41 protein-coding genes, 1 tRNA gene and 3 pseudogenes are annotated in these 41,098 nt (G+C 72.0%); 28 read left to right on the forward strand and 17 right to left on the reverse strand.

The window, feature by feature from the left end; all coding sequences use genetic code 11:
* The 5 genes from E1193_RS09745 to E1193_RS09765 form a co-directional block, all read right to left on the reverse strand.
* Nucleotides 1–1,053, reverse strand: a 1,053-nt coding sequence (locus E1193_RS09745) for an NAD-dependent epimerase/dehydratase family protein (RefSeq protein ID WP_132182351.1), incomplete at its 3' end; no start/stop codon positions are given.
* A gap of 96 nt (nucleotides 1,054–1,149) precedes the next feature.
* The gene (locus tag E1193_RS09750; RefSeq protein WP_243707468.1) at nucleotides 1,150–1,377 is read right to left on the reverse strand and encodes a hypothetical protein; all 228 of its coding nucleotides are present in this window, start codon (nucleotides 1,375–1,377) and stop codon (nucleotides 1,150–1,152) included.
* A 102-nt stretch (nucleotides 1,378–1,479) separates the two neighbouring features.
* A complete protein-coding gene (locus tag E1193_RS09755) occupies nucleotides 1,480–2,055 on the reverse strand; it encodes a hypothetical protein (RefSeq protein WP_132182353.1) in 576 nt (191 codons plus the stop codon).
* Nucleotides 2,055–3,194, reverse strand: coding sequence for a PEP/pyruvate-binding domain-containing protein (locus tag E1193_RS09760; RefSeq protein ID WP_243707470.1), 1,140 nt, complete (start codon nucleotides 3,192–3,194; stop codon nucleotides 2,055–2,057). Before E1193_RS09760 ends, E1193_RS09755 begins: the two co-directional genes overlap by 1 nt.
* Nucleotides 3,191–3,580 carry a DNA-binding protein gene (locus E1193_RS09765; RefSeq protein WP_132182355.1) on the reverse strand — a complete coding sequence of 130 codons (390 nt, stop codon included), beginning with the start codon at nucleotides 3,578–3,580 and terminating at the stop codon, nucleotides 3,191–3,193. The genes E1193_RS09760 and E1193_RS09765 overlap by 4 nt, the downstream gene beginning before the upstream one ends.
* 79 nt (nucleotides 3,581–3,659) lie before the next feature.
* Here E1193_RS09765 and E1193_RS09770 point away from each other — a divergent pair, with 79 nt between their 5' ends.
* From E1193_RS09770 to E1193_RS33055, 7 genes and pseudogenes are all read left to right on the forward strand, one after another.
* Nucleotides 3,660–4,175, forward strand: coding sequence for an HAD domain-containing protein (locus tag E1193_RS09770; RefSeq protein WP_132182357.1), 516 nt, complete (start codon nucleotides 3,660–3,662; stop codon nucleotides 4,173–4,175).
* A 357-nt stretch (nucleotides 4,176–4,532) separates the two neighbouring features.
* On the forward strand, nucleotides 4,533–5,039 hold the full coding sequence (locus tag E1193_RS09775) for a hypothetical protein (protein WP_132182359.1): 507 nt from the start codon (nucleotides 4,533–4,535) through the stop codon (nucleotides 5,037–5,039).
* Nucleotides 5,039–6,445 carry a hypothetical protein gene (locus tag E1193_RS09780; protein ID WP_132182361.1) on the forward strand — a complete coding sequence of 469 codons (1,407 nt, stop codon included), beginning with the start codon at nucleotides 5,039–5,041 and terminating at the stop codon, nucleotides 6,443–6,445. The genes E1193_RS09775 and E1193_RS09780 overlap by 1 nt, the downstream gene beginning before the upstream one ends.
* The gene (locus tag E1193_RS09785; protein ID WP_132182363.1) at nucleotides 6,442–7,785 is read left to right on the forward strand and encodes a VWA domain-containing protein; all 1,344 of its coding nucleotides are present in this window, start codon (nucleotides 6,442–6,444) and stop codon (nucleotides 7,783–7,785) included. Before E1193_RS09780 ends, E1193_RS09785 begins: the two co-directional genes overlap by 4 nt.
* 14 nt (nucleotides 7,786–7,799) lie before the next feature.
* Nucleotides 7,800–8,912, forward strand: a complete 1,113-nt coding sequence (locus E1193_RS09790) for an AAA family ATPase (protein WP_132182365.1) — start codon at nucleotides 7,800–7,802, stop codon at nucleotides 8,910–8,912.
* Nucleotides 8,909–11,701 carry a DUF5682 family protein gene (locus tag E1193_RS09795; protein ID WP_132182367.1) on the forward strand — a complete coding sequence of 931 codons (2,793 nt, stop codon included), beginning with the start codon at nucleotides 8,909–8,911 and terminating at the stop codon, nucleotides 11,699–11,701. The genes E1193_RS09790 and E1193_RS09795 overlap by 4 nt, the downstream gene beginning before the upstream one ends.
* Nucleotides 11,698–11,808, forward strand: a pseudogene (locus E1193_RS33055) (GNAT family N-acetyltransferase); the annotation flags it as partial. The gene E1193_RS09795 and the pseudogene E1193_RS33055, both read left to right, overlap by 4 nt.
* Before the next feature lie 154 nt (nucleotides 11,809–11,962).
* Here the strand turns inward: E1193_RS33055 and E1193_RS09800 are convergent.
* The 3 genes from E1193_RS09800 to E1193_RS09810 all read right to left on the reverse strand — a co-directional run bounded on the left by E1193_RS09800 (nucleotide 11,963) and on the right by E1193_RS09810 (nucleotide 13,707).
* Nucleotides 11,963–12,364, reverse strand: coding sequence for a hypothetical protein (locus tag E1193_RS09800; protein ID WP_132182369.1), 402 nt, complete (start codon nucleotides 12,362–12,364; stop codon nucleotides 11,963–11,965).
* A gap of 196 nt (nucleotides 12,365–12,560) precedes the next feature.
* Nucleotides 12,561–13,049: a DUF6584 family protein gene (locus E1193_RS09805; protein WP_132182371.1), complete on the reverse strand. Its 489-nt coding sequence runs from the start codon at nucleotides 13,047–13,049 to the stop codon at nucleotides 12,561–12,563.
* Between the two features lie 586 nt (nucleotides 13,050–13,635).
* Nucleotides 13,636–13,707, reverse strand: a tRNA-Lys gene (locus E1193_RS09810).
* 299 nt (nucleotides 13,708–14,006) lie between these two features.
* On the opposite strand from E1193_RS09810, the gene E1193_RS09815 reads away from it, so the two are divergent.
* The 3 genes and pseudogenes from E1193_RS09815 to E1193_RS09825 all read left to right on the forward strand — a co-directional run bounded on the left by E1193_RS09815 (nucleotide 14,007) and on the right by E1193_RS09825 (nucleotide 15,632).
* Nucleotides 14,007–14,531, forward strand: coding sequence for a DUF6244 family protein (locus tag E1193_RS09815; protein WP_132182373.1), 525 nt, complete (start codon nucleotides 14,007–14,009; stop codon nucleotides 14,529–14,531).
* Nucleotides 14,532–14,604: 73 nt separating this feature from the next.
* A pseudogene (locus E1193_RS09820) lies at nucleotides 14,605–14,709 on the forward strand (ADP-ribosylation/crystallin J1); the annotation flags it as partial.
* Between the two features lie 353 nt (nucleotides 14,710–15,062).
* Nucleotides 15,063–15,632, forward strand: a complete 570-nt coding sequence (locus E1193_RS09825; protein WP_132182375.1) for an NADAR family protein — start codon at nucleotides 15,063–15,065, stop codon at nucleotides 15,630–15,632.
* Between the two features lie 239 nt (nucleotides 15,633–15,871).
* On the opposite strand, the gene E1193_RS09830 is transcribed toward E1193_RS09825, so the two are convergent.
* Nucleotides 15,872–17,020: a helix-turn-helix transcriptional regulator gene (locus E1193_RS09830; RefSeq protein ID WP_243707471.1), complete on the reverse strand. Its 1,149-nt coding sequence runs from the start codon at nucleotides 17,018–17,020 to the stop codon at nucleotides 15,872–15,874.
* 359 nt (nucleotides 17,021–17,379) lie between these two features.
* Here E1193_RS09830 and E1193_RS09835 point away from each other — a divergent pair, with 359 nt between their 5' ends.
* Nucleotides 17,380–18,228 carry a helix-turn-helix transcriptional regulator gene (locus E1193_RS09835; protein ID WP_165945694.1) on the forward strand — a complete coding sequence of 283 codons (849 nt, stop codon included), beginning with the start codon at nucleotides 17,380–17,382 and terminating at the stop codon, nucleotides 18,226–18,228.
* Entirely contained in the window at nucleotides 18,218–18,406 is a 189-nt protein-coding gene (locus E1193_RS09840) for a DUF397 domain-containing protein (protein ID WP_132182379.1), read from the forward strand. The genes E1193_RS09835 and E1193_RS09840 overlap by 11 nt, the downstream gene beginning before the upstream one ends.
* Before the next feature lie 153 nt (nucleotides 18,407–18,559).
* Here E1193_RS09840 and E1193_RS09845 read toward each other — a convergent pair whose 3' ends face one another.
* Genes E1193_RS09845 through E1193_RS09855 form a run of 3 tightly spaced genes read right to left on the reverse strand, consistent with a single transcriptional unit; the run spans nucleotide 18,560 to nucleotide 22,051 of the window.
* On the reverse strand, nucleotides 18,560–20,839 hold the full coding sequence (locus E1193_RS09845) for an FtsX-like permease family protein (protein WP_132182381.1): 2,280 nt from the start codon (nucleotides 20,837–20,839) through the stop codon (nucleotides 18,560–18,562).
* The gene (locus E1193_RS09850) at nucleotides 20,836–21,489 is read right to left on the reverse strand and encodes an ABC transporter ATP-binding protein (protein WP_132182383.1); all 654 of its coding nucleotides are present in this window, start codon (nucleotides 21,487–21,489) and stop codon (nucleotides 20,836–20,838) included. The genes E1193_RS09845 and E1193_RS09850 overlap by 4 nt, the downstream gene beginning before the upstream one ends.
* A gap of 1 nt (nucleotide 21,490) precedes the next feature.
* Nucleotides 21,491–22,051 carry a PadR family transcriptional regulator gene (locus tag E1193_RS09855; protein WP_132182385.1) on the reverse strand — a complete coding sequence of 187 codons (561 nt, stop codon included), beginning with the start codon at nucleotides 22,049–22,051 and terminating at the stop codon, nucleotides 21,491–21,493.
* A gap of 171 nt (nucleotides 22,052–22,222) precedes the next feature.
* Between E1193_RS09855 and E1193_RS09860 the strand changes: the two genes are divergently transcribed.
* The 5 genes from E1193_RS09860 (at nucleotide 22,223) to E1193_RS09880 (ending at nucleotide 27,271) form a co-directional block, all read left to right on the forward strand.
* Complete coding sequence (locus E1193_RS09860; RefSeq protein ID WP_347877019.1) at nucleotides 22,223–23,179, forward strand: zinc-binding dehydrogenase; 957 nt, start codon at nucleotides 22,223–22,225, stop codon at nucleotides 23,177–23,179.
* A 143-nt stretch (nucleotides 23,180–23,322) separates the two neighbouring features.
* Entirely contained in the window at nucleotides 23,323–24,129 is an 807-nt protein-coding gene (locus E1193_RS09865; RefSeq protein ID WP_132182389.1) for a S1 family peptidase, read from the forward strand.
* A gap of 176 nt (nucleotides 24,130–24,305) precedes the next feature.
* The gene (locus E1193_RS09870) at nucleotides 24,306–24,983 is read left to right on the forward strand and encodes a response regulator transcription factor (protein WP_132182391.1); all 678 of its coding nucleotides are present in this window, start codon (nucleotides 24,306–24,308) and stop codon (nucleotides 24,981–24,983) included.
* Between the two features lie 5 nt (nucleotides 24,984–24,988).
* Nucleotides 24,989–26,329 carry an ATP-binding protein gene (locus E1193_RS09875; RefSeq protein WP_132182393.1) on the forward strand — a complete coding sequence of 447 codons (1,341 nt, stop codon included), beginning with the start codon at nucleotides 24,989–24,991 and terminating at the stop codon, nucleotides 26,327–26,329.
* A gap of 147 nt (nucleotides 26,330–26,476) precedes the next feature.
* Entirely contained in the window at nucleotides 26,477–27,271 is a 795-nt protein-coding gene (locus tag E1193_RS09880; RefSeq protein WP_132182395.1) for a carbonic anhydrase, read from the forward strand.
* 100 nt (nucleotides 27,272–27,371) lie between these two features.
* Here the strand turns inward: E1193_RS09880 and E1193_RS09885 are convergent, their stop codons facing one another.
* On the reverse strand, nucleotides 27,372–28,586 hold the full coding sequence (locus tag E1193_RS09885; RefSeq protein WP_207922646.1) for an MFS transporter: 1,215 nt from the start codon (nucleotides 28,584–28,586) through the stop codon (nucleotides 27,372–27,374).
* A 130-nt stretch (nucleotides 28,587–28,716) separates the two neighbouring features.
* Here E1193_RS09885 and E1193_RS09890 point away from each other — a divergent pair, with 130 nt between their 5' ends.
* Nucleotides 28,717–29,874: an ROK family protein gene (locus tag E1193_RS09890; RefSeq protein WP_165945695.1), complete on the forward strand. Its 1,158-nt coding sequence runs from the start codon at nucleotides 28,717–28,719 to the stop codon at nucleotides 29,872–29,874.
* Here E1193_RS09890 and E1193_RS09895 read toward each other — a convergent pair.
* On the reverse strand, nucleotides 29,871–30,608 hold the full coding sequence (locus tag E1193_RS09895) for a TetR/AcrR family transcriptional regulator C-terminal domain-containing protein (protein ID WP_132182399.1): 738 nt from the start codon (nucleotides 30,606–30,608) through the stop codon (nucleotides 29,871–29,873). The two genes, E1193_RS09890 and E1193_RS09895, sit on opposite strands and share 4 nt — an antisense overlap.
* A gap of 93 nt (nucleotides 30,609–30,701) precedes the next feature.
* On the opposite strand from E1193_RS09895, the gene E1193_RS09900 reads away from it, so the two are divergent.
* The 5 genes from E1193_RS09900 to E1193_RS09920 all read left to right on the forward strand — a co-directional run bounded on the left by E1193_RS09900 (nucleotide 30,702) and on the right by E1193_RS09920 (nucleotide 35,507).
* Complete coding sequence (locus E1193_RS09900; protein ID WP_132182401.1) at nucleotides 30,702–31,418, forward strand: DUF4386 domain-containing protein; 717 nt, start codon at nucleotides 30,702–30,704, stop codon at nucleotides 31,416–31,418.
* Nucleotides 31,419–31,550: 132 nt separating this feature from the next.
* Nucleotides 31,551–31,979, forward strand: coding sequence for a hypothetical protein (locus tag E1193_RS09905; RefSeq protein WP_132182403.1), 429 nt, complete (start codon nucleotides 31,551–31,553; stop codon nucleotides 31,977–31,979).
* A 223-nt stretch (nucleotides 31,980–32,202) separates the two neighbouring features.
* Nucleotides 32,203–34,008 (forward strand): protein kinase, encoded by a 1,806-nt coding sequence (locus E1193_RS09910; protein WP_132182405.1) that lies wholly within the window; start codon nucleotides 32,203–32,205, stop codon nucleotides 34,006–34,008.
* Nucleotides 34,008–34,592: an FHA domain-containing protein gene (locus tag E1193_RS09915; protein ID WP_132182424.1), complete on the forward strand. Its 585-nt coding sequence runs from the start codon at nucleotides 34,008–34,010 to the stop codon at nucleotides 34,590–34,592. Before E1193_RS09910 ends, E1193_RS09915 begins: the two co-directional genes overlap by 1 nt.
* A 444-nt stretch (nucleotides 34,593–35,036) precedes the next feature.
* The gene (locus E1193_RS09920; RefSeq protein WP_132182407.1) at nucleotides 35,037–35,507 is read left to right on the forward strand and encodes a hypothetical protein; all 471 of its coding nucleotides are present in this window, start codon (nucleotides 35,037–35,039) and stop codon (nucleotides 35,505–35,507) included.
* Here the strand turns inward: E1193_RS09920 and E1193_RS33950 are convergent.
* Together E1193_RS33950 and E1193_RS33955 are read right to left on the reverse strand one after the other, a co-directional pair.
* Nucleotides 35,496–35,693, reverse strand: a complete 198-nt coding sequence (locus E1193_RS33950; protein WP_347877020.1) for a hypothetical protein — start codon at nucleotides 35,691–35,693, stop codon at nucleotides 35,496–35,498. The genes E1193_RS09920 and E1193_RS33950 overlap by 12 nt on opposite strands.
* 58 nt (nucleotides 35,694–35,751) lie before the next feature.
* Nucleotides 35,752–35,919, reverse strand: a pseudogene (locus E1193_RS33955) (hypothetical protein); the annotation flags it as partial.
* A 174-nt stretch (nucleotides 35,920–36,093) separates the two neighbouring features.
* Here E1193_RS33955 and E1193_RS09930 point away from each other — a divergent pair.
* Nucleotides 36,094–36,840: a phosphatase PAP2 family protein gene (locus E1193_RS09930; RefSeq protein ID WP_132182409.1), complete on the forward strand. Its 747-nt coding sequence runs from the start codon at nucleotides 36,094–36,096 to the stop codon at nucleotides 36,838–36,840.
* Here E1193_RS09930 and E1193_RS09935 read toward each other — a convergent pair.
* Entirely contained in the window at nucleotides 36,777–37,508 is a 732-nt protein-coding gene (locus E1193_RS09935) for an A24 family peptidase (protein ID WP_243707473.1), read from the reverse strand. The two genes, E1193_RS09930 and E1193_RS09935, sit on opposite strands and share 64 nt — an antisense overlap.
* Before the next feature lie 502 nt (nucleotides 37,509–38,010).
* Here E1193_RS09935 and E1193_RS09940 point away from each other — a divergent pair.
* From E1193_RS09940 to E1193_RS09955, 4 genes are read left to right on the forward strand one after another with little or no spacing between them, the layout of a single operon-like run.
* Nucleotides 38,011–38,577 (forward strand): hypothetical protein, encoded by a 567-nt coding sequence (locus E1193_RS09940; RefSeq protein WP_132182411.1) that lies wholly within the window; start codon nucleotides 38,011–38,013, stop codon nucleotides 38,575–38,577.
* Nucleotides 38,571–39,524, forward strand: a complete 954-nt coding sequence (locus tag E1193_RS09945) for a hypothetical protein (protein ID WP_132182412.1) — start codon at nucleotides 38,571–38,573, stop codon at nucleotides 39,522–39,524. Before E1193_RS09940 ends, E1193_RS09945 begins: the two co-directional genes overlap by 7 nt.
* The gene (locus tag E1193_RS09950) at nucleotides 39,521–40,171 is read left to right on the forward strand and encodes an SAF domain-containing protein (RefSeq protein ID WP_132182414.1); all 651 of its coding nucleotides are present in this window, start codon (nucleotides 39,521–39,523) and stop codon (nucleotides 40,169–40,171) included. The genes E1193_RS09945 and E1193_RS09950 overlap by 4 nt, the downstream gene beginning before the upstream one ends.
* A gap of 2 nt (nucleotides 40,172–40,173) precedes the next feature.
* Nucleotides 40,174–40,974: a ParA family protein gene (locus E1193_RS09955; protein ID WP_132182416.1), complete on the forward strand. Its 801-nt coding sequence runs from the start codon at nucleotides 40,174–40,176 to the stop codon at nucleotides 40,972–40,974.
* Nucleotides 40,975–41,098 lie beyond the last annotated feature (124 nt).

Consider the following 41,098-nt stretch of genomic DNA (forward strand, 5'->3'; position numbering starts at 1 on the left):
GGACCTGAGCAGCGCGGCGGGGCGGCCGGGGAGGTCGGCGGAGGTGCTCATCGGCGGCGAATCGGTACCTGCGCGGTGCGCCATGCCGGCGAAGAGGTCCTTCAGGGCCGCGACCGCGTCGACCTTCGGCCGCCAGCCGAGCTCCGCCTCGGCGCGGTCGCTGGACATCAGCGGCACGTTCAACGCCAGATCGACCCACCCCGTGTCGACCGGTTGCAGCCGGGCCCGCCAGGTCAGCGCGGCGGCGGCCCGCAGCACCGGCGCGGCCACCGGAATCGTCCAGCCCCTGAAGTGCCGGGCCACCAACTCCGGGGTCAGCACCGGGTCCGCGGCGACGTTGAACGCGCCGCGCGCGTCACCCAGCACCGCCCTGGCGTACGCGTCGGCGACGTCGTCGGCGTGCACCGCCTGCATCCGCAGCCGCCGGTTCGTCGGTACGACCGGGAGACGCCCGAAGCGCAGCAGCCGCACCGGGGCCAGCGGCCCGAGGTAGTACCGGCTGATCTCGGTGCCCGCGTCCCGCTGGAAGGTCAGGCCGGGGCGCAGCCGGACCACCCGCAGCGACGGATACTCGGCCTCCAGGCTGTCGAGCATCGCCTCCACCTCGGCCTTGTCCCGGCTGTACGACGACCCGCGCACCCCGGTGACCGGCCAGCGCTCGCTGACCGGGTGGTCCTTCGGGCCGGGGGCGTAGGTGCCGACCGACGAGGCGTACACCAGGGCGGGAACGCCGGCCCGGACGACGGCGGTGCTCACCGCGCGGCTGCCGCCGACGTTGGTCCGGTGTAGCGCACGTTGGTCGTGGCTGGGCTGTATCTGCCAGGCCAGGTGCACCACCGCGTCGGCCCCGGCGAAGACCGCCGCGAGTTTCCCGACCGCGTCCGGCGCCCCGATGTCGCAGGCGTGCCACTCCATGCCGTCGTACGGCGCACCGGCGTCCGGACCGGGCAGCCGCCGGGCGACCCCGACCACCTCCCGGCCCGGCTCCCGACGCAGCCGGCGCAGCAGCGCCGTCCCCACGTTGCCGGTGGCTCCCACGATCACGATCCGCATGCGGCTGCGGTACCCGCTTCACCCGGCTCCAATCCCCGGACGCACGCCCTGCCCCGGTTTGACGGGCTCCAGCCGCCAGGCCGGCCAGACCGGCGATCAGGGCCGCGGCGAGTCGCGCACCCAGGACTTCTCCTGCCGGCGACGACCCTGCGTGGCGGCCAGACATCGCGGGCAGACGAAGCCCACCGGGTCGGCCCCGGTGAGCTGGTCGGTGGCGGTGTACTCGAACCGCACGTGCGGGAAGCGGCGCAGCCGGGTACGACTGAGTTGGAGCCCGCAGACGGTCGAGTTCTGGCCGGGCCGCCGACCGCTGGTATCCCCCATTTACGCCATGCTGCGCCGTCCCGAACCGCCGACACCGCACTTCGCCGCAGATGGGGGTCGATCACCTCGACCGCGACACCAGCACCATGTCCCGCGCCGCGCTCACCGGGAGAGGTTGAGCGTGGCGATTAGGTCCTCGTGGAGCTCGAACCAGACCCGGTGGCAGGAGTCGACCTCCATGCCGGTGATCCAGGCCGGGTCGTCGCAGGCCCGGGCGAGTGCCTCGGCGAACCGGCCGTGATAGCCGGTGAACCGGATCAGGTGCGCGGCCAGGCGGTCTTCGAGATGGCGGAGCGCCTCGCCGATGCCGGCGAGCCGGCGGAGGTCGGGATCTTGCCCGGCACCGAGCTGCCAGGTGGTGAAGATCTGCGCCGCCTCGGCATTCAGCGGCAGGAACCGTTCGTGGACGGCGGCCACGGCGTCGCGCGCGCCGATTTCGTCGAGTTCGTCGCGGAGCCGACTCTCGTTCTGCCGCCGGCCCGCGTCGGTGAGCGACCACCCGACCAGATCGGCGAACGAGGACCGGGTTACCCAACCATGGGCCTGGGCATCGAGGAGCTCCTCGGTGGTCTGCCGGGCGTCGAGGTCGAAACGCGCCGCGACGGCTGCCGTGTCGGCGAATCCCCTGAGTCGGACCGCGTGGAGCACGAGGAGGTCGGTGAGCGACTGGTGGGCCATCAGGAGCGCCTTGCGGTGATCGTGCCGCGTGCGCCGTCGATGGTGATCGGCGATCCGTCGGGAATGCAGCGCAGCGCGTCGCGGGCGCCGGCGACGGCGGGGACTCCGTACTCCCGCGCGACGATCGCCGCGTGGCTGAGGACGCCACCGGTCTCGGTGACGACGCCGGCCGCGAGGCGGAACAGCGGTGTCCAGGCCGGGTCGGTGGTACGGCACACCAGGATGTCGCCGCGCCGTACCCGAGAGAACTCGTCGACCGAGCGCACGAGGCGCGCCGGACCGAGCGCACGGCCGGGACTGCTCGGTACACCGATGGCGAGAATGTGGCCGGAGCCCGCGTCGCCTGCCGGCGTCCACGACGCATGGAGTGTGGTGATGGGACGTGACTGGACAAGCCAGATCTGGCCGTCGGCTGCCGCCCACTCCACGTCCTGAGGCCGACCGAAGAGGGCCTCGCACCGGCGGCCGAGCGCGACCAGCCGGTCGATCCCGCCGACGGTCAGGCAGCCCCTCACCCGGTCCGGCTCTGGGACGGGCGAGCCGACCAGGCCGTGGTCGGACAGGTCGAGCCGGGTCTGTTTGGTACCGAGCGTCACCCGGACCGTGTCCGCCGGTGGGGTCACGGTGATCTCGTCCGGAACCACCGTGCCGGAGACGACGGACTCACCCAGGCCCCAGGAGGCGTTGATCACGACCGTGTCGTCGCCGGTCCGCGGGTCGCGGGTGAAGAGCACGCCGGCGTGGTCGGCCTCGACGAGCTCCTGCACGATCACCGGGACGGTCGCCTCACCATCGAGGTCGAGGTGGGTCAGGTAGGCCCGTGCGCGCCGGGTGCCGGCTGAGGCGGCGCACCGCCCGATCGCGGCCAGCACATCGTCGACGTCGCGGACTCCGAGGACGGTTTCCAGCTGGCCGGCGAAGGACACCGTCCCGGAGTCCTCGGCCCTGCCCGACGATCTGACCGCGACCGCCCGGGCCGCCAGCCGGCGCAGGGACGCCGAGATCCGCCCCGGGTCGGTGGCCGGGTCGGTGACGACGAACCCGTCCGGTACGGGAAGGCCGGCGCGCATCAGGGTGGCCAGGGCGTACGCCTTTCGACCGCAGGCGGCATCCGCCTCGATCAGCGGGACGACGCTCACGAACTCCCACCGAGCCGGGTGGCGACGCGGTCGTGCCGCTGCTGCGCCGCCTGGGCCGTGCGCACGCCGAGCGCCTCGGCGATCTGGGCCCAGGTCAACCCCTCGGCGCGAGCGACGAACAACAGCCCTGCCTCCAACTGGTCGAGTTCGCTGCGCCCGGCGGCCAGCAACGCGATCGCGGCGAGGAGATCCTCGGGCAGCTCCAGCGCACTCCGGTCGGTGTTGGCCCGCCACAACGCCTGGCGGATCAGCGTGACGGCGTCGTGCGGCTGGCCGTCGGCCAGCCACGGCAGCCGTGGCAGTTCGTGGCCGCCACGTGCCATCAACCGTTTACGGGCCTGATGCTCGGCGGCGCCCGCCGTCTGGTCCGCTGCTCCTCCGGTCATGCCACCAGCGTGTCTTTCAACAACCTGTTTGTCAACATTTTGTTGATGCCTGGGCGTGTTCGGGCTACCGTCGTACTCCGTGCACACCGTCCTCGTACTCGACATCGACGGGGTCGTCTGCCCGGCTTCGGAGTTCAGTCCATTCGGCGAGCTGGTGGAGGTCGGTGCCGTCCTGCGACCGGTCCGCGTCCCGCCGGCGCTGTGCGCCGCGCTCGACCGCCTCGCCACACTGCCCGACGTGACGCCTGTCTGGCTCACGAGTTGGCCGCCGGAGGCACGCCGGGCGATGCGGCAGCCGTTCCCTGGACACGACTGGGAACAGATCGACCTGCACCCCGACGAAGGCTGGCCGAAATGGCCGGCGCTGGATGCGTGGCTGGCGAGCAACCCGCGCATCACCCGGGTCGCCTGGGTCGACGACGACCTCGACGGCCGCCCGCCGACGAGTCGCATTCGGTCCTACACCGAGGAGCTGGGTCGCCGCGGTGTCGAGGCCCTGCTCATCGCCCCCGCCACCGCGCACGGCCTCGGTCCTGACCACATCGCCAACCTGGAACACTGGATCGGGCGACACCGGGCGCAACCGAAGCCGTGACTATCCCTCGCGGGCTTCGGTCGGGCGAAGTATCCGGCGGCGATCGAGCAGGTGGTGGCCACGAGTTGGACCCGGTGTACCGGACCGTCTGATCACCCGCAGGTGGCTCGTCGTCGGGGACAAGGTCATGGCAATGGACCCCGGAACCGGGCAGCAGGGACCCCGGAGGGTGACCGCAGTCTGGATCCACGAAGACACCCGTGCAAGCCGGCCGGCGCCGCCACCCCTGGCGCGTCCGCGCCCGCTGGCGTTGTCGTACCCGGGGTCCATGATCCTTGTCGTCACGGCCGCGCCCGGCTGGTTCCGGCGTCGACGTGGTCGTGGGCGACGCTGGTGCGCGTCGGGCGGGGGAGGAAGGTGGCGGACGTGGACGACGCTCGGTGGGCGCGGCGAAGTGCGGTGCGGGTGGTGCCGCCCGCCCAGCCCCGCAAGCTGGTGAAGGTGCCGTTCGTGGAGCTGGCCGATGGGCGGCTGCAGGGCGTGGTGTCCAGCGGGTCGGACATCGAGCGGGTGTACGTCTCGTCGATCACCTCCGGCACCCACGCCTACCACTGCAGCACCAACAACAATCGACCCTGCGGCGGTCTGCGCGGCGCTCCATGCAAGCACCTGGAGGCTCTGGCCGACGAGGCGGTGCTGCAGTACGGCCTCGGCCGGGTGGCCCGCTACCTGCGGGTCGAGCCCGGCGATGGGGTGGAAACTGGCGCGGAGTTGCTGCGCGGCCTGGACACGCGGCACGAGCCGAGCCCGGCGGCGGTGGTGTTCAGCCGGTTCCTGCGTCACCTGTCCTACCTGGAGGTGCCGGGCAGCGCCACGCCGCTGCCCGAGCTGCACTGGTTCGCGTCGACGGGGGCGGGTCGCTGATGCTCGGTACGCAGCTCGCCGCTCTCACTGCCGGTCACCCGGCCGGGCTGATCGATGCCCTCGACCTGGTTGCGGGCGTTGACGCCGTCCTGACCCGCGGCCTGACCCGCGTCGGTGAGGGGGATGCGGCGGCGTTGGCCGGCCTGGCCGGCGCGTTGGCGGCCACCCCGTTGGCCGATCTGGCCGCCGAGGCGATCGGCAAGATCATTGCCGGGTCGGTGACGCCGGAGGATGTGGCTGCGCTGGCCGGCGCGCGGTCGGCGCTGTTCGGGGCGGTGCACGATGCTCTGCTCGGGCAGCTCGACGCCGCGCTGGGTCGCAGCCGCGCGCCGTGGGCGCCGGTCCCGCCCGCCCCTGCCGTTGAGGCGTCGCCCGCCCTGGCGGGCGCGCGGGCGTGGTTGCACGAGGTGGCGGTGACGGGGTGGCGCGGCGTGGACCACGAGCTGGTGGCCGGGGCTGGGTCGCCGGTTGAGGCGGCGCTGGCCGTCCCCGGGTTGCGCCGACTCGCCGTGCTGCTCGACGGTTTCGCCGCCGAGCTGCGGGCCTGTGTGCCGGTCGCCGCGATGTCGCAGGTGCCGGAGCGCCGCTGGGCCGACCTGTGGGCCCGTGGTGTGCTGCTCGCCCAGGACACCGCCGGCGACGACCCGGCTGGCGCCGGGGAGCGGGTTTCGGGGCGGCTGCTGCCGCTGGGGGTGGACGTGCACGAACACGACACCGCGGTGCAGATCCAGGTGCACGCGCTTCTCGAACCGGTCGACGGCGGGCCGTCCCGGCTGGTCCGTACGGCGGTGGGTGCGGCGAAGGTGGACACCATCGTCGGTCCGGCGCTGTGGCGGCTGCTGCACGCGCATCCCGTCCTGCTGGCCGCGCTGGCGCAGCGGCGCGGTGTGACGGTGGCCGACGTGCCGGTACGCGGCGCGGATCTGCTCTGGCGCGATGACCGGGCGCGGCTTGACGAGCCGGTCGACCCGTTCGCCGCGGCGCGGATCCTGCTGCCCGGTGCCGGCGCGGCGGCACCGCATCCGCTGGACCGGCACCCGGCGGGGATCGCCGAGCCCGTCCTGATCGAGGGGTACGCCGTCAGCGACCAGGACGGCGGGCTCACCGTGGAGCTGGACGGCCATCGGCTCGGCGTGGCGGTCGACCGGCTGCCGTCGTGTGGTCCGCTCACCCCGGAGCTGGTCGCCGCCTCGTCGGCCTGTCTCGGTCTGCTGCGGTGGGACGACGGCCGGTGGCTGCTGCAGCCGGTGGCGGTGCAGGCCACCGTCAAACGCAAGGTCGTCGCCGTGCACACCGGCGACTGGGCGTGCGGGGTCACCGACGCGAGGGTCGCCAGGGCCGAGGCGAAGGCGGGCGATCCGGTGGCGGTGCTGCGGGAACGGGCGGGACGGTTGCTGCGACGATGACGCGACACAGTCACGACCGCGCCGACGAGAACCGGCGGCAGGTCCTCTACTGGCGGCTACTGGCCCGGCTCTTCGACCCGAACGAACAGCCCACCCTGGAATCGGCGAGCCTGGCCGTGGTCGAGGATCTGGGCCTGCCCGTCGCGCTTCTGGACCCGGCGGTCTCGGTGGACACCGTGGTGCAGCGCTTCCCCGCCCTCGCCGAGGACCTGCGTGGCCTGCTGACCACCGCCGCGAGCGCGCCAGCGGCCGACGACACCGCCGCACAGCGACCCGGCCCGGCCGAGGTACGCCGCGCCGCGCTGGTGTCGAAGGTGCTGCTCAACGTGTTCGCCACCGGTGCCGGGCCGGTCAGCGCCGGCCAGCTGGCTCGGTGGCAGTCCGACGCCGGCTGGTTCGAGCAGGCGCTCGGCGTCGAGGCGGGCGAGCTGCGCCGGCAGGGCGGGACGGGGTTGGGCGGCACGCTCGCCGCCCTGGAGGGCGACCTGGTGCGCCGGATGCACCTGCGTGAGGTGCTCGCCGACCCGGCGCTGGCCAGCCGGCTCACGCCGAGCATGTCGCTGATCGAGCAGCTGCTGCGGGACAAGGCGAACCTGTCCGGGGTGGCCCTGGCCAACGCCAAGGCGCTGATCCGCCGGTTCGTCGACGAGGTGGCCGAGGTGCTGCGCACGCAGGTGGAGCAGGCCAGCGTCGGCACCGTCGACCGGTCGGTGCCGCCGAAGCGGGTGTTCCGCAACCTCGACCTGGATCGCACCATCTGGCAGAACCTGACCAACTGGAGCCCGGAGGACCAGCGGCTCTACGTCGATCGGCTCTACTACCGGCAGACCGCCCGGCGCACCACGCCGGCTCGGCTGATCGTGGTCGTGGACCAATCCGGGTCGATGGTCGACTCGATGGTCAACTGCACCATCCTGGCGTCGATCTTCGCGGGGCTGCCCAAGGTGGACGTGCACCTCATCGCGTACGACACCCGGGCGCTGGACCTGACGCCGTGGGTGCACGACCCGTTCGAGGTGCTGCTGCGTACCAACCTGGGCGGAGGTAACGACGGCCCGGTGGCGATGGCGCTCGCCCGGCCCAAGATCGTCGAGCCGAGGAACACCGTCATGGTGTGGATCTCAGACTTCTACGAGTTCGACCGATCCCAGCCCCTGTTCGACGGCATCGAGGCCGTGCACCGCTCCGGGGTGCGGTTCATTCCGGTCGGCTCGGTCACCAGCTCCGGCCAGCAGAGCGTCAACCCGTGGTTCCGGCAGCGCTTCAAGGACCTGGGCACGCCGGTGCTCTCCGGTCACATCCGCAAACTCGTCTTCGAGCTCAAGAGCTTCCTCACCTAGGAGTGCAACCGGTCATGTCCGAGATGCTGCGTGCCCCCGCCGAGGTCAAGTACGCCGACGAACTCGACTATCTGGAGTCGGTCGACACCGGGCCGAAGCCGTTCTCCTGGCGGCTGAGCCCGCGCATGGTGCGGCTGTTCGTCCTGGGCTCCGAGCGGGCCGACGGCCTGGACCGGGAGATCCCGCAGAAGTGGTTCGGTGACCGCAGCTTCGTGGAACGCAGCATCGTGACCCTCGCCTCCGACCGGGGTCTGCTGCTCATCGGTGACCCGGGCACCGGCAAGAGCTGGCTGGCCGAGCTGCTCGCCGCCGCGATCTGCCGCAACTCCACCCTCGTCGTGCAGGGCACCGCGGGCACCACCGAGGACCACATCAAGTACTCGTGGAACGTGTCCATGGTCATCGCCCGCGGGCAGTCCCGCGAGTCGATGATCCCGTCGCCGATCATGACCGCGATGGAGCAGGGCGTCATCGGCCGCTTCGAGGAACTGACCCGCTCCACCAGCGACGTGCAGGACGCGCTCATCTCCATCCTCTCGGAGAAGTACATCTCGATCCCCGAGCTGAACCACGACAACATCGCCTTCGCCAAGCCCGGCTTCTCGATCATCGCCACCGCGAACAGCCGCGACCGGGGCGTCAACGACCTGTCGTCCGCGCTGAAGCGGCGGTTCAACTTCGTCCGCATCCCCGTGGTGACGAACAAGCGCAGCGAGGCCGAGATCGTGCGATTCCGCACCGAGGAGCTGCTGCGCCGGCACCGCATCGAGCTGGAGGTGCCGCCCACCCTGCTGGACATCCTGCTGCAGAGCTTCGCCGACCTGCGCACCGCCGCCGCGGCGGCGACCAGCGACGACGAGAAACTCGAGTCGGCGCTGTCCACCGCAGAGCAGATCGGCGTGCTCGAGGACGCCATCCTGCACAGCCAGTTCTTCGGCGACCGGACGCTGCGCGCCGAGACCCTGGCCGGATCACTGATGGGGTCGCTTGCCCGGCGCAGCCCGGAGGACCTGGCGATCCTCAACAAGTACCTGCACGGGGTCGTGGAACCCCGGGCGAAGCAGGACGGCGGCGGCTGGGAGGGCTTCCTCGACGGCGGCCGGCAGGCGATCGCCGCCCTGTCATGACCGCCTCCGCCCCGGCAGGCCCGTTCGTTGCCCTGCGCCAGCAGCTCACCGACGCCGCCGTTGCCTTCACCGAGTCCGCCGACGCGCTCGCCGGCATCCTCGCCGGCATGGTCGACGACGTCGACCGGGCACTCGCCGTGCCGCTGGAGATCTTTCCGGTGTGCCACCACTCGCCGGCCTCGGCGCTGGCGATGGTGCGCCGGCTGCGCGGGAAGCGGCCCCGGGTGATCTACCTGGAGCTCTGCGAGGACCTGCAGCCGCTGCTGGGCGAGCTGCGCAACTGCCGGCTCCCGGTGGCCGTGCAGGCGTTCGCCTCCGAGCTGGACGGCCACCCGAGCGAGTGGAGCCCGCTCAGCGTCGTCGCGCCGATCACCGAGGCCTCCGCCGAGTACCAGGCCATCGCCTATGCCCTGGACACGCCCGGGGTCGAGCTGGTCCTGGTGGACCGCTCCACCGACCATGTCTTTCAGTGGTTGCCCCGCGACCGGGCCCGGCCGGACGACCGGGAAGCCGAGACCGGTACGGACGCCGACGACGCCGCTCTGCACGGCGACGCGGTCGGCGTGGAGATCGGCGACCTGCGCCCCGGCTTCGCCGAACTGGAGGCGTACCTGCTGCACCACGGCAAGGTGCGCCACTGGTCGGAGTGGTGGGACCAGTACGTCGAACAGCCGCTCGCCGACGCCGACCACGACACCTACCGCCAGGTGATGGTGCTCATCGGCAGCCTGTTCCGCCGGCTGCTCCCCGCCCGCCCCGAACGCTTCGAGCGCGACGAGGACCGCGAGCGGTACATGTGGACGCGCATGCGCGAACACCTCACCACCTCCGGCGTCGATCCCCGCGACTGCCTCTACGTCTGTGGCGCCTTCCACGCCGTTAGCCACGTCGAGCAGTTCGGCCTCGCCGCCGACGCGCCCGCCTACGAGATCAGCCCCCGCACCGGCACCCGCTGGCACTACGGACTCATCCCATCCAGCCACTCCGCCATCGAGGCCCAGTTCGGCCTCGCCCCCGGCTCGGTCTCCATCGCCGCGGCGACCTGGACGAAGGCGCTGACCCGCTCCGGCCTGACCCCGAACCGGCTCGACGGGCAGCGCGGCACCCGCCCCCGCTCCCGCAGGGCCGCCGGCGACGCCGCGCCCACCACCGGCGTCATCGACCGGCTCTCCGGGTTCCTCGCCGCACCACCCGAGCCCGGCGGCCTCGACGAGGCGGAGCTGCGCGGCTGGTGCGTCGACATCGTCCGGCTCGCCCGCCGCAACGGCTACCTTGCCAGCACCGCCGACGCGATCGCCGTCTTCGAGACCGCGATCCTCCTCGCCGGCCTGCGTAACCGGGCCCGTCCCACCCCGTACGACTTCGCCGACGCCGCGGTCACCTGCATCGAGAAGGACGTCGTCCCCGGCCGGCGGGACATCCGCCGGCTCTGCGAGATCCTGCTCGGTGGCGACCGGGTCGGCCAGGTCGGTTACGAAGCACTCCCGCCACTTGCCCGCGACGTCCTCGACCGCCTCCACCCGCTCGGCCTGGACCTTGAGAAACGCACCGTCCAGCGGGCCCTGCTCGACCTGCACACCGACCCCCGGCTGGCGCCCTGCTCGGACCTGCTCTGGATGCTGCGGCACCTGCTCCCACCAGACGCGGTCCGTCCGATCATGGGAGAGCGGCGGCTGGGACACCGCTCCATCCAGGAGAGCTGGGACGTCGCCCTCGGCCGCAACCAACGAGCCCTGATCGAGCTGGGCTACGAGGGCGTCACCGTGGAGCAGGTGCTGGAGCAGCGGCTACGCCGGGCGGTCCGCGGCCCGCAGGCCACCGCGGCCGGCGCCCTCGCGGCCGTCGAGGACGCCATCCGGCTACTCGACAGCCCCCGCCTGGTCGACGAACTCGGCGCCCGGGCGGTCGAGCTGCTCGCCGCCGAACGCAGCGTCGACGACGCCCCGGACGTGCTGCGCCGCATCCGGCGGCTGCTGGCCCACTACCGGACCACCGCGGCGGCCCTGCCGGCCTGGTGCGAAGCGTTCGTAACCGCCGGGTACGCGCACTACTGCACCCTGCTGCCGACCGCCTTCGTCGACGAGCAGACCGGCGTCCGGCAAGTCGGCGCGATGCTCGGTTTCCTGTTCAGCATGGAAGGCCTGGCGCTGTCCCTCGGCTGCGACCGCACGCAGCTCGAACTCGCGATCGCACAGTCACACCCGGAGACACCCGCCAAGGTCGCCCTGCACTGGGCGGCCCGGCACCAGTTGGGCCTGCTGCCGCTGGCCGAGCTACGCGCCCGCTGCCACGGTCTGCTGGCCAACCCGTTGGTGGTGCCGACCTTCCCGCAGTACCTCTCCGGCTTCGTGCAGGCCCTCGACCCGGCGCCCGGGCTGGCGCCGTTCGTGGTGGAGCTGATGTCGACCGCGTTCGCCCAGCTGCCCGACCCGATCCTGCTGCCCTGGCTGCCCACCCTCATCACCACGCTGCGCGAGCACGGCCCGGAGCTGGTTCCACTGCTGATCCGCGAGGCGGCACGCACCTTCCCCGGCAGCCTGCCCGCACTGGACACCTGGGTACCACCCTGGAGCGCACCCGCACCCGCACCCGCACCCACGCCGGCACCGCCGGTCGCGCCGGCGGGGCCGGTCGTCAGCCTGCTGACCGACCATCCCGAGACCGTCGACGCGATCGCCACGCTGCTCGGCTGCCCCAGCCAATGGCGACGACACGACGAGCCCACCCACACCGAGGTAGCGGCGCTTCTCACCCAGCACCCGGACACCGCAGCAGCCGTGGTCGAGTGATGTGCGACATCGACAACATCGCATCCCGCATGGTGGTCGAGGCCAACGGCGGCATCTTTGAGAATCAATGCGGCGGGAAGTTGCGATTCTGGGTATCGACCGCTTGACCGAAAACTGCGGCACTGAAACGACGGGCGGCCCGCCAACGACCAACAAGATCACCCGCGAGGATCTGCCGCCGTCCGTGCGCGCCAGCCGCGCGTCGCCCTCACTGCGGGCAGTCGGCGCTTCGCGACGCTCGGGCATCCTGACCTGCCGGAGTCAGTGCATTGTCGGCAGCTGTGGCCAATCGGCCACGATGACCAAGGGGACCGAGTTCGGTGACCGATACTCGTCTCCAGGGAAGTACTCGATGTGCTGATGCCTTTTGATACTCCGGTCTTCGGCGGTCACAGCCTGTTCGGCTACACCGTCAAGTGCATCCCAGACGATGTCGAGAAACTCGCGGTCGCCGGAGAAGTGCAACGTGGTCGTGTCACGCAAGCTGACCAGCAGCGGACCACTGGAGATCTCCTGAACCACGAACCCACCAGTGATCGCTACCTCCAAGGGCTCCGCATCCTGGCGAAGCCGGTCGCCGAGGGCGCGGAGGGCGGACGGCGAGCCAGCAAGCTCCAGTTCGCCATCGCCAATGGCAAGACGGCAACGCCGAAGATCACTCATCCGGGCATTCTTCCTTGCTCATTGCGCCGGTCATACGCAGCCTCGCCGACACCAGGATCTGCCGCCGACCGCGCGTGACGCTGCGTCACCCCCTTCTCGATCAAGGCAACGTCCGGTCGTGCCGACTTGCGGACGCCGCCAGTGCGCCGTATGCGACAGGTGCCAGAGGCGCGAGCTGCGGCATCTCGAGGACAGGTCAATCCCAGATCCACCGGAAGACCGTCCACATCCCGATGCCCACCATCGCTAGGAACCAGACAACGACAGTAATGGCACATCCCCCGAACACGATCCCCTCCCACCGTTCGCTGGGTCCGCCAACCGGCCCAATGTCCCGCGTTCCACTCTTGTCCGCTTGCACGGCCGCTCGCCTCAAACCTTCCAGCTGCTCGGTGCTGGCTGTGCGTCGGACCGGGCCGGGGATGCTGTGCCAACGTGCGGTGTCGTTCCGGTGCTGCTCCAACCAGGCCGAGATCGAGCGTTGCGCTACCTCGTCGTCGCGGCCAAGGACGAACCAGAGAGCACCTGCCGCGGGCAGGTCTTGCATCTCGTAGTGAACCGTTGCCAGAAGGTCGAGCACCTCGTGATCCTGGCGATGCGCCAAGACGCCGTTCAGCCGGTCACGTGCCTTCCAGGGGCGACCAGCAGCGAGATCGGCGCGCGCACGCGCTAGTCCGTCGCTCACCCCGCGATCGTGCCAGCCACATCGGGCTAGATCGAGTGAGAATCCGACGACCACGCCACGCGAGAGGACCACCCAGATCCCGCGCCCCCGACGCCACGACAGGCGGGAAACGCACGGACATGCCGCAGATATCGTGCGGTTCGGCGCCCCGACACTCGGTAAGCACCAGCCATGACTATGTTCGGTAACAGCGGCCGTGACCGTCAGCCCAATGGTGGGGTCGTCCCGGTGGAGCCCATCTCGTCCGTCATAGCCATCCGTGCGCAACCAGCCACCCGCATCGTGGTCCTTGTCGCGCCGGAGCCACTCCTCGCCGCCCCGCCCTGCGCACCCAACACCGGCAACACAGCAGGCTTGGCCATAGGCAGGCACCCCCACGCCGTCGCCGCCGAGTATGTCGGCACGCGTCACCGTGCGGCACCCGCCGCGCCCCGCGAGCCAGCGGCGGCACGCGAGGTGGCCTGGCGTCATTCCGGGGAGCTGGGCGCTCGGTGGGCGCTCGTACACGAAAGCCCAAAATCCGACAAATACTCGCGCCAGGAATAGGGCGGGGTAGTGACGCCTGGCTATATTCCCAGTTTAGAGGTGGGCCGCCTGGGACTCGAACCCAGAACCTAAGGATTAAAAGTCCTCAGCTCTGCCATTGAGCTAACGGCCCGCAGCATCACAGGTTACCCGATCACCCCGACGCGGGAAGATGTCCGCCCGGTGCAGCCCAGCGGGCACCTGGACCTGTGCTTGCTGGGGCCGTAGGCCGCCGAGTGGTGGGGTTGAGGATCAGCAGGTTGCGGGGGGCGCCGTGGTCGCTGGTGGCGCTGACGCCGATGCCGGTTCGGCCTGGCGGTTACCAGGACGCACCGGGAGGAAGAAATCGGACCCGCACCCAGGCTCACACGTGCAGGGTCGAGGTGTCGGGTAGTTTGGACAGCCTTCACGATGGTCATCGACAGGAGACACGTGTCGCACATCGAGACGGTCACCGGTGAGCTGCGGGTCTTGATGACCGGTGTGGAAAGAGCCCAGGGGCTGGCCGCCGCCGCCGACAACCAGGCGCAACAGGTGGCGCTGCGCGCCGCGGGCGCCGGTTTTGCCGCGGTGGCAGCGGGCATGGCCCGAGTACGGGGCGCCATCGCGGCGATCCAGGGCGGGCTGGGCGGCCTCGCCGCATCGATCGGCGAGGCCACGAAGATGACTGCCGCCGTTCCCCGCGAAGCCACTCCCCAGGAGACCATCCGCGGACTGGCACCGGTCCGAGCTGGGATCGACAGCGCCCGTGACACGGCGGCTGCGATCATCACCCAGGTCGGTGAGGCGCGGCAGCTCGTCGCCGTGGTTCTGCAGGGCGGGCAGCCGGGGCCGCTTCTGCAGTCTCTGGAGAGCATCAAGCAGGTCCTGGTGTCAGTGGTCCAACGTGCCGGTTCCGCCCGTCAAGCCGTCGATGTGGCCGTCGCCGAGGCCCGGCAGCTGGGGTCGGGAAACTGATCGGGGCTGGCGGTCCCGGACCGGCCAGCCCTGCCCAGCCCAGCACGGGAATCCCGACCGCAACGGCTCCTGCCTCGAACTGTGGGTACCGGCCGAGGATCTCGACGAGTTCGATCGGCACGCGGTCGGGCTCATCGAGTTGGTTCACGAGTTCCGACCGGTCGAGCAGGCAGGCTGATGGGTGGATTCCACCGAGCGACTCGTACGATCCGGCAACTACTGCCCGCCAACTACTGGCCGGCCTGCCCGGCCCGTACGGCAACGGGCAGATGTCTGGTCCTCGACGGGACCAACCGTGACACAACAGGCTCGGCCGACGGAACCGACCGGGGACTACTGATCCAGGTGGCCACGTCGATCCTGCGGGCCTACGCGCGATCCGGCGAGCCGCCAACGACCACCCACGCACACTTCTACTGACCTTCGTACCCGTACTGCTCTCCGTCGCCCGCCTGCGGGCGAATTGGATCCTGCGCCGTGCAGCGAGCAAACCGGGTGGCTGGTGAACATGCCCTCTGGCACCCTGCTGACATGTCCCAGATCGCCTCTCAACCGCGCAGCGTGGCCGAACTGCGCACGCTCACCGCTAGAGGCGCTCGGGTCAAGTACCTGTTCTTCTGGGGACACCGACCACAACCCGACGGCAGCATCGGACCGGGGTGTCTGAGCCAATGGTGGCCCGCTCCGTTCGTGGTAGACGAGGTCCGGTACGCCACGGCCGAGCACTACATGATGGTCGGTAAGGCCCGGCTGTCCGGCGACGAGGCCACCGCTGCGCGGATGCTGACGGTGCCGAGCCCGGGCGCGGTCAAGGCTCTGGGCCGGCAGGTTCAGGGCTTCGACCAGACCGTGTGGGACGCGCATCGCTTCGACCTCGTCGTCGCCGGCAACGTGGCCAAGTTCGGCCAGCACCCTGAGCTTGGGAAGTACCTGGCGCGTACCGGCAACCGAATACTGGCCGAGGCCAGCCCGGTGGACCGGATCTGGGGCATCGGCCTGGCCGCGACGGATCCACGCACGTGCAACCCCGCCCAGTGGCGCGGCTTGAATCTGCTCGGGTTCGCGCTCATGCACGCCCGCGCCCAGCTCGCCACGGGATGAACCTGAAGGTTCGTGCACATCACGTGCGTGTCGGTGCCCGGCAGTTCATCATCCGCCCAGCCCACGCTTCGCCCGGCGCGGCCCTGACCGACAAGAACCGTGGTCGAGCGTATCCGGCCTGACCGACAAGAACCCGTGGTCGAGCGTATCCGGTTCGGTGCGGTCGAGCAGGCGTTCGGCCGGTCGAGCAGATAGAACAGCCGGGTCCGGGCCGCCAACCGGATCGTTCAGATTTTGGGTCATCGGATCAGGCCGACGAGGGTGGCGAGCCGGGTCACGCCGGCCGCTGCCGAGCCACCCCGGGTGATCTCCGCGAGCACGGTACGCGCGTAGGGGCGGCAGCGGACCTCGGCGGGCGCGATGGTGTCGGCGTCGACCAGCGCCTGCCCGGCGGCGGTGAAATCGCCGGTCTGGAGGTAGGCGCGGGCGGCGTCGACAAGGTGGGCGGCCCGGTGTTCGGCGGGTAGCCGGTGCCAGCCGTCACGGCGGATGGCCTTCTCGTGCCGGTACACCGCTTCGGCGGTGTCGCCGAGGTGCAGGGCGGCGAGGAACCGGGCCAGCAGCACAGCGGTGGGCCCGAAGCTGGTGTGGTGGGGGTCGTCCTCGCCCGCACGTCGGTTGGCCAGTACGGCGGCGTGGTCGGTCAGGTCGTCGGCGCGGTGGCCGTCACCGCAGCCGGCGGCGGCCAGACCTGCCTGCAACAACAGCGTTCCCCGCACCGCCTCCTCGGCTGCGGTGCCGGTCGCGGCGACGGCGGCGGTGAGGGCCAAACGGTCGCGGCCGAGGGCGCGCAGCGCCTGGGCGACGGCGATGGTGGCGGTGCCGGTGCGGATGGGGTCGCCTGCGGCGGCGGTGACGGCCCGGTCGGCGGCGAGCCAGCCGAGGTCGGCCTCGCCGAGCTTGACGAGCACCGAGGCGGTGATCCGGTACGCGGGCACCAGCAGGGCCGGTGTGGCGTGGGCGGCGTCGAGCAGGGCGGGCAGGGCGCGCAGGAGTTGGGCGTAGTGGGCGTGCTGGTAGGTCAGCCAGGCGTGCGCGACGTGCCGTCGCACCTGGCCGGTCGGCACGGTCCGGGCGGGCTGGTGGTGGTAGCGGGCCAGTGCGGCACGGACCGCGTCGACCCCGTCGAGGCCGGTTGCCGTGGTTGGTGGCGGCTGGCAGGGGTCGAGCAGGATCGCCGGGTCGACGCGGAGCACCTCGGCGATCTCCTGGATCACCGAGTAGCGGTCCAGACCACGCACGCCGCGTTCGACCTTGTCGACCCAGCTTTTCGACTTGCCGAGCCGGTCGGCGAGCATCTGTTGGGTCATCCGGCGGCGCACCCGCCAGCGGGCCACCCGCCGCCCGATCGGCAACGCGTCGGCGGTGTCGCGGGACAGGGCGGTCACCTCTGCGGCTCCACCGATCGCCGCAGGTCCTCGGTGGACCCGCCGCAGCGCGGACACCACCTTGACTTGACCCGGAACGCGACCAGCCCGAGCAGGAAGCCCGGCACCACCCCTCCGATGACGATCGACACAACTCCGGAAGCCACGAGCCGTCTCACCTCCTGACGTGGCCAAGGGCCGCGGAGGTGCCGCGCCCGCGACTCTCGGCCGCCCTTCCACGCCTCGGTAGTGGAGCCGATGCGTGCAGTAGCCAGAGTTGCGCATCATCTGATGCAAAGCAAGTCCCCACGGCCTGTCAGGGAGGAAAACACGTGATGCTAGGCAAGCACCCGAACAGGTTCTGGTGCAGAATCAGGGACATGCCTCGATTCACGCCCGCGACACCCCGGTCCCGGCGACTCGGCCGGGAGCTGCGCAAGCTCCGCGACGCGAAGGGCCTGACCGGTGATGGGGTGGCGGAGATCGTCCGCTGCTCGCCGTCTCGGATCAGCCGGATCGAGTCCGGCGAGATCAAGCCTCGGGTCGGTGACGTCATGGAGTTGCTGGTCGCGTACGGCGTCAAGATCGACGGGGAACCCGGCACCTCGCTGCTGGAGCAGGCGCGTGGCCTGCGCGAGGAAGGGTGGTGGCAGCGCCTCGGCGGCAAGTACGCCACCTACATCGCGTACGAGACCGAGGCCGTCGAGCTCAAGAACTTCGAGCCGATGCTGGTGCCCGGTCTACTCCAGACCGAGGCGTACGCCCGTGAGGTCAACGTCATCGGCCGCGAGACCGACCCGGACGGCGTCACGCAGCGGGTTGCCGCCCGGATGACCCGGCAGGAGGTGCTGCACCGGAAACCGACACCGCTGCGGATGCACGCCATCCTCTCCGAGGCGTCCCTTCGGACCGAGGTCGGCGGCCCGGACGTACTGCGCGAGCAACTCGACCACCTGGTCACGCTGAGCAAACTGCCGAACGTCACGATCCAGGTGTTGCGCTTCGAGGCCGGCGCGCACCTGGCGGACAGCAGCGGCTTCGTCCTGCTCGCCTTCGAGCCGGACGACCCGCCGCTGGGCTACATCGAGACCCTGGCCGGCGAGCTGTTCCTGGAGTCGAGCCGGGACCTGGCGCGGCTGTCGGCGGCGTACGACAATCTGAGGACGCTGGCAAGGTCGCCGGCCGAGTCGATCAAGTTCATCAGGGAGTTGAGCGAGCATGGTGCGTAACGCCTGGCGCAGGTCGAGCCGTTCCGGCAGCAACGGCCAGTGCGTCGAGGTGCGCGACCGGGGTGCTCTGGTGGACGTCCGCGACTCGAAGGCCCCCGCCGCCGGGATGCTGAGCTTCGCCCCGGCCGCCTGGGGCGCGTTCGTCGACGGCCTCAAGAAGGACTACCGCCACCGGTGACGTGAAATCAGGTCGCGCCACGGAGTTTGCTGACCGCGCTGGTCGGGCGTAGCAGCGAGACCTCGCTGCTACGCCCGACACCCCGTGGCTATTACTCCGGAAGCTGAGGCTCTCCCCCGCCGCCTGCCTGCCTGCCCCGACGACCCCGTGCCGTTACTGCCGGCGAAGCTGCTCGGCGGTGATCCGCTGGGTGACCCCGGCCGGTACGGCGATCAGCGCCAGCCCGACGACCAGCGCGCCGGCGCCGAGCCACAGCGTCGACGCGAACCGGTTCAGCACGACGCCCGCGTCGACACCCAGCAGCCGGGCCAGGCTGGCGGTGATCACCACTGCCGACAGGCCGGCCGTGACCAGCCCGATCGCCAGCGGCAAGCCACCGAAGCCGACCTCGCTGGCGGTGACGAGCCGAGGGCTGACGCCCACCACCGACAGGCTGGCGCTGTCGCGGCGGCGTTCCATGGTGCGGTCGACCGCCGCAACAGCGAAGGCGCCGACGCACAGAATGAAACTGACGGTCAACCCGGCGGTCAGGATGGTGAGCAACAGGTCGCTGTCGAAACCCTGGCGTGCCGCGTAGTGCCCGCTCAGCAGGTTGGCCGGGGTCCGCGCGGCGACCAGCCGGGCGGCGCGCTCGGCCGCGACCGGGTTCTGGGCGACGACCGTCATGAGGTCGACCTCCGGATTCCGGCCGCCCAGCAGCGGCGAGCCGCGGGTCAGTAGCAGCGAGCCGAACGCGGCCGTGCCGGCGCCGTGCCTCTCCTCGACGCGCAGGGTGCGCGACAGGACCGGGACGTCCAGCCCGTCCGCGCCGACCGCCGGGGCGTCGGCGGCGGGCGCGTTCGGTTGCCCGATCAGGTCGTGTGCCAGCCGGTACGCTCCACCGTCCACACAGGATTTCGCCGGTGTCACGACGAACATCCGGTTCACCTCGGCGCACTCGGCCACCAGCGCGTACGCCGGTTCGCCAGCGATGGTGACCTCCAGGACGGCCACCCCCAGCGCCTCGATCCCGGGCACCCGACGCAGCTCCGCGGTCAGTCCTCGGTCGTAGCCGGAGGTCTGGTAGACCAGCCGCTGGTCACCGCTGCTCTGCATCAAGGCCGTGTCGTTGGCCATGGCCGCGACGCCGACCGACCCGACCCCGACCACGTAGAGCGACACCGCGAGCGAGGCCACCAACCGGGGGGCGACCGCCGGGGTGTGTCGGATGCGCGCCGCCGCCAACTCCAGCCATACCGGGGCACGTCCCACCCGACGGATCAGCCCGGCCAGCGCGTAGCTGAGGGCGGGCAGCGCCAACGGCACACCCAGCCCGCTCACCAGCAGGCCGGTCACGAGCAGGTACCCACGGTCGGTCGTGTCCAGCCGCAGTGGGTCGATCCCAGCCAGGGCAGCGGCGACGAGTCCGCCCAGCAGTGGCAGTGTCCGCCACCATCCGGGTCGGCGGGCCGGAGCCCCTCGGCGGACGGCGAGCGGGGCGACCCGGGCCGACCGGGTGGCCAGCACCCCCACCGTCACCGCGTATCCCACGGTGGTCAGCAGCACCGCGGCGAGCCAGGCGGCCGGCACCGTGAGATCGGCGGCGAACCAGTGCAGTCGGCCGATCCGCCAGCCCGGTGACAGCGGAGCGAGGGCCGCGTAGGCGGCGACGCCGAGCAGCGCTCCGCCGATCGCCACCACCCCGGTCTCGACGGCGTTGACCAGGGCGGCCTGCCGGGCCGAGACACCGAGCAGCCGCAGCGCGGCGATCTTCCGGTCACGGGTTGAGGCGGACAGGCGGGCGCAGGTGGCGAGGAAGACACCGAGCGGCACGAGGGCGAACAGGGCGAAGGCGACGGCGGTGATCCGGGCCGGGGTGAACACGTCGGGTGAGGCCAGCTGCGACCCGAAACCGGCCCGCAGCGGGGCGCCGAACCCCAGCACGGCGTGCTGTTGTCGCAGGTGCGGGTCGTTGGCCCGCACACCGACGTACGCCCACAGCTCGTCGGGGGCGATCAGTCCGATGTCGCCGATGGTGCCGACGACCCGTTGTGGGAAGCGTTCGCGGGCCCGGGTGTCGGTACGGATCAGATCGGCCAGGGCGGGGGAAACCACCGCCTCACCGGGCTGGGGAAGTGCGGCCACGCCGGGTGGGCGGGGACCGCCCGGGACGACGCCGGCCACGGCGGTACGGCGCAGCGGCCGGTCACCGATCGCGTCGTCTATCTCGATGATCCGTAGCGGGGCGCTGGCCGGGACGCCCTCCTCGGCGTACTGCGGCGTGCGGGCCTGCGCCCGCTGCTGTTGCGCGGTCGCCACCGACACGGCGGAGAGACAGGACAGCACGATCAGGACGCCGAGGGCGGCTCCGGAGGACATCAGCACGGTACGAAGCGCGCCGGCCCGCCCGGAGCCGAGGCTGAGCCGGATGCCGAGGCGGATCCATCTACTCATCCGACGAGCCGCCCGTCGCGCATGAGGACGGTGCGGTCGGCGTACGCGGCCACCCGAGCCTCGTGGGTGACCACCACGACGGTGCTGCCCTGTTGCCGGGCCAGCCCGGTGAGGGCGTCGAGCACCAGTTCGCCGTTGACGCTGTCCAGCGCCCCGGTTGGTTCGTCGGCGAAGACGACGGCCGGGCGGTGCACCAGGGCGCGAGCAACCGCCACCCGCTGGGCCTGCCCACCGGAGACCTGGCCGGGGCGGCGGTCGGCGAACTCAAGGGCGTCGAGTTGCCGCAGCAGGGAGGCGGCCTGTCGTCGGGCCTCGGAGCGGCGGACGTTGAGCAGGCGCAGTGGCAACTCCACGTTCTCCCGCAGGGTCAGCTCCGGCACGAGGTCGCCGAACTGCAGGACGAAACCGAACGAGGTCAACCGGAGTCTGCTACGTGTTGCGTCGGGCAGGCTGTGGACCTGGCGGCCGTCGAAGTAGATCTCCCCCTGATCCGGCCGGAGAATGCCGGCGAGCAGGTGGAGCAGGGTGGACTTGCCGGAGCCGGACGGGCCCATCACCGCGACGATCTCGCCGGCTTCGATCTCGATGTCGACCCGGTCGAGGGCGACCGTACGACCGAACCGGAGGTTGAGGTTCTTCGCCTGGAGCATGTCAGCGCACCTGCTTGCTCGGGGTCGGCGTCTCGGGTGTGGCCACGACGGCGGCGAGTCGGTCGAGTCGCGCCTCGGCGCCGTCGATCCACTTGAGGTCGGCGTCCAGGTGGTACAACTCGAAGTCGGCGGCGAGTTGGGTGAGCAGGTCGCCGGACTGGCGGTTGGCTCGCATCTCGCGCATCCGCGCGAGATGCGCCTGGCGCTGCTGGTCCAGCACCTCACGGGCGGGGCGACCACTGTTCAGGGCGATGACCACCTTGGCGAACAGGGCGCGGCGGGTGCCCGAAACATCGGGCACCTCGGGCTCGGTAAGCCAACGTTCCAGTTCGTACACGCCGGCTTCGGTGATCGCGTAGACCCGGCGGTCCGGCCCCTCCCCGGGGCTGACGCCGGCGAAATCGACCAGCCCGTCCCGGGCGAGGCGTTGCAGGGTCGCGTAGACCTGGGCGGACTTCAGCGGACGGCCGGCGCCGAACCAGTCGTCATAGCGGCGGCGCAGGGTGTAACCATGCTGGGCCTGCGGTTCGAGCAGGCCGAGCAGGGCGCGGGAGACCGACATGCGGTGAATCTAGCAACCCAGTTGCTAGTCGAGCAACCGGCACAGATGGTCGGCCAGCCGGCGTGAGGTGAGCCACGGCAGCTTGAGCTCAACCTCCCTTCAGGTTGAAGACTCCTCCTTGTCAGATCAGTGCGTCGGGACAGGGGAGCAGGCGACATGCGGGTAGTACAGGTGACGCGTTTCGGAGGTCCCGAGGTGCTGGTGCCGGCCGAGGCGCCGGATCCGGTGGTCGGGCAGGACCAGGTGGTCGTCGACGTGGCCGTCGCGGGGATTACCTTCGTCGAGACGCAGATCCGCCGTGGCGTCGACAGGTGGCATGACAGACCTGAACTGCCGTATGTGCCGGGCGGGATGGTGGCCGGCCGGGTGAGCTCGGTCGGGGCAGGTGTGGATCCAGGCTGGTCCGGGCGGCGCGTCATCGCCGACACCGGGCGGACCGGCGGCTTCGCCGAGCAGGCGGTGGTCGACGTGGACGGTCTCATCCCGGTGCCGCAAGGTTTGGGCCTGCCCGAGGCTGTCGCCCTGCACACCGACGGCAGCACCGCCCTGGGCCTGGTGGAAAGGGCCCGGGTCAGTCCCGGGGAGTGGGTGCTGATCGAGGCGGCGGCCGGTGGTGTCGGGAGCCTGCTGGTGCAACTGGCTCAACTGGCCGGCGCCCGGGTCGTCGGAGCGGCGCGCGGCGCGCGAAAGCTCGACCTCATCCGGGACCTGGGCGCGGACGCAGCGGTCGACTACTCCGAGCCCGGCTGGACGGAGCAGGTCCGGCAGGCGACCGGAGGTGCGGGTCCCGATGTGGTGTTCGACGGCGTCGGTGGGGAGATCGGCCGGGCTGCGTTCGAGATCACCAGAGACGGCGCCCGCTTCTCGATGCATGGCGCCTCCAGTGGCGACACCACGGTGATCGACCATGCGCAGGCGCGACGGCGCGGGGTGACGGTGCTCGGAATCGAGCAGCTCTTCGAATTCGGGCCGCACATGCGGCGGTGGGCCGAACAGATGATGTCGGAAGCGGTGGCGGGACGAATCCGGCCGGTCATCGGACAGACCTTTCCGCTGGAACGCGCCGCCGAGGCGCACGCCCTGATCGAGGCCCGCAGTGCTGCGGGGAAGACTCTGCTCCTGCTCTGACTGATCCCTAAGCTGCTCCGAGAGGCTGGTGACCTGTGCACGCGCAGCAGCCAGCAGCGACCTCGCCGCAAATCGTGCTCCTTGTACACAATGGGCGTTTCGCCCCCCCACGGTAGCGGCCTTGTCCGTTCTAGAATGCTCCGATGATTGATCGAACGCCCTCGAAATCATCTCCTCGCCGCCGTACCGGCCGGCTGGTCGCCACGTTCCTCGGGGCGGCCGTGTTCCTCGGTCTCGGCGTGTTGCAGGCCGGGCCGGCCCACGCGATCGTCAACGGCGAGCCGGTTCCCGAGGGTGTCTATCGCTTCTCGGTCAAACTGACGATGACCGGTATCCCCACCGCCACCGGCGGGCGGCGCAACAGCGCCTGCTCGGGCGCGCTCATCCACCCCTCCTGGGTCATCACCGCCGGCCACTGCTTCCGCGACCCGAGCGGGGTACGCGTGGAACGGCCGGTGGCCGACCTGACCACCGCCACGGTCGGTCGCGCCGATCTGTCCGGCACGAACGGGCGTGTCGCCACGGTTGTCGCGGTCCGTCAGTCATCCGTCAACGACATCGCGCTGGCTCGAATCGACCCGCCGATCACCGACATCGAACCGCTCCGGTTCGCGGGCACGGCACCGCAGGTCGGGCACCTGCTGCGGATGACGGGCTACGGCGCGGACGATCCGGAGAACCTGCAGCCGTCGACGATCCTCCGGACCGGGCAGTTCAAGGTCGTGTCGGTGGCGGACTCGACGGTGGGAGTGACCGGGCACGCGCCCGCGCGGGACACGAGCGCCTGCCCGTGGGACTCGGGCGCGCCCTACTTCGCCGAGCGCAAGGGCAAGCGACCGCTGCTGGTCTCGATCGAGAGCACCGGGCCGGGCTGCCCGCACACGGGCGTCGAGACGACCGCCCGGGTCGACGCCGTCATGCCCTGGATCAGGTCCGTGATCAACGGGTAGGCCTGACCTTGCTGGTGGTGCGGTGACCGGGCGCTGGGGTCGGCCGGAGCGGGCGCCCGCCGAGAGTCGGCCCAGCGCCCGCCCGGTCACCAACACATCGGCACCATCTGGCCCAGCCGTCACCGGGAGGCGAGGCTCCGTTCGACGTCCCGTCCGCGCCGGCTACGGTGCTGCACGTGCGGCTGCTCGTGGTAGAGGACGACGTGAAGATGGCGGCCCTGCTCAAGCGCGGACTCGAGCGGGAGGGCTACGCCGTCGACCTCAGCGCGACCGGGCAGGAAGCCCTGCGGGCCGGCACGGCGTTCCCGTACGACGGGGTGGTGCTGGACGCCATGATCCCGGCGCCGGACGGGTTCGAGGTCTGCCGCCAGTTCCGCCAGGCGGGCAGGTGGATGCCGGTGATCATGCTCACCGCCCGTGGCGCGGTCGACGACCGGGTTCGTGGCCTCGACGCAGGTGCTGACGACTACCTGCTCAAGCCGTTCTCCTTCGCGGAGTTGTTCGCGCGGCTGCGGGCGTTGCTGCGCCGCGACGTCGGCGAGCGGCCGACGATCCTGGCCGCCGGCGACCTGCGGCTCGACCCGGCAAGCCGCGAGGTCTGTCGGGGCGGGACGGCCGTCTCCCTGTCGGCCCGGGAGTTCGCTCTGCTGCACCTGCTGCTACGTCGCAGGGGGGAGGTGCTCAGCCGGACCGCGATCGTGGAGCACGTGTGGGAGTCCGCCTACCACGGCACCTCGAACCTGGTGGACGTCTACATCCGCTTCCTGCGGGCGAAGGTGGATCGGCCGTTCGGGCGGTGCGCGATCGAGACCGTCCGGGGTACCGGCTACCGGCTACGCGTGGACGGCGGCTGACTGGGATGGCCTCGTTGTCGCTGCGGGCACGCCTCGCGCTGGTGGCGGCGCTCGGCTCGGTGCTGGTGCTGGGCGTCGGGTCGCTGCTGCTCTACCAGGATCTGAGCAACCAACTGAGCACCGCGATCACCAACGAGCTCGCGGTGGCCGTCGACGACCTCGCCGCTGGTGCCGCGTCCGGCGAATCCGCCCTGGTGACCGCGCAGGTGATCGAAGTCGACGGCGACGTGCGGGCGCCGGCCGGGGCGGAACCGCTGCTGACCGCGGAGGAACTTGCCCGGGCGAGTCGGGAACAGATCGTGGTGGACCGTGAGGTTCCCGGAGTCGGCGCGGAAGCCCGCCTGCTCGCCCGGCCACTCGGCGAGGCGGATGGCGACCGACTGGTCGGCGTCGCGGCGACCGGCACCGCACCGCTCGCCGGGGCCCGGCAACGGTTGGTGGTCGTGCTGACGCTCGCCGGGCCGGCGTTGACCGTCTCGGTCGGGGTCGCGGCATGGCTGCTGACGGGGGCGGCGCTGCGGCCGGTGCGCCGGATGGCGGGCGAGGCGGCAACGATCTCCGCAGCCCAGGTGGGTCGCCGCCTCCCACACCCGTCCGGTACGGACGAGATCGCCGCGCTGGGTCGCACCCTCAACGCCATGCTGGGACGCATCGAGAAGGCCGTCGCCAACGAACGCGCCTTCATCGACGACGCCGCGCACGAGCTGCGTACCCCGATCGCCGTGCTTCGCGGCGAGCTGGAGCTCGCCTGTGGCGAGGATCTGCCGGCTCCGGTCGTGGAGAGCCTGACCAGTGCCCTGGAGGAGACCGATCGGCTGACCCGGCTGGCGGAGAACCTGTTGACCCTGGCGCGGGCGGACGCGGGTCAACTCGGGACGGGCGCTGCCACCAGCGACCTGTTCGCCACCGCCCGTGCCGCCGCCCGGCGGGTACCGCACCGGAAGGAGGTCCGCATCGAGGTGCGAGGCGAGCCGGTGATCGTCCGAGGCGACGGGGAGTGGATCGGAACCATCATCGGCAACCTGCTCACCAACGCCGATCGGCACGCGCGGAGCCGGATCCTGGTGACCCTCACGCCGGTCGACGGGCGTGCCCGGCTGGTGGTCGCGGATGACGGCCCCGGCTTCCCGTCCGCGATGTTGCCGCGTGCGTTCGACCGGTTCGCCCGGGGCGACGACACCCGCGGCCGCCCCGGTGGCGGTGCCGGCCTGGGACTGGCGATCGTCGCGTCGCTCACCCACGCGCTCGGTGGCGCGGTCACCGCCGGTAACGGCCCGCCGTTCGGCGGGGCCAGGATAGTGGCCGACCTGCCGCTGGCCGTCTCGTCGCCCTCCCACGACACCTGAGAGGTGGACGGACCGGCCGGTGATGGGTGCTGACGAGTTTGGCGGCGACCACGTCACTTTAACCGAACTTTCATTTTGTTTCTCAGATCACTTCTCACGTTTCTCGCGGTTCTTGGCTATCAAAGCCGTTGGCGTTATTTTCATTCCATGGCTGACACCTCCATATTTGCGGGGAACCTTCACCGGCGTAACGTGCTGCGGCTCCTGATGGCCGGTGCGGGCAGCGCGGTGACGCTCGCCGCCTGTTCCTCGACCAGCGACAGCGGCACCGCTGCGACTACGACCGCCAGCGCCGCCCCGGTCGCCCTCGCCAGCGCCGCCCCGGTCGCGGTGGCCGACGAGCAGCCGGTGACCACCCCCCGGCAGGCGATTGACCGGCTCATGCGGGGAAACGTGCGGTTCGTCAGTGGACAGATGCGGCATCCTCATCTCAGCCCCGACTACCGGGCTCAGCTGGCCAAGGGGCAGCACCCCTTCGCTCAGGTGCTCACCTGCGCCGACTCCCGGGTCGCTCCGGAGTTCGTCTTCGACCAGGGCCTCGGTGACCTGTTCGTCGAACGCAACGCCGGCAACATCGCCGAGCCGGTGGTCGTGGGCAGCATGCAGTACGCGGTGCACGAGCTCAAGGTGCCGCTGATCCTCGTGCTCGGGCACCAGAAATGCGGAGCGGTGACTGCCGCCGTCGAGGCGGTCGAGAACAACAGCCAGCCAACCGGCACCGATCTGGACGCGATTATCAACGCGATCCGGCCGGCGGTGGAAAAGGTGAAGCATTCCGGCGGTGACATCGTCGACAAGGCGGTACGCCAGCACGTCGCCGACATGGTCGCCAAGCTACGCGCCAAGCCGGTGCTCCAGCCCGCGATCAGGGCGGGCGCGCTCCAGGTGATCGGTGGCCGGTACACCCTCGACTCCGGAAAGGTCGACATCATCGTCCAGTGACCGTGGTCGAAGAGGGCTCGGGACGCGGGGTTCACCCGGTCCACCCCGGCACGCCCCCCGAGCCCTCTTCGACTACGGACAGCTCCGACGGCACGGGGTGTCATCTGGACGCGGCTGCCGGTGCGACGCGTTCGCACCTCCGGTCCGCCAGGAGACGGCGCATGGTGACGGGGCCGGCCAGGGCGACGAACGCCGCCAGGGCGGCGGGGACCATGAGGCCGACGGTCAGGTCGGTGGCTTCGGCCAGGTAGCCGATCGCGGCTGGGCCGAGCAGCAGACCGGTGGAGCCGGAGATCGAGATCAGGGCGATGTTCGAGGGCGAGCCTCCAACCTCCCCCACGGCGCTGAACAACACCGGTACGACCACCGCGATCCCGCTGCCGGCAAGGATCCAGCCGGCCCACGCGAGAGGGAGCCCACCGGCGACGCCCGCGAGGAGGACGAGGGCGTATCCGGCAGTGGCCAGGGTGCCCGCGCCCAGCAGGGTGCGGCCGGGGCCGAGCTTGGCGCGGATCGGGTCGCCCAGGAGGCGGAAGACCGTCATCGCGCAGGCGAACACCGTGTACGACAGTGGCGCGAGCGCCTCGTCGGCCCGCAGGACGCGGGCGGCGTGCAGGTTGGCCCAGTCGATCGCGCCGGACTCGATGAGGTGGCCGCCGAGGCCGAGGACGAACATCCCGCCGAGCAGGATGCCGCCGATGCGGGCCGCGCTCACCGGCGCGGCGCTGCTGCCGCCGTCGACCTGGGGCGGTGGCGGCAACAGCGGACGGGTGAAGGCGGCGAACACCGCGGTGCAGGCGAGCGCGGCGATCACCAGCATGGCCTGGTTTCCCAGCCCCAGGGTGAGGCCGAGTGAGGTGAGCGCGCCGGCGGCGGCGCCGCCCAGGCTCCAGAAGCCGTGGAAGGACGAGACCACCGGTCGCTTGTAGTAACGCTCGAGCTCGACGGAGTGGGCGTTGAGCCCCACCTCCACGAAGCCGACGCCGACGCCGTAGAGAGCGCCGCAGAGCAGGAGGGTCTCGTAGGTCGGTGCGAGCGCGGGGGCGATGAGGACCAGCTGGGTGGCGGGGCCGGCCCAGCGCAGCAGGCCGCGGGTGGTGGTCCGGTCGGCGAGTCTTCCGGCGGCGAACATGGTGACCAGCCCGACGACCTGGACGAGCAGGAGCAGGGTGCCCAGGCGCGCCTCGCCGAGGCCGAGGCGGCGATCGACCGAGGGAAGGGCGGCGGCCCAGGCACCCATGACGAAGCCGGAGGTCGCGAAGGTGCCGAAGACGCCGACGCGGGCGCGGCGCAGGGCGGTGGGGTCGGGGTTCATGGCTGTCCTTGGATCGCGAATTTGTTCTCGGTGAGAACTTAACGGCCCGCGCCAGCGGCGTCGAGGTTTTTTGTCCTTGGCGGAGACATAAGACACGATGGGGTTGACGCCGACGGGAGAATCGCCTGCCATGCCGCAGCTGAAGACGAGCGCCGACCTCCGCGTGCACAACCAGACCCGGCTGCTGCGCGCCGTCCACGACGCCGACGAACCACTCACCCGCGCCAGCGCCGCGCGGGCCCTGGGCTTCGGCCGCAACACCGCCGCCGCCCTCGTCGGCGAACTGGAGGCGGCCGGGTTACTGCACGAGGCCCCCGCCGGGGCGTCCGGTCGCGGCCGGCCGACGACTCTGCTACTTGCTCACCCCCACGGACCGGTCGCTTTCGGCGCCGACATCCGCGAGGACTCCTGGACCCTGGCGCAGATCGAGTTGGGCGGGCGGCTCACCGAACTGGAGACCGGCGAGCACGACCGGACCCCGAGGGTGTTCGACGACATCCTCAGGGCGACCCGGCGGCACGCCACCGACCGACTCGCCTCGCTCGGCATCGCCATCGCCGGGCCGATCCACGACCGCCGCCGCCTGCACATCTCACATCTCGGCTGGGACGAGGTGGACCTCGACGAGCAGATCGGCGGCGACTGGCCGCCGACCGTGGTCGACAACGACGCCAGGCTCGCCGGACTCGCCGAGGCCCGGCGCGGAGCGCTGCGCGGGACCGGGACCGCCCTGCACTTCCACATCGACTTCGACATCGGCGGGACCCTGCTGCTCGGCGGGGACGCCCAACGCGGCGCCCACAACATCGCCGGGGAGTTCGGGCACATGCCGCTCACGGATTCCGGGCACCGGTGCATGTGCGGCGCCCAGGGGTGCTGGAGCCTGGACGTGGGCACCAACGCCCTCGTGCGGCGATCCGGGAGGGAACCCGGCTACGGGGCGGGGCGGGAGCTGGCGCGGGAGATCCTGGCCCGCGCCGAGGCCGGCGAGACCGAGGCGGGCCGGGCGGTCGACGACAACGCCATCGCGCTGGGGCGAGGGCTCGGCGCGCTGGCCAACGCCCTCGACCCCGAGGCGATCACTCTCTCCGGACTGGGGTTGGAGCTGATCCGGTTGCGGCGCGGCCTGATCGAACATGCCTGCGCCGAGGGGCTGATGAAGTTCAGGCGCGCCCGGCCGCCGCGCATCCTGGCGGGCACGGTCGGCGAGATCGGCCCGCTGCGCGGCGCGGCCGAGATCGCCTTCGACGTTGCCCTGAACGCCGAGTGGCTGCGGGCACGGCTCTAGGGCGAGCCCGCGCCTCCGGGGACAGCACCGTGCTGGACCCACGGCGATTCCCCACCGCCGCGGAGGCGGTCAAGTCCGTCGAGGAGCAGGTCGAGCGTGAACTCGAACTCGACCTGGCTGTCGCACCAGCCGAGCGTCGGGTCGGCCGCGTCGTGGGCTTCGGCCACCATCATCGCCGTGAGGTGCGGGACAGCCTGCGCCATCGCGGCCAACTCCGCCTCCGCGGCGTCGGCGTCGAAGCTCGCGTCCGCCGCTCCGGGACGGAAGACCTCCTGGGCGAACCCCAGCGCCAGGCTCCCGAACGCGTGCAGCGCCCGGTGCGCGATCCGGTAGGAGAACCCGCCGCCGACCATCGTCGCCACAACGGCGTCGTAGTAGGCGAACAGACCGGCCGGGATGGTCGAGCGGGAGGTGAGCAGCGTGGGCGCCCAGGGGTGGCGCAGCATGACCTCCCGCGCGGAGAGGAACCGCTGTCGCAGCGCGGCACGCCAGTCACCGGCCGCCGCGGTGCGGCCGGCCGCCGCGCCGATCTCCCCCACGACGGTCTCGACGAGGCCGTCGAGCAGCCCTTCCTTGCCGGGTAGATGGTGGTACAGCGACATGGCCTCGACGCCGAGTTCGGCGGCGAGGCGGCGCATGGTCAGCGCCTGGAGCCCTTCGGCGTCCACGAGCGCGACCGCCGCCGCCAGGGCCCGCTCCCGACTCAGCGGCAACCGGTGGTTCTGCTCACTCATCCACTCTCCTCCTTCCCTCACCTTACGTTGTATGGCACCCTTACGCTGTAAGGCGCGCAGTTCCGGCGCCGTCATCCAGCCGAAGGAGTCGGCATGCACCCACTGGTCCGCACCGCCCGGGTAACCGGCCTGTGCTATCTCGGCCTCGCCGTCACCGGCATGCTCGGCTACCTGCTCATCCGTGGACAGCTCTTCGTCGCCGACGACGCCGGCGCGACCCTCGCCCGCCTGGCCGGGCACGAGTCCCTCGCCCGTGCCGGGATCGCTCTCGAACTGCTCGTCGTGCTCACCCAGACGCTCACCGCCCTCTGGTTCCACCGACTGTTCCGCACCGTCGACCCCCTCGCCGCCGGCAGCATCGCGGCACTCGGGCTCGTCAACGCCGTCGCGATCCTCGGCAGCGCGGCTCTCCTCGCGACCGCGACCGAGGTCGCGCACACCCCCTCCGGCGACACGGCCGCGACCGTCCAACTCCTGTACCTCGTCAGTGGCAACCTGTGGAAGGTCGGTGGACTGTTCTTCGGTCTGTGGCTCATCCCGATGGGCTACTGCGTCCTGCGCTCCGGGTGGATGCCCCGGCCCCTCGGCCAGATCCTCGTCGTGGGCGGCATCGGCTACGTGCTGAGCGCGTTCGTCGGATACCTGGTGCCCGGGGCGGGGGTGGTCGTGGGCGCGCTGGTCGTGCCCGCCACCGTGGGCGAGCTCTGGATGGTCGGCTACCTGCTCGTCCTCGGCGTCCGCCGGCACGCGCTGCCCGATGAGCCGCACCGCGCGGCGACGCGCCCGGTCGCCGTGGAGTCGCCCGTGTGACGGCGGCCGAGGCCGCCGTACCCCCGACGGCCCGTGCCCGGGGAGAAAACCGTCCCCGCTTCGTCACCTGTCGTCCGCGGCGGCGCCCTGGTTGTCTCACTGGCGACACATCACCAGGGAAAGCAGGCTGACATGTCGATTCTCCGCCGTACCCTCGCCACCACGGCCGTCGTCCTCGCCGCCGGTGCGGCCTCGCTGGTCAACGCCGCGCCAGCGATGGCCAGCACGCCGTCGAGCTGCTCCAGCGTCAGCCAGATCGGCACCACCCGGGTGCTGACGGTCGGCGGGATGCAGGCGGCATCGGTGAAGCAGTACTACGGCTGCGGCTACAACTACGCCTACATCTACGTCTGGGAGCAGTACCGCAACACCCACTCCAACTGGGACCTCTACGTCCACGTCGTCAACCACAGCGACAGTGGCAACGACTACGGCGCGGCCCGGCTGAGCAACACCACCCGGGCGGAACTGTGGGGCCCGCCGGCCGACACCGCCCGGTACTGCACCCACGTCACCGGCTACCTCAACTCGACGGGCGGCTCCACCAGCAAGGTCTGCTGACCCCGCCACGCCGACCGGGCCCGCCGGAGGCGTCCGGAGGGCCCTTCGTGCAGGACGCCTCCGGCCCGGTACAAGAACGGCCACGAGTCGGAGTACGCCGGCTACCGGTTCCACAACGACCACTGATCCGTCCGGCGCGGGTGTCTCCGGCGACACCGGAGACACCCGCGCCGCAGCTCCGGCCTACGAACAGGTCACCGGCCATCGGTAGCATTCACCGGCGATGGTCCACAGCGAGCAGATGGTCAACCCCGATCCCGGTCCCGCCCTCGGTGTCGACGGCTGCACCAACGCCGTCGAGGTGGGGCGGGGCGGATTCGGCGTGGTCTACCGGGCCTGGCAGCCCGACTTCTCCCGCTGGGTGGCGGTCAAGGTGCTCGCCGCCGACTGGCACGGTCCGTCCCGCGCCCGCTTCGAGCGGGAACTGCGTACGCTGGGCCACCTCTCCGGCCACCCCCACATCGTCACCCTGCACCAAGCCGGCCGAACCGCCGCCGGCAACCCCTACCTGCTCATGGCGTACGAGGAGGGCGGCTCGCTCGGCGACCGGCTGCACGACGGCGCGGCGGGTGACTGGCGGGAGGCTGTCGCCGGCGGGATCGCGATCGCGGGCGCGTTGGAGACGGCGCACCGGGCAGGTGTCCTGCACCGTGACGTGAAACCCGAGAACATCCTGGTCTCCGGGTACGGCGAGCTGAAGTTGGCCGACTTCGGGCAGGCCCGGCCCTTCTCGGCGGGCCGTGCCGACCCGCGCGGGCGGGTCACCGCCAGTGTCCTGCACGCCGCGCCGGAGGTGCTGCGCGGTGAGCCTGCCTCGGTGGCCGCCGACGTCTACGCTCTCGCGTCGACCGTGCTGCACTGGATCCACGGCGCCCCCGCCTTCGCCCCCGCCACCGGGGAGCCGCTGGAGTCGCTGCTGTGCCGCGTCGCCGTCGACCCGGTGCCCGACCTGCGACCGCTCGGCGTACCGGACGGGGTGTGCGCGGCGCTGGAGCGGGCGATGGCGAAGGACCCGGCGCGGCGGCCGGCGACGACGGTCGCGTTCGCCGACGAGCTGCGGGCCGCGCAGGCGGCGGCCGGCGAACCGGTCAGCCCGTTCGTCCTGGGCGGCGGCGACAGCACCGGGCCACGCACGCCGGACCCGGAAGACCCGCCGGCGGCGCTGTCGCTGACCGACCGCCGCCGGGCCGCCCTGGCCCTGTCGGCCACCGTCGCGCGCCCACCCGTCCGGGTACGCCGGCACGCGCTGGTCCGCTCGCTGGGGCTGCCCACCGCCCTGGCGGCGGTGCTGGCCACCGGGTACTCCCAGGCGCTGCCGGCGCCCGCCCCGGTGGACCTGCCGCCCGCGGTGGCCTTCGGTGAGCTGGAGCTGAACGTCGAGTCGCCCGAGCAGGCACTGACCGTGCGCAACCGCGAGGACCGGCCGCTGCGGGTTGCCGACGTGACGGTGACCGGGCCGTCCCGGGACGCTCTGCGGCTCGTGGCGGACGGGTGCAGCCCGCAACCGCTGGCCCCGGGCGGCCGGTGCGAGGTGCGCCTGGTCGCCACGCCGCACGCCGCCGGCCCGATCCGGGCGGCCGTCGAGGTCACCACAGCCGGCCGGCAACTGGCCACCCCGGTCACCGGCACCGGCCGGCCGCGACCGGCCAGCCGCGACGACGCCCCGCCGGGCCCCTGCTACGCCGACGCCTACCAGGTCGGCGCGTCCGCCTACGGGCACGCGGGCGGCCTGAAGGCGATTTCGGTGAAGCAGTACTGGTCGCCGAGCTGCCGGGCGACCATGGCGTACGTCTGGGTGTGGAAGCAGTACCGCGACAACGTCGCCACCGACGGCGGCACCTGGACGGTGGACCTGTCGGTGCGCGGGGACCGGCCGGTGGCGCGGCAGCGGGCGGTCGGGCAGCCGTACGAGCTGTGGACCGAGCCGCACCCGACGGCGGGCGGATGCACCAGCGCGTCGGCGACGGTGACCGCCGACCGCACGAAGGCGGTCACCACCGCCGCCACCGAGCCACACTGCGACCGGTGATGGAGGGCTACTTCGAGGTCCACGGAGCGGGCGCGCTCCGGCTGGTGCCGTTGACCGCCGCGGCGCTGACCATCGGCCGGGCGCCCGGCAACGAGCTGACCGTCGACAGCAAGCTGGTCTCCCGGCTGCACGCGCTGGTGGAACGGTTCCCGTCCGGCTGGACGATCCGCGACCTGGGCAGCACCAACGGCACCGCCGTCAACGGGTCGCGGCTGCGTGAGGCGCGGCTGCTGCGCGACGGCGACCGGGTCGAGATCGGCCCGGCCCGGTTGGTGTTCCACGCGCCCGGACACCTCGACGGCACCCGTACGGTCGGGATGGAACCGCCCGCGCCGCCTCCGCCGTTGACCCGGCGCGAGCAGGAGCTGGTCGAGGTGCTCTGCCGCCCGTACGTCGAGGGGGGCGCCGCCTTCCCCGAGCCGCCCAGCGTCCGGGCCCTGGGCACCGCGCTCGGCGTCAGCGAGAGCGCGGTGAAGAAGCACCTGGCCAACCTGTACGACAAGTTCGGGCTGGTCACCAACGACGACCGGCGCCGGTCCCGGCTGGCCGGCGAAGCGGTCCGCCGGGGCGCGGCCGGCGCCTGACGCGCGGGAACGGTCCCGGGCCGGAGGTCGGCCCGGCGTGTGCGTGCCCTCCGGGCCACGTGGACGCGGCCCGGAGGGCACACCCCCCTGTTTCCTCCGTGCGCGTCGTGTCCCGACGACGGCGGCGGCGGCGGTGGGCCACCCTGCCACGGGGTGCGCGGCGAACAGGGTGGCCAACAGCATGCCCGGGCAACCCGGCCGGAGGACGCAACCGGTGTTGCCCACCGAAAATCACACCAGGTCGGACGGGGTGCCGGCAGGTGTCGAAAAGGGGAGGTTCTCGGGTCGGTGCGCTCACCGGACACCCTCCCGGCCTCCGTCGCGCCTACCTACCCAGCACCCACTGCGACACTACGCTGACCCTTCGTGTCGGCAATCCGGCTGCGGTCCGCCGTGATCCCCGGTACGACCAGGTCACCCACCCCGCAGCCGAGGAGGTACGCGATGAGCCGTCCACGAAAGACGGTCGAGGTCGATCCGGAGCTGTTCCGCGCCGTCTACGACTCGCCCGCCTCGCTGCCCGGCCGGCACCGGTGGGTGACCCCGGAGCACGACGTGCGCCGGCTGGAGAAGCTGCTCGGCATGCCGGCGGGCAGCGTCGGCGCGCCCCTGTGGGTCAGCGGTGACCAGCCGGACTGCCCGAGGTGCGGCCGGCGGCAGACCTGGCTGGACATCGTCTCCTCGGCACTGAAGGGCGTGCACGACCGGATGATGATCGCCACGGTGATCCTCGGCGAGCGCAAGTACGTCAACACCGAGGTCCCGGCTGCGATCGCCGGGGTGCACTGCCTGGACTGCCACCACCCGATCGACGGTCTGCGCAGTTTCAAGTGCCACAACTGGGCGTACGCCTTCGAGGCGCTGCAGGAGGTGCTGGCGCGGATGGACGGTGGGATCAGCCGGTCAGCTCTCTGACGTGACGCAGCCCGGGCCGGCGAGCCGCTCCAACTGGGTCACCGCCCAACCTGGCCGGCGCTGCGGCGCGCGGGTGAGGCCCCTCGCCGGGATGGTCCGGTCGCCGTCGGCCCGGCCGGCCTGGAGCAGGTGGAAGACGGCGAACCGGACGGCCAGCTGGCGTTCGGGGTCGCCGTCGAGTTCCACGTCGGCGGTCTGCCAGAGCGCGTCGAGGGCGGCTCGCTGGCCGGCGAGGAGGGCGTCGAAGCCGTGCTCCCGCGCGCCGGGGCAGCGAGACCAACCGGGTGCTGCGGACCCGCACCCCGTGCCCGGCCGGTGAGACCCACTCGGTGTGCCGCCGCAGCACGCCGGCCCGCAGGTCGAGCACCTGCTCGTGGACGCGCAGCGTGCCGGTGCGCACGTCCAGCGGCTCGCCGGCACGACTGTTGCGTTCCCCGCACCGGGCGGTGACCGAATCCGGCCAGGCGCTCGGAAATCCACCCAGACGTACGTCAGCGGCAACCCCTCACCATCGCATGGTGCGCCCGGCCTCCGTGATTCGTACCGTTCGGTGCAGGTAAACGAGGTATGAACAGTGGGTGAGGTGATGGATGTGCAGGTTGGCACGGCGGATGTTCCCGCCATCAGCGTGGAGTGGTACCGCGACATCGTCGAGTTCGCCGACTCCTCGCCGCCGCCCGTGCAGTGGTTCGCCGGGCACTTCACCGAGGCGGCGATCCTGCTCCTCGGCGTGCTGTTCCTGCTGGCCGCCGCACCTCGGCTGCGCCGGGGCGGGCTGCGGGAGCGGTCGCTCGCGCTGGTCACGCCGGGCGCCGTGGTGCTGTCGTACGCGGTCAGTGAGGGGTTGAAGACGATCTTCGACGAGGACCGGCCCTGCCGGCACGTGGTGCGGATCGTGGCCGGCCAGTGCCCGCCGGCCGGTGACTGGTCCTTTCCCAGCAACCACAGCACGATCGCGGGAGCGCTCGCCGTGGCCACCGTGCTGCTCTCCCGGCGGCTGGGGCTGATCGCCGCGCCCCTGGCGCTGCTCGCCGCGTTCTCCCGGGTGTTCATCGGCGTGCACTACCCGCACGACGTCGCCGCCGGGCTGCTGCTGGGCGCGCTGGTGACGCTCGCCGTCACCCTCCTGGCCGCCCGTCCCGTCGCCGACCTGCTCGCCCGCCGCGCCGCCACCCCCGTTCGCAATCCACCCCCGGTTGCGGCAACCTCGGGGATCTCCGACCGAGGACACCCAGACCTGCCGCGATCCGTGAGCGCCCCGCCGGCCGGTCAGCGCGCCAGGAGCAGGGCGGCGCAGGTGCCGAGGACGAGGAACGGCCCGAACGGAAGGTGACTCGACCAGTTCACCTTCCGCGCCAGCAGCAAACCGAGACTGGCCACCGCCGATGACGCGAAGGTCAGCACGAGGCCGGCCAGCAGCACCGGCCAGCCGTACCAGCCGAGCAGCGCCCCGACGCCCACCGCCAGCTTGGCGTCGCCGAGGCCGAAGCCCCGCCGGCCGAGCAGCAGCGTGGTGGCGGCGAACGCCAGCCCGAGCCCCGCGCCGGCCGCCAGCGCGCGCCACCACGGGTTGATCCCAGGACCGGTCGCCGCGGCCACCCCGAGCAGCGCCAGCACCCCCACCGTCGCGGGCCTGGTGAGCGGGTCGGGCAGCCGGTGCACCGCCAGGTCGACCAGGAGCAGCGGGACAGCCCAGCCGAGCCACCAGGCGATCGCGGCCCGCTCGGCGAGGGTCGCGTCGACCAGCACCAAGACCGCCAGGGCCACGCCGAGGATCACCTCGACGCTGCCGGGCGGCGCCCCTACCCGCGCCCGGCAGGCCGGGCACCGGGCCGCCGGTCCGAGTGCGGCACCGCCCAGACCGAGGGCCGTGCCGCAGCGGTCGCACCCGGTCCGGGCCGCCACCCCGGCCGGAACTGCGTACCGGGCGACGGCGAGCCGCAACGGCGGGGCCAGGGCGAGGGCGGCAAGGACGCGTACGGAGCGTGACCTCGGCCGGATTTCCGGGTAACAGTCCGGTCTCGACAGGATGTCGGGAGAGTTTTCCGGGCGCGAATGGTCGCTCTGCGGGGAATTGCCTCCGGCGCACTTGGCACCGAGGGGACGGATGGGGCAATATCCATCGACAGGTGCCAAATCCGCAGGCAGCATCACATGATCGGCGCGACCGGACGGCTGCCCGGCGGCAGCGGCACGCCGGTCGGCCGCCGCCAGAGCCCCGGAGGGGTCGCGATCCCCGCCGTCCACCCCTGATCACCTCCGACAATCACTCACAGTGTTCGGTTGGACTGCCTCTGTTGTATTGGCACACGTCAGCCTATGCTCGCCCCGTGGGTGGCACGCAACCCCCGCCCACCGGCACGAGACACACCCCTTCCCACATCCCACAGCAGATCCGCGCAGGCAAATGCGACAGCACCGGCCGACATGATCGGGACGCGCCGCCGCATTGCCCGGAGGCCACCACGTTCGGCCGCCGGGCGGCATCGAGGAGGGCACGGCGATGCGCACACGGCATCCCCACCGATGGGCAACCTCCCTGGTCATCGCCACGATGGCCGGGGCCGCCTCCGGCTGCGGCGGCGACGGGCCGGAGCCGGCCGCCGGGCCGCCCGTCCGGCCGGCCGCCGACACCCGGCCGCCCAGCGCCGACGAGCGAGCCGCCGAGCAGGCGGCGCTCACCGCGTACGCCGGGTATCTCGACGCGTCGCGGGAGGCCAGCCGGGCCGGCGACCCGCGCCACCCGGCGCTCGCCCGCTTCCTGGCCGACCCGCTGCTCACCCGGGTCCGGGTGGTGATCGACGAGGCCCGCCGGCACGGCGCGGTCCGCACCGGAACGCTCCGCTCGGACCCCACGGTGACCTCGGTCAACCTGAACGCCGCACCGCCGACCGTGGACATCCAGGACTGCCTCGACACCACCGGCTACCGGCTGGTGTACGCCAAGGACAAGCGACTGGTCCCCGGTTCCGGCGGGGGCCGGCACCTGGCCACCGCCACCGCGACCCGCTACCCGGACGGCCGGTGGCTGATCACGGCCGGCGCCGCCCACCAGGACCAGCCGTGCTGACCTGGGGAGGACGGCGCGTCGCGGCCCGCCCGTCGCGGGCCGCGACGCCCCGCCGGCTGCTCGCGGGCACGCTGCTGGCGCTGCTGGTCACGGTGCTCGCGCCGCCGCCACCGGCCGCCGCGCAGGCGCCCGTCTGCCCACCCGGGCAGGACGACTGCTCCATCTGGGACGACGACCCCGGCACCCCGGGCGATCCGGGCGGCCCCGGTGGTGGCGGCGACGGTGGCGGCGGGAGGCCGCCGGCCGCCAAGTGCCAGTGGAACGGCAGGCCGCTGCCCTGCTACAGCGAGATCCTCGGCTGGTTCAACAACGGCGACGGCTGCTACTACAAGCTCGCCGAGCCGCAGGGCGAGGCGCCCGAGGGCAGCAGGTGGTACGTCCAGACCTGCAACGGCGGCGACCTGGGCCAGCAAAGAATGGTGCTGCTGGAGACGCCGCCGGCCGGCTTCGGCGCCCCGCCCGACCCGGAGGAGTTGGCCCGTCGGGTGCTGGCCCGGCTCTCCCTGCTGCCGCCCCGGATCGCGGTGGCGCCCCGCCGCGACACCGGCCCCGGCCTGGTCGGCCTGCCGGTCTGGATGTGGGCTGAGGAGGGCCTGAACTACTTCGGGCCGACGATCACCGAATCCGAGGAGGACCGGGGCCTGCGGGTGGAACTCGTCGCCCGGTTCGACCGGATCGTCTGGAACATGGGCAACGGCGTCAAGGTCACCTGCACCGGCCCGGGCACCGCGTACGACCCGAAGGGCCCGCACGCCGGGAAGGCCTCCCCGGACTGCGGCTACGACTCCGGCTACCCGAAGCCCAGCGACGAGCCCTACCTGGTCAGCGCCACCACGTACTGGTCGGTGACCTGGCGCGGCGGCGGTGAGAGCGGCGAGATCCCACAGACCCGGACCAGCGGGACCATTCCCATCGAGATCGACGAGCTTCAGGTGGTAACCCGATGAGCCTGGTCACCCGCGACGGCGTCCCGGTCGACGCCCCGATCGCCCCGCCCAAGATCGTCCGGCAGCGACGCACCCGCCCCGGCCTGCTCGGGCTGGCGGTGCTGCTGATCGCGCTCGGCGGCCTCGGCACGGCCTTCGCGGTCAATGCCGTCGGCGCCACCGGCAGCTACCTGGCCGTCGCCCGTCCCGTCGAGGTCGGCCGCACGATCACCGCCGACGACCTGGTCAGCGTCCAGGTCTCCGGCGGCGCGGGGTTGTCCCCCGTGCCGGCGAAGCAGCTCGACGAGGTGGTCGGCAAGCGGGCCGCGGTGGGGCTGGCCCCCGGCACCCTGCTGACCATGGCACAGCTCACCGACGCCCCGCTGCTCGGCCCCGGGCAGCAGCAGATCGCGCTCGGGCTCGAACCGAGCCGGGTGCCGGCCCGCAAGCTGCACCCCGGTGACAAGGTGCTGCTGATCAGCACCCCCGCCGACAACGACGGCAGGCAGGCCCCGGGCACCCGGTTCACCGGCACGGTCATCGACACCAGCACCCCGGAGAACGACGACGTGGTGGTCTACCTGGTGCTGCCGGCCCGGGACGTGCCGGCGGTGGTGGTGCTCGCCGCCCAGGAGCGGATCGCCCTGGTGCTGGTCGAGGCGGCCTGACCATGGCCATCATCGCGCTGGTCTCGGCGAAGGGCTCGCCCGGTGTCACCACCTCGGCGCTGGCCTGCACGTTGAGCTGGCACCGGCGGCTGGTGCTCGCCGAGTGCGACCCGGCCGGCGGGACGATCCTCGCCGGCTACCTCGGCGGAGCGCTCGACGGGCCCCGGGGCATCGGCGAACTCGCCGTCGGCGAGCTGCGCGACGGCAGTCTGGAGACAGCGTTCTGGTCCCAACTGGTCGACCTGGACGCCCCGAAGCGGGAACGCCTGCTGCTGCCCGGCGTGGTCGACCCGGCCCAGGCCGGCAGCGTCACCCCGCTCTGGCAACGCTTCGCCGACTTCTTCGGCGAGCTGGACAAGGGTCGCCCCCCGTACGACGTGATCGTCGACTGCGGTCGGCTCCAGGTCGGCGGTCCGCCCTGGCCGATCCTGCGCGCCGCCGCGGTGGTGCTGATGGTCACCCGGGCCCGCCTGCCGGAGCTGTCGGCCACCCGGTCGATGATCCGGGCCGTCGAACGGGACTTCGCCGCACACCGGGTGCCGCCGGACACCCTGCGCCTGCTGCCGGTCGGGGACGGCCACGGCACGGGCGAGATCGCCAAGGCGCTACGGGTGCCGGTGATCGGACGCCTGCCGGAGGACCGGCGCACCGCCGACGTGCTCAGCCTCGGCGGCACCGTCCGCGCCAACCGGCCGCTGATGCGCGCCGCGGGCGGGCTGGAAGCGCCGGTGCGGGCCCTGCTGGACCGCCGCCGGGCCCGACTGTCCTGGCCGGCGAACCAGGAGGTGCCCGATGTGGTGTGAGCCGGCCCGCCACCCGACGCCGGCCTGCCGGGGACGGGAGGCGCGCCATGCGGTTTGAGCCCGTCCACCACGACCCCCGCAACCAGCAGCCGGGGGCGACCTCGACGATGCCCCCGCTGCCCCC

Origin of the sequence: Micromonospora sp. KC606, assembly GCF_004348675.1 — a bacterium.
In the GTDB taxonomy this organism is placed as follows: domain Bacteria; phylum Actinomycetota; class Actinomycetes; order Mycobacteriales; family Micromonosporaceae; genus Micromonospora.

Excerpts from the sequence above, each read along its gene's own strand:
- E1193_RS09865 (WP_132182389.1), top strand. The coding sequence starts at position 23,323 with ATGATTGATCGAACGCCCTCGAAATCATCTCCTCGCCGCCGTACCGGC.
- E1193_RS09795 (WP_132182367.1), top strand. The coding sequence starts at position 8,909 with ATGACCGCCTCCGCCCCGGCAGGCCCGTTCGTTGCCCTGCGCCAGCAG.
- E1193_RS09915 (WP_132182424.1), top strand. The coding sequence starts at position 34,008 with ATGGAGGGCTACTTCGAGGTCCACGGAGCGGGCGCGCTCCGGCTGGTG.
- E1193_RS09890 (WP_165945695.1), top strand. The coding sequence starts at position 28,717 with ATGCCGCAGCTGAAGACGAGCGCCGACCTCCGCGTGCACAACCAGACC.
- E1193_RS09835 (WP_165945694.1), top strand. The coding sequence starts at position 17,380 with ATGCCTCGATTCACGCCCGCGACACCCCGGTCCCGGCGACTCGGCCGG.
- E1193_RS09875 (WP_132182393.1), top strand. The coding sequence starts at position 24,989 with ATGGCCTCGTTGTCGCTGCGGGCACGCCTCGCGCTGGTGGCGGCGCTC.
- E1193_RS09880 (WP_132182395.1), top strand. The coding sequence starts at position 26,477 with ATGGCTGACACCTCCATATTTGCGGGGAACCTTCACCGGCGTAACGTG.
- E1193_RS09755 (WP_132182353.1), bottom strand. The coding sequence starts at position 2,055 with ATGGCCCACCAGTCGCTCACCGACCTCCTCGTGCTCCACGCGGTCCGA.
- E1193_RS09950 (WP_132182414.1), top strand. The coding sequence starts at position 39,521 with ATGAGCCTGGTCACCCGCGACGGCGTCCCGGTCGACGCCCCGATCGCC.
- E1193_RS09800 (WP_132182369.1), bottom strand. The coding sequence starts at position 12,364 with ATGAGTGATCTTCGGCGTTGCCGTCTTGCCATTGGCGATGGCGAACTG.
- E1193_RS09900 (WP_132182401.1), top strand. The coding sequence starts at position 30,702 with ATGCACCCACTGGTCCGCACCGCCCGGGTAACCGGCCTGTGCTATCTC.
- E1193_RS09920 (WP_132182407.1), top strand. The coding sequence starts at position 35,037 with ATGAGCCGTCCACGAAAGACGGTCGAGGTCGATCCGGAGCTGTTCCGC.
- E1193_RS09780 (WP_132182361.1), top strand. The coding sequence starts at position 5,039 with ATGCTCGGTACGCAGCTCGCCGCTCTCACTGCCGGTCACCCGGCCGGG.
- E1193_RS09845 (WP_132182381.1), bottom strand. The coding sequence starts at position 20,839 with ATGAGTAGATGGATCCGCCTCGGCATCCGGCTCAGCCTCGGCTCCGGG.
- E1193_RS09895 (WP_132182399.1), bottom strand. The coding sequence starts at position 30,608 with ATGAGTGAGCAGAACCACCGGTTGCCGCTGAGTCGGGAGCGGGCCCTG.
- E1193_RS09940 (WP_132182411.1), top strand. The coding sequence starts at position 38,011 with ATGCGCACACGGCATCCCCACCGATGGGCAACCTCCCTGGTCATCGCC.
- E1193_RS09750 (WP_243707468.1), bottom strand. The coding sequence starts at position 1,377 with ATGGGGGATACCAGCGGTCGGCGGCCCGGCCAGAACTCGACCGTCTGC.
- E1193_RS09850 (WP_132182383.1), bottom strand. The coding sequence starts at position 21,489 with ATGCTCCAGGCGAAGAACCTCAACCTCCGGTTCGGTCGTACGGTCGCC.
- E1193_RS09765 (WP_132182355.1), bottom strand. The coding sequence starts at position 3,580 with ATGACCGGAGGAGCAGCGGACCAGACGGCGGGCGCCGCCGAGCATCAG.
- E1193_RS09790 (WP_132182365.1), top strand. The coding sequence starts at position 7,800 with ATGTCCGAGATGCTGCGTGCCCCCGCCGAGGTCAAGTACGCCGACGAA.
- E1193_RS09905 (WP_132182403.1), top strand. The coding sequence starts at position 31,551 with ATGTCGATTCTCCGCCGTACCCTCGCCACCACGGCCGTCGTCCTCGCC.
- E1193_RS09785 (WP_132182363.1), top strand. The coding sequence starts at position 6,442 with ATGACGCGACACAGTCACGACCGCGCCGACGAGAACCGGCGGCAGGTC.
- E1193_RS09825 (WP_132182375.1), top strand. The coding sequence starts at position 15,063 with ATGTCCCAGATCGCCTCTCAACCGCGCAGCGTGGCCGAACTGCGCACG.
- E1193_RS09885 (WP_207922646.1), bottom strand. The coding sequence starts at position 28,586 with ATGAACCCCGACCCCACCGCCCTGCGCCGCGCCCGCGTCGGCGTCTTC.
- E1193_RS09910 (WP_132182405.1), top strand. The coding sequence starts at position 32,203 with ATGGTCCACAGCGAGCAGATGGTCAACCCCGATCCCGGTCCCGCCCTC.
- E1193_RS09840 (WP_132182379.1), top strand. The coding sequence starts at position 18,218 with ATGGTGCGTAACGCCTGGCGCAGGTCGAGCCGTTCCGGCAGCAACGGC.
- E1193_RS09955 (WP_132182416.1), top strand. The coding sequence starts at position 40,174 with ATGGCCATCATCGCGCTGGTCTCGGCGAAGGGCTCGCCCGGTGTCACC.
- E1193_RS09930 (WP_132182409.1), top strand. The coding sequence starts at position 36,094 with ATGGATGTGCAGGTTGGCACGGCGGATGTTCCCGCCATCAGCGTGGAG.
- E1193_RS09855 (WP_132182385.1), bottom strand. The coding sequence starts at position 22,051 with ATGTCGGTCTCCCGCGCCCTGCTCGGCCTGCTCGAACCGCAGGCCCAG.